Annotated in this window: 44 protein-coding genes and 3 pseudogenes (1 of these 47 running past the window's edge); 23 read left to right on the plus strand and 24 right to left on the minus strand. The window is 37.2% G+C overall.

The window, feature by feature from the left end; translation table 11 throughout:
* Positions 1-51: 51 nt before the first annotated feature.
* The 3 genes and pseudogenes from ACFIM6_RS00720 to ACFIM6_RS00730 all read right to left on the minus strand — a co-directional run.
* A pseudogene (locus ACFIM6_RS00720) lies at positions 52-193 on the minus strand (integrase); the annotation flags it as partial.
* 351 nt (positions 194-544) lie between these two features.
* Positions 545-1,162, minus strand: coding sequence for a YfbR-like 5'-deoxynucleotidase (locus ACFIM6_RS00725; protein WP_375610152.1), 618 nt, complete (start codon positions 1,160-1,162; stop codon positions 545-547).
* Complete coding sequence (locus ACFIM6_RS00730; protein WP_375611219.1) at positions 1,155-2,027, minus strand: YgfZ/GcvT domain-containing protein; 873 nt, start codon at positions 2,025-2,027, stop codon at positions 1,155-1,157. Before ACFIM6_RS00730 ends, ACFIM6_RS00725 begins: the two co-directional genes overlap by 8 nt.
* 64 nt (positions 2,028-2,091) lie before the next feature.
* Here ACFIM6_RS00730 and ACFIM6_RS00735 point away from each other — a divergent pair, with 64 nt between their 5' ends.
* Positions 2,092-3,420: a dihydroorotase gene (locus ACFIM6_RS00735; protein ID WP_375611220.1), complete on the plus strand. Its 1,329-nt coding sequence runs from the start codon at positions 2,092-2,094 to the stop codon at positions 3,418-3,420.
* 419 nt (positions 3,421-3,839) lie between these two features.
* On the opposite strand, the gene ACFIM6_RS00740 is transcribed toward ACFIM6_RS00735, so the two are convergent.
* On the minus strand, positions 3,840-4,208 hold the full coding sequence (locus ACFIM6_RS00740) for a TIGR02301 family protein (protein ID WP_375611221.1): 369 nt from the start codon (positions 4,206-4,208) through the stop codon (positions 3,840-3,842).
* A gap of 501 nt (positions 4,209-4,709) precedes the next feature.
* Between ACFIM6_RS00740 and cysS the strand changes: the two genes are divergently transcribed.
* The 5 genes from cysS to pssA all read left to right on the plus strand — a co-directional run bounded on the left by cysS (position 4,710) and on the right by pssA (position 10,603).
* Positions 4,710-6,218 carry a cysteine--tRNA ligase gene (gene cysS / locus ACFIM6_RS00745; RefSeq protein ID WP_375611222.1) on the plus strand — a complete coding sequence of 503 codons (1,509 nt, stop codon included), beginning with the start codon at positions 4,710-4,712 and terminating at the stop codon, positions 6,216-6,218.
* A 50-nt stretch (positions 6,219-6,268) separates the two neighbouring features.
* Complete coding sequence (locus tag ACFIM6_RS00750; RefSeq protein ID WP_375611298.1) at positions 6,269-6,940, plus strand: DUF421 domain-containing protein; 672 nt, start codon at positions 6,269-6,271, stop codon at positions 6,938-6,940.
* Between the two features lie 115 nt (positions 6,941-7,055).
* The gene (locus tag ACFIM6_RS00755; RefSeq protein WP_375611223.1) at positions 7,056-8,939 is read left to right on the plus strand and encodes an ABCB family ABC transporter ATP-binding protein/permease; all 1,884 of its coding nucleotides are present in this window, start codon (positions 7,056-7,058) and stop codon (positions 8,937-8,939) included.
* 117 nt (positions 8,940-9,056) lie between these two features.
* On the plus strand, positions 9,057-9,755 hold the full coding sequence (locus ACFIM6_RS00760) for a phosphatidylserine decarboxylase (RefSeq protein ID WP_375611224.1): 699 nt from the start codon (positions 9,057-9,059) through the stop codon (positions 9,753-9,755).
* Between the two features lie 8 nt (positions 9,756-9,763).
* Positions 9,764-10,603 carry a CDP-diacylglycerol--serine O-phosphatidyltransferase gene (gene pssA / locus ACFIM6_RS00765; protein ID WP_375611225.1) on the plus strand — a complete coding sequence of 280 codons (840 nt, stop codon included), beginning with the start codon at positions 9,764-9,766 and terminating at the stop codon, positions 10,601-10,603.
* A 70-nt stretch (positions 10,604-10,673) separates the two neighbouring features.
* On the opposite strand, the gene ACFIM6_RS00770 is transcribed toward pssA, so the two are convergent.
* The 10 genes and pseudogenes from ACFIM6_RS00770 to rpsF all read right to left on the minus strand — a co-directional run bounded on the left by ACFIM6_RS00770 (position 10,674) and on the right by rpsF (position 21,143).
* Entirely contained in the window at positions 10,674-11,423 is a 750-nt protein-coding gene (locus tag ACFIM6_RS00770; protein ID WP_375611299.1) for an SDR family NAD(P)-dependent oxidoreductase, read from the minus strand.
* 2 nt (positions 11,424-11,425) lie between these two features.
* A complete protein-coding gene (gene purF, locus ACFIM6_RS00775) occupies positions 11,426-12,919 on the minus strand; it encodes an amidophosphoribosyltransferase (protein ID WP_375611226.1) in 1,494 nt (497 codons plus the stop codon).
* 115 nt (positions 12,920-13,034) lie between these two features.
* On the minus strand, positions 13,035-13,577 hold the full coding sequence (locus ACFIM6_RS00780; RefSeq protein WP_375611227.1) for a CvpA family protein: 543 nt from the start codon (positions 13,575-13,577) through the stop codon (positions 13,035-13,037).
* 142 nt (positions 13,578-13,719) lie between these two features.
* Complete coding sequence (gene radA / locus ACFIM6_RS00785; RefSeq protein ID WP_375611228.1) at positions 13,720-15,096, minus strand: DNA repair protein RadA; 1,377 nt, start codon at positions 15,094-15,096, stop codon at positions 13,720-13,722.
* Positions 15,097-15,102: 6 nt separating this feature from the next.
* A pseudogene (locus ACFIM6_RS00790) lies at positions 15,103-16,038 on the minus strand (DnaB-like helicase C-terminal domain-containing protein); the annotation flags it as partial.
* 613 nt (positions 16,039-16,651) lie between these two features.
* Positions 16,652-18,142: a replicative DNA helicase gene (locus ACFIM6_RS00795; protein WP_273791081.1), complete on the minus strand. Its 1,491-nt coding sequence runs from the start codon at positions 18,140-18,142 to the stop codon at positions 16,652-16,654.
* 593 nt (positions 18,143-18,735) lie between these two features.
* Positions 18,736-19,332 (minus strand): 50S ribosomal protein L9, encoded by a 597-nt coding sequence (rplI, locus tag ACFIM6_RS00800; RefSeq protein WP_375611229.1) that lies wholly within the window; start codon positions 19,330-19,332, stop codon positions 18,736-18,738.
* Between the two features lie 25 nt (positions 19,333-19,357).
* Positions 19,358-20,338, minus strand: a complete 981-nt coding sequence (locus tag ACFIM6_RS00805) for a hypothetical protein (protein WP_375611230.1) — start codon at positions 20,336-20,338, stop codon at positions 19,358-19,360.
* 149 nt (positions 20,339-20,487) lie between these two features.
* Positions 20,488-20,736, minus strand: a complete 249-nt coding sequence (gene rpsR / locus ACFIM6_RS00810) for a 30S ribosomal protein S18 (protein WP_012754957.1) — start codon at positions 20,734-20,736, stop codon at positions 20,488-20,490.
* Positions 20,736-21,143, minus strand: a complete 408-nt coding sequence (gene rpsF, locus ACFIM6_RS00815) for a 30S ribosomal protein S6 (RefSeq protein WP_375611231.1) — start codon at positions 21,141-21,143, stop codon at positions 20,736-20,738. The genes rpsR and rpsF overlap by 1 nt, the downstream gene beginning before the upstream one ends.
* A 335-nt stretch (positions 21,144-21,478) precedes the next feature.
* On the opposite strand from rpsF, the gene ACFIM6_RS00820 reads away from it, so the two are divergent.
* The 7 genes from ACFIM6_RS00820 (at position 21,479) to gmk (ending at position 27,887) form a co-directional block, all read left to right on the plus strand.
* Positions 21,479-22,066 carry an undecaprenyl-diphosphatase gene (locus tag ACFIM6_RS00820; RefSeq protein ID WP_375611232.1) on the plus strand — a complete coding sequence of 196 codons (588 nt, stop codon included), beginning with the start codon at positions 21,479-21,481 and terminating at the stop codon, positions 22,064-22,066.
* A 77-nt stretch (positions 22,067-22,143) separates the two neighbouring features.
* The gene (gene fabD, locus ACFIM6_RS00825) at positions 22,144-23,088 is read left to right on the plus strand and encodes an ACP S-malonyltransferase (RefSeq protein ID WP_375611233.1); all 945 of its coding nucleotides are present in this window, start codon (positions 22,144-22,146) and stop codon (positions 23,086-23,088) included.
* Between the two features lie 18 nt (positions 23,089-23,106).
* Positions 23,107-23,844 (plus strand): 3-oxoacyl-[acyl-carrier-protein] reductase, encoded by a 738-nt coding sequence (fabG, locus tag ACFIM6_RS00830; protein ID WP_375611234.1) that lies wholly within the window; start codon positions 23,107-23,109, stop codon positions 23,842-23,844.
* Between the two features lie 260 nt (positions 23,845-24,104).
* Positions 24,105-24,341: an acyl carrier protein gene (locus ACFIM6_RS00835; protein WP_004860281.1), complete on the plus strand. Its 237-nt coding sequence runs from the start codon at positions 24,105-24,107 to the stop codon at positions 24,339-24,341.
* A gap of 101 nt (positions 24,342-24,442) precedes the next feature.
* Positions 24,443-25,705, plus strand: a complete 1,263-nt coding sequence (gene fabF, locus ACFIM6_RS00840) for a beta-ketoacyl-ACP synthase II (protein ID WP_375611235.1) — start codon at positions 24,443-24,445, stop codon at positions 25,703-25,705.
* Between the two features lie 96 nt (positions 25,706-25,801).
* A complete protein-coding gene (gene mltG / locus ACFIM6_RS00845) occupies positions 25,802-26,911 on the plus strand; it encodes an endolytic transglycosylase MltG (RefSeq protein ID WP_375611236.1) in 1,110 nt (369 codons plus the stop codon).
* Positions 26,912-27,209: 298 nt separating this feature from the next.
* A complete protein-coding gene (gene gmk, locus ACFIM6_RS00850) occupies positions 27,210-27,887 on the plus strand; it encodes a guanylate kinase (RefSeq protein WP_375611237.1) in 678 nt (225 codons plus the stop codon).
* 29 nt (positions 27,888-27,916) lie between these two features.
* On the opposite strand, the gene rsmA is transcribed toward gmk, so the two are convergent.
* The 6 genes from rsmA to lptF all read right to left on the minus strand — a co-directional run bounded on the left by rsmA (position 27,917) and on the right by lptF (position 35,456).
* The gene (rsmA, locus tag ACFIM6_RS00855; protein ID WP_375611238.1) at positions 27,917-28,747 is read right to left on the minus strand and encodes a 16S rRNA (adenine(1518)-N(6)/adenine(1519)-N(6))-dimethyltransferase RsmA; all 831 of its coding nucleotides are present in this window, start codon (positions 28,745-28,747) and stop codon (positions 27,917-27,919) included.
* A complete protein-coding gene (gene pdxA, locus ACFIM6_RS00860) occupies positions 28,738-29,751 on the minus strand; it encodes a 4-hydroxythreonine-4-phosphate dehydrogenase PdxA (RefSeq protein ID WP_375611239.1) in 1,014 nt (337 codons plus the stop codon). Before pdxA ends, rsmA begins: the two co-directional genes overlap by 10 nt.
* Positions 29,751-30,707, minus strand: coding sequence for a SurA N-terminal domain-containing protein (locus tag ACFIM6_RS00865; RefSeq protein ID WP_375611240.1), 957 nt, complete (start codon positions 30,705-30,707; stop codon positions 29,751-29,753). The genes pdxA and ACFIM6_RS00865 overlap by 1 nt, the downstream gene beginning before the upstream one ends.
* 109 nt (positions 30,708-30,816) lie before the next feature.
* Positions 30,817-33,177, minus strand: coding sequence for an LPS-assembly protein LptD (locus ACFIM6_RS00870; protein WP_375611241.1), 2,361 nt, complete (start codon positions 33,175-33,177; stop codon positions 30,817-30,819).
* Entirely contained in the window at positions 33,178-34,269 is a 1,092-nt protein-coding gene (gene lptG / locus ACFIM6_RS00875; RefSeq protein ID WP_375611242.1) for an LPS export ABC transporter permease LptG, read from the minus strand.
* Entirely contained in the window at positions 34,266-35,456 is a 1,191-nt protein-coding gene (gene lptF, locus ACFIM6_RS00880) for an LPS export ABC transporter permease LptF (RefSeq protein ID WP_375611243.1), read from the minus strand. The genes lptG and lptF overlap by 4 nt, the downstream gene beginning before the upstream one ends.
* Before the next feature lie 396 nt (positions 35,457-35,852).
* Between lptF and ACFIM6_RS00885 the strand changes: the two genes are divergently transcribed.
* From ACFIM6_RS00885 to ACFIM6_RS00895, 3 genes are read left to right on the plus strand one after another with little or no spacing between them, the layout of a single operon-like run.
* Positions 35,853-36,299 (plus strand): DNA polymerase III subunit chi, encoded by a 447-nt coding sequence (locus ACFIM6_RS00885; protein ID WP_375611244.1) that lies wholly within the window; start codon positions 35,853-35,855, stop codon positions 36,297-36,299.
* Positions 36,299-36,478 (plus strand): hypothetical protein, encoded by a 180-nt coding sequence (locus ACFIM6_RS00890; protein WP_375611245.1) that lies wholly within the window; start codon positions 36,299-36,301, stop codon positions 36,476-36,478. Before ACFIM6_RS00885 ends, ACFIM6_RS00890 begins: the two co-directional genes overlap by 1 nt.
* Positions 36,465-36,731 carry a hypothetical protein gene (locus tag ACFIM6_RS00895; protein WP_375611246.1) on the plus strand — a complete coding sequence of 89 codons (267 nt, stop codon included), beginning with the start codon at positions 36,465-36,467 and terminating at the stop codon, positions 36,729-36,731. Before ACFIM6_RS00890 ends, ACFIM6_RS00895 begins: the two co-directional genes overlap by 14 nt.
* On the opposite strand, the gene ACFIM6_RS00900 is transcribed toward ACFIM6_RS00895, so the two are convergent.
* Positions 36,728-38,017, minus strand: coding sequence for an MFS transporter (locus tag ACFIM6_RS00900; protein WP_375611247.1), 1,290 nt, complete (start codon positions 38,015-38,017; stop codon positions 36,728-36,730). The two genes, ACFIM6_RS00895 and ACFIM6_RS00900, sit on opposite strands and share 4 nt — an antisense overlap.
* 572 nt (positions 38,018-38,589) lie before the next feature.
* Here ACFIM6_RS00900 and bafA (ACFIM6_RS00905) point away from each other — a divergent pair.
* The 5 genes and pseudogenes from bafA (ACFIM6_RS00905) to ndk all read left to right on the plus strand — a co-directional run bounded on the left by bafA (ACFIM6_RS00905) (position 38,590) and on the right by ndk (position 51,133).
* Positions 38,590-44,094 carry a BafA family autotransporter gene (gene bafA, locus ACFIM6_RS00905; protein ID WP_375611248.1) on the plus strand — a complete coding sequence of 1,835 codons (5,505 nt, stop codon included), beginning with the start codon at positions 38,590-38,592 and terminating at the stop codon, positions 44,092-44,094.
* 360 nt (positions 44,095-44,454) lie between these two features.
* Positions 44,455-47,019 (plus strand): BafA family autotransporter, encoded by a 2,565-nt coding sequence (bafA, locus tag ACFIM6_RS00910; protein ID WP_375611249.1) that lies wholly within the window; start codon positions 44,455-44,457, stop codon positions 47,017-47,019.
* Positions 47,020-47,342: 323 nt separating this feature from the next.
* A pseudogene (locus tag ACFIM6_RS00915) lies at positions 47,343-47,568 on the plus strand (hypothetical protein); the annotation flags it as partial.
* A 286-nt stretch (positions 47,569-47,854) separates the two neighbouring features.
* A complete protein-coding gene (gene bafA, locus ACFIM6_RS00920) occupies positions 47,855-50,443 on the plus strand; it encodes a BafA family autotransporter (RefSeq protein WP_375611250.1) in 2,589 nt (862 codons plus the stop codon).
* A gap of 267 nt (positions 50,444-50,710) precedes the next feature.
* Entirely contained in the window at positions 50,711-51,133 is a 423-nt protein-coding gene (ndk, locus tag ACFIM6_RS00925; RefSeq protein WP_375611251.1) for a nucleoside-diphosphate kinase, read from the plus strand.
* 329 nt (positions 51,134-51,462) lie between these two features.
* Here ndk and pgsA read toward each other — a convergent pair whose 3' ends face one another.
* The 3 genes from pgsA to ACFIM6_RS00940 all read right to left on the minus strand — a co-directional run bounded on the left by pgsA (position 51,463) and on the right by ACFIM6_RS00940 (position 55,354).
* Positions 51,463-52,044, minus strand: coding sequence for a CDP-diacylglycerol--glycerol-3-phosphate 3-phosphatidyltransferase (gene pgsA, locus ACFIM6_RS00930; protein ID WP_273723320.1), 582 nt, complete (start codon positions 52,042-52,044; stop codon positions 51,463-51,465).
* A 72-nt stretch (positions 52,045-52,116) separates the two neighbouring features.
* A complete protein-coding gene (gene uvrC / locus ACFIM6_RS00935) occupies positions 52,117-54,096 on the minus strand; it encodes an excinuclease ABC subunit UvrC (protein ID WP_375611252.1) in 1,980 nt (659 codons plus the stop codon).
* A gap of 394 nt (positions 54,097-54,490) precedes the next feature.
* Positions 54,491-55,354, minus strand: a complete 864-nt coding sequence (locus ACFIM6_RS00940) for a 23S rRNA (adenine(2030)-N(6))-methyltransferase RlmJ (protein WP_375611253.1) — start codon at positions 55,352-55,354, stop codon at positions 54,491-54,493.
* 1,631 nt (positions 55,355-56,985) lie between these two features.
* Here ACFIM6_RS00940 and tatA point away from each other — a divergent pair.
* Both tatA and ACFIM6_RS00950 read left to right on the plus strand, forming a co-directional pair.
* Entirely contained in the window at positions 56,986-57,288 is a 303-nt protein-coding gene (gene tatA / locus ACFIM6_RS00945; protein ID WP_375611300.1) for a twin-arginine translocase TatA/TatE family subunit, read from the plus strand.
* A 55-nt stretch (positions 57,289-57,343) separates the two neighbouring features.
* A protein-coding gene (locus tag ACFIM6_RS00950; RefSeq protein WP_375611254.1) for a twin-arginine translocase subunit TatB crosses the window boundary here: on the plus strand, positions 57,344-57,671 show its 5' portion. The gene runs 113 nt beyond the window's last position; 328 of the gene's 441 nt are visible here — the first part of the coding sequence; its start codon is at positions 57,344-57,346; its stop codon lies beyond the right edge, outside the window.

The following is a 57,671-nucleotide window of genomic DNA, read 5'->3' on the forward strand; positions in this document are numbered from 1 at the left end:
ATAATGAATGTGCATTATTTAATATATTTTGTATGCAATTTGAACTGTGATTTTTTCCATTTCTTTAATGAAGTCACGCCTCTCATGCAAAACAGAACGCCATTGGGTCGCTAATTCACGTGCTTTTTTAAAGAAAGCTTTCTTAAGGTACCCAACCTATTTCGCGACGGCGTTCGTTAATAGTATAGTGGTAAGTCCCTTATGAAGTTTATAAAATTTATAGAGTACTCCCGTCTTTACGCTTCATAAGAGAGCAAGCCGGCATCATCACACACTTTGCCAATTTTCAATGCTGCGACAGCGCTTAGCACTTGAGATGGTTCATAAGAAGCATTTTAACTCTTTCTTTAAAAAATTTTACTCACACGCCAGACCCGCTTGTGGTGTGCAAGAGAATGATTTTGATTGATTCAATATAAACAGATTTGAAATGAGTGAAGCTTACGATATTAGGAGCTCTCATTCAAAATGAAAAAACAATGAATTATTATTATAAGTCAGTGTGATGATTCTGTAATGACAAGGAATCAACAATGCGAAGGGGCTATAATCTTTGGACATCCAAGTCATTAAAGCGCGTTAAAAATGCGTTTTCAATGTGTTGGGTAGAATAGGGGGATAAATTCAGATCATCGGGTAAAATATTATTGGGAGAGCCAAAATAGTGAAGGGCTTCTTCTGTATTAAATCCAGCAAGCGTAATCGCTTCATAATAGGCAGCGATACGGTCGGCTTGTTTAATTTTTTTTAAAAGTTTTTGAGAAAGATCAACGGGAAGAGAAAAGCGCATGTGGATAGCATCTTGGATGCGCTTTTCAACGCGTTCATATTGTTTTCCTATAACAGCTTTAAAAGGGGAAATCATATCGCCGATGACATATTCTGGAGCATCATGAAGAAGGGCATAAAGACATTCGTTGCTTCCCGATTGTGGAAAAAGTTTTTGAAATATTTGTTCAACCAAAAGTGAATGTTGTGCAACAGAATAGGCATGCTCTCCTCGTGTTTGACCGTTCCAACGTGCTACGCGAGCAAGTCCATGGGCAATATCTTCAATTTCAACATCAAAAGGAGAAGGGTTGAGAAGATCAAGTCGCCTTCCAGAGAGCATTCTTTGCCAAGCGCGGGCTTCTCCATTTTTTAATAATTCAGCTTTAGCCATGAGTGTTTTCTATAGTATTTTCAGGAAAGGTAAAATTCATATTTTCAGCAATGCTTATAGTGACAGGAATGTTTTTTACAGTAAAGGGGATGTTATGATCCATAGCATCTTTGACGTGGTCAATACGCATTAAAGCAAGAGCCTCATTTTCTACACATGTTCCCAAGTAGCCAAGCACTTTTGTTCCTGCTTCAATGCTAGATTGAGGGATTAATTTACACTGGCCTTTTACAATAAAAATACGGCGACGTGCTGCACGGCGGTGGTGCATTCGTGAAACAATTTCTTGTCCAATATAACATCCTTTATTGAATGCAAGTCCATTGATTTGATCGTAATTAATATCATGAGGAAAGACTTTGCCAATTTCATAATCTTGATCACTTTCCGCAATTGCATAACGGATACGCAATTGATTCCATGTGTCATGATATTCTGAAGTCAAAAAAGGTTTTTTGCCATAGATTCGTATTATTTTTTCTTGTTGTGGGAAGCGTTTATCAACAAAACTTGAATCAAAATTTAAAGCATCTGATTCATTATTCAAAAAAACTGTAACAAGCTCTTGAAATGGTTGTGTAATTTCTACTTTTTTGCGCAGTTTATAGAGCAAAAGACGCTTATGGAGCGTATCAGCTAAAGGCATCCTGATATCAATCAGGTAACCATCTTCTTTTTTTCCGATAAGAAAATCAGCAAGAACCTTTCCTTGTGGGGATAAAAGGGCTCCAGGGAAAAGTTCCTGTGGACTGATTTTTTTTACATCTGTCGTGATCAGGGATTGTAGAAAATCTGTTGCTTCTTCGCCTGTAATTTGAATAAGCCCGCGGTTTTTTAAGCAAATGGCATTTTGTTTTTTAATCATGGTTCTTGCCTTTCTGCTCAAAGTTACATAATCGATAAGTGAGCAATATGTAAGGAGCGTGGTTATGTTTAAAACATTTGATACAATTTTTAAAGGTGCAACACTTGTGAATCATGATGGAAGAAGCAAGCGTGATATTGGTATTACAAATGCTCGTATTGCTGAAATAGGCGACCTTACATGTGCATCGGCTAGTGAGGTCATTGATTGTACGGGGCTTCATATTTTACCAGGAATTATTGATAGCCAAGTGCATTTTCGTGAGCCAGGAAATGAATATAAAGAGGATTTGGAAAGTGGCTCGTATTCTGCTGTGTTAGGGGGTGTTACGGCAGTTTTTGAAATGCCTAACACCAATCCATTGACAACATCAGAAGAAACATTAAGCGATAAGGTTAAACGCGCATTTCATCGAATGCATTGTGATTTTGCATTTTGGGTTGGAGGAACGCGTGAAAATGCTCATGAACTATCTGAATTAGAAAGACTTCCTGGTGCGGCTGGAATTAAAGTCTTTATGGGGTCCTCTACCGGTGATCTTTTGGTTGATGATGATGAAAGTGTACGCCTTATTTTGAAGAATACACGCCGTCGTGCGGCTTTTCATTCTGAAGATGAGGCGAGGCTCAAAGAGCGTAAAATATTGCGTATTGAAGGGGATGCATCGTCACATCCGATTTGGCGTGATGAAGTTGCGGCATTAAAATGTACGCAGCGTTTGGTAAAAATTGCTCATGAGACGAAGGCTCGGATTCATGTGTTACATCTTTCGACAGAAGAAGAAATTGATTTTCTAAAAAAACATAAGGATGTTGCAACAATTGAAGTGACACAACATCATTTGACGCTCACGGCTGATGATTATAAGAAGTTTGGTACATTAATTCAGATGAATCCGCCTATTCGTGAATTGCGCCACCGTGACGCTCTTTGGTACGGTGTTCAACAAGGAATTATTGATGTCTTAGGTTCAGATCATGCGCCTCATACTCTTGAAGAAAAACTTCAACCTTATCCCTCTTCACCTTCAGGTATGACAGGTGTGCAAACAACAGCAGCAATTATGTTGACACATGTGAATGCAGGAAAAATATCTCTTGAACGTTTTGTTGATCTCACTTCACATGGCCCTAGTCGTATTTTTGGTATAAGTTGTAAAGGGCGCATTGCTGTTGGGTTTGATGCTGATTTAACCATTGTTGATCTTAAGCGAGAGGAAATTATTACGAATAGCTTAATTGGTTCTCGCGCCGGTTGGACACCTTATGATGGTCAAAAAGTTAAAGGTTGGCCTGTTGGGACTATTATCCGTGGTATGCGCGTTATGTGGGAAGGTGAAATTGTCACACCTTCACAAGGAGAGCCTGTTAAATTTATGGAAACTTTGGTGTAAACAGATTAAAATTATAAGTATGCCGTAAAATACCATCCTTTAGAGTGGTGATATAGGGTATGTCAGCCTCTTTGATACATAAGTGTTTTTTTAATGCGTGGTAAATATTCTTAGGCTTGTTTGTAGAAACTATGCAGCAAATTACATGCGTTAGAAGCCAAGAGGAACCTTGTTCAACAAGAACCTAGATTGTTTACAGAGCAAATTTAGTTAAAAATCTTCGTCCTTTGAGGTGTGGGGAGGAAGCCAAAGAGCGATTTTGTATGGGGAAAAAGGCGCTCATACGAATAAAAGCGTATCGAGACATTATTCTTTAAACGTCTCTCTATTTTCAGAGCTGGTTTATTGCTCCCCGCATTTGTGAAAGGAGTATCATTGATATCGCTAAGATTGAGAGAGCTACTTTTTGTATAGATTAATTATTTATAATGCATGAGGAGGTTTTCAGATAAAATTCTTCCTTCCTCAATGTATCTTTGGTTGGCTTCAATGGCTGCTTGTGTACAATGATGATAATTTTCTGAGAAAGCACGATACGCTTCATTAAACGCTTCATAAAAATAAGCACGTCTTTGTGGAATGGGGCGTTCTGCTTCAATCAGTGCATTCATATAGTCATACCATTGGTTTGTTGGAGGCTCGCAAAGATTTTGGAGAGAATGCAATGATCCCAAAATTTCTGCTAGTCGGAGTAATTTTTTTTCATAAGGTGGAGATTGTTGTGCAAAGGCTGGCATTGAAATGACAAGAAATATTAAAATAATGATGTTTATCAATCTATACCGCATTATTTTTATTGCTTTCTTTGAATAAAACTCTGTAAAGATAAAATAATTTTGTCATGAGAACGGTGTAAAAAAATAAAGTTAATTGCTACATTATTCTCAATTATTGATTATAAAATATAGGGCGTAAGAGGCAGTAAGGAACCCATTGTGGAATATTGAAAATACTGACGAAGCTTTGTGTGGTTAAAAATTTAAGATTTTCTTTCTGCAAACTATCTATTTTTCACATAGATTTATATTGTATTGCCTATAGATTTTTTTCTAAGCTCATTTTCTTTAAGGAGAGAAAGCATCTCTAATGATAGAACGCTTTTGTCCAATCAAATAAAATAGATTGTTTTTATGATAAACGATGAATACAGCCGTAAATACAATGGGAAAATGGTAAGAAGAATTTACTATAAAAGATACAAGTTTTTAGCTTAAACCGCGTAATACAATGATTTGAGATAAGATACATCTAAAAGGATCGGTGCATAATATCGTCCATGGAGTCAATAAATGAAAGAGTTGCGATTTTATAATACGCTAACACGTAAAAAAGAAAAATTTACACCAATAGATGCGACAAGAGTACGTCTTTATGTTTGTGGACCGACAATTTATGATTATGCGCATATAGGAAATGCACGTCCTGTTATTGTTTTTGATATTTTATTTCGCTTATTGCGTCATGTTTATGGCAATGAGCATGTTCTATATGCACGTAATATTACAGATGTCGATGATAAAATTAATGCACGAGCAGCTAGCGAATATCCAAACGTATCATTGAATGAGGCTATTCGTCACTTAACAGAACGTACATATTCTCAGTTTCAGCAAGATACCATAGCACTTGGTTGTCTGTTGCCAACCAGTCAGCCACGCGCCACTGAGCATTTAGAGGAGATGCGCTCTTTAATTGAAAGGTTGCTTGAAAAGGGGCACGCTTATGAAGCGGAAAATCATATATTATTTTCTGTAAGTAGCATAAAAAATCCTCCCCATTATGGGGCATTTGCAAATCGTTCTTTAGATGAAATGAGGGCGGGGGCGCGTATCGATGTTGCTGCTTATAAAAGGGAAGAGATGGATTTTGTTTTGTGGAAGCCTTCTGTGGAAGGAGAACCAGGTTGGAAATCACCGGGCGGAATTCCTGTTTTAGGTCGTCCAGGTTGGCATATTGAATGTTCTGCAATGTCAATGGCAAAGTTATTAGCGCCCTATGGCGGTGGTTTAACCTGTGATGATCCGACCGCCAATGTTTTTGATATCCATGGTGGTGGAATTGATTTAATTTTTCCTCATCATGAAAATGAGATTGCACAAAGTTGTTCAGCTTTTGGGACGGAGCGAATGGCTAATTTTTGGATGCATAATGGTTTTTTACAAGTTGAAGGCAAAAAGATGTCGAAAAGCTTTGGCAATTTCATAACTATTCGTTCTGTTTTAGAGAATAATTTGGGGGAGTTTAATGGTATTTTAACCGATGAAATGAAGCAAAATTGGGCTGGTTTGTCTGCGCGTTTTTCGATGTTGCAAACGCATTATCGTGAACCATTAAATTGGACAGCACAGCGTTTAATACAATCGAGCAGCGAACTGTATCGTTGGTATGAATGGCTTCGCAGCAAAAAGAGTGAGATGAAAAACAATGAAGCAATTGATGATACTTTGATAGATGCACTTAGTGATGATCTTAATACTCCAAAAGCACTGACTCTTTTGCGAAAATTTTATAAAGAAGGAAATGCTTTGGCTCTTCTGAATGGGATGAATTTATTAGGACTGTTAAGACAAGAATGGATTAAAGAAATAGATTGCCCATTATTTACGAGAAAAACTTTCCTTGATACAAAATTTATTGATCAGCGCATTGCCGAAAGACTAAGACTTATCCATAATAAAGAGTGGGAAGCTGCGGATACAATTCGTGATGAGCTTGCAGCCAAGGGGGTTCTTTTAAAAGACAGTAAGGATCCGCAGAGTGGTGAGCGCATAACTGTGTGGGAAATAAAGCGACACTAAAGCGACACTAATGTCTCTATTCCAGCAGCTCCATAAAAAAGGAGAATATGATGGAATTTTTATATCATTATGGGTATGTTGCACTAAAACTAGTTGTAGGACTTATCGCTTTCCTCTTGATTTTAAGAACCACAGGTCGTGGTAGTCTTAGTCAAATGACGCCAGTTGATTTGGTAAGTAATTTTGTCATGGGAAGTATTATTGGAGGCGTTATTTATAGTCCGGATGTTAGCAGTATTCAATTGTTGATTGTCTTATTTATTTGGCAGACTTTAGTCACATCTCTTAATTTTCTGATGCGCTATTCAGTTTTTTTTCGTCGTCTTATTGCAGGACGACATATTGCATTGGTTTTAGATGGAGTATTTCAAGTGGATAAGATTAAAAAATTAGGTATCAGTGTGAATGATCTGATTACAATGTTGCGCATTAAAGGCTGTAGTTTACATGAAGCTGCTTTCGTTCGTTTAGAAACCAATGGCGATTGTTCCGTTATTAAAAAGGAAGAAGGAAAGAAGTCTATCATTTTAATACAAAATGGTGAAATTCTTGATAAGGGGCTGAAAGAGATTGGTAAAACAAAAAAATGGCTTCAGGCAGAATTGAAAAAAAAACATGTAAAAGTTGAAAATTTATTTGCAGCAGAGTGGTATGAAAATACAGATCAAAATAATAAATTGTATAGTGGATTATTTCTTGTTCCTTTTTCAAAAACAGTCTAACTTCAAAAAACGGGTAGGTATAGCTTATTGGAAGCCATAATGAAGAGATGAATCTATAAATAACCACAGAGGGTATTTTGCCTGTTTGTGCGGATGATAGAGAAGTAAGGACTTTATGAAACGCAATGAAATGACAAAAACTGTATCATCAGATACAGGGAAGACTCTGCACACACTTTACAATTTATGGCCCTATATGTGGCCGGTAGGGCGGCGTGATCTAAAAATGCGTGTGCTATGGGCAATATTTTATCTTGTTTTGGCTAAGCTCGTTCTCATATCTGTACCGTATTTATTTAAATATTCTACGAATGTGCTTGATTCAAGCTTTCAGCTACCTGAATGGTTCCCATCCAGTTGGATTATTCCCATCATGCTTGTTTTGGCATACAATGTCGCGCGTATTATGCAGGCTGGATTAAATCAATTACGCGATTCCCTGTTTGCCACTGTTGGTCAATACGCTGTTCGTCAATTAGCTTATAAAACCTTTGTACATATGCATGAGTTATCTTTGCGATTTCATTTGGAACGCCGAACAGGTGGGCTTTCTCGTGTGATTGAGCGTGGAACAAAAGGAATCGAAGCGATCGTAAGATTTTCAATTCTTAGTACAGTACCAACAGTTTTAGAATTTATATTAACGGCACTGGTATTTTATATAAGTTATGGGTGGCATTATCTTCTCATTGTTGTTGTAACGGTTGGATTATATATTTTGTTTACCATTAAGGCGAGTGATTGGCGTATTCGCATTCGACAAAAAATGAATACAGCGGATACTGAGGCGAATACTCGCGCTGTTGATTCTCTTTTGAATTTTGAAACGGTCAAATATTTTGGTAATGAAACTCTAGAAGCCGATCGATTTGATGCTTCTATGGTAGGTTATGAAAAAGCCGCAACAAAGATTTGGACATCTTTAAGCTGGCTTAATTTTGGTCAGACTCTTATCTTTGGTATTGGAATGACGATCATGATGCTGATGTCAGCTTATGAAGTTTTTTATAAGACACAAACTTTAGGAGATTTTGTTTTTATTAATGCGCTTTTAATGCAACTTTCCATTCCACTAAATTTTATTGGTTCAATGTATCGTGATATTCGACAAGGTTTAACGGATATTGAAGCAATGTTTGATCTTTTAGATGTTCAGAAAGAGATCGTTGATAAATCGGATGCTAAACCGTTAGAGATAAGCGATGGGACCATTTGTTTTCATCAGGTAAAGTTTTCCTATGATTCGAGACGTCAGATTCTCAGAGATATTGATTTTGAAGTTCCTGGAGGAAAAACAGTCGCTATTGTCGGTCCATCGGGTGCCGGTAAATCTACTATTTCTCGGTTGCTTTTTCGGTTTTATGATGTTGATGCAGGATCTATCACAATTGATGGGCAGGATATTCGTGATGTAACACAAAAAAGTTTGCGTGAAGCGATTGGCATGGTCCCACAAGATACGGTGTTATTTAATGATACAATTGCCTATAATATTTGCTATGGGCGTCCAAGTGCTACAGATGAAGAGATGCGCAAAGCTGCTGAAATGGCACAAATATCAAAATTTATTGAAATTTTACCGGAAGGTTTTCAGTCTGTGGTAGGAGAGCGAGGTCTCAAATTATCAGGTGGTGAAAAACAACGCGTGGCTATTGCACGGACACTTTTAAAAGCTCCTCCACTTCTTATTCTAGATGAAGCAACGGCGGCTCTTGATACGGCGACGGAACAGGAAATTCAACAAGCATTGGATATTGTAAGCCGTGGACGTACAACATTGATTATTGCGCACCGTCTTTCTACTGTTATCAATGCGGATGAAATTTTAGTTCTTAAAAGTGGTCGTATTATTGAAAATGGGACGCATACAGAGCTTTTACGCAAGAAAGGTCTTTATGCTTCAATGTGGAATAAGCAGCTTGAAGCATCGCAAGCGGAAGAAAAATTACGTAAAATGCGTGAAGAAGATGAGACGAGTGTTGTTAATCGTAAAAAATAAATAGAGCAAAATGTAATCTATATCTTTATATGGAGTGATTGATTAAATACATAAAAAGACACAAGAGGAACAAAAAGCTTTGTTGCTTGTTTAAGTTTACGATGAATAGGAAATTATATGAGTATTCTGCAATCTTTCCATAATAGCTTTGTACCGGTTCATAAAGAAGGTTATCCTTTTATTGTAGCGTTTTTTGTTATTTCGCTCATTCTTGGTTGGATATGGAGTCCGTTGTTTTGGTTTGGTCTCGTTCTCACGGTGTGGTGTGTATACTTTTTCCGTGATCCAGATCGTGTGATCCCTTTGAATTCAAATTGGGTTATGTCGCCTGCAGATGGGCGTATTTCATTTGTGGAATCATGTGTTCCACCTGAAGAATTAGGATTAGGGAAAGATGAAATGATTCGTATTTCCATTTTTATGGATGTTTTTTCATGCCATATTAATCGTATTCCTATCAGTGGTACAGTAGAGTCTATCGTTTATCATCCAGGTCGATTTACCAATGCTGACTTTGATAAGGCTAGTCAGTTTAATGAGCGTAATGGGGTGGTAATTGATAGCAAACATGGTAAAATTGGTGTCGTACAAATAGCGGGAATGGTTGCACGCCGGATTGTTTGCTGGTCAAAAGAAAACGATGCCGTTATGACTGGTGAGCGATTTGGATTGATTCGTTTTGGTTCTCGCCTTGATGTTTATATACCAACTGAAATGAAATTGCGTGTTGCAGTTGGACAGACAGCAATTGCTGGAGAAACAGTTTTGGGTTCTTTTGATGATAAGAGTGCCACAACGGGCTTCAGATACGATTAGGACTCACAATGAAAAATTTTTCGCCATTTTCTTCATTCAATCCTGAGGGGCAGCATGATGATGTTGCAAATCGGCGGCGTTCACCTACATCAATGCGGTATGTTATTCCTAATATCATTACTATTTTAGCAATTTGTGCAGGGATGAGCAGCATTCGTTTGGCTTTTGAACATCGTTATGAAGCTGCTATTTTAATGGTGCTTTTGGCTGCAGTTTTAGATGGTGCTGATGGTCGCATTGCCCGTTTAATAGATGGTAGTTCATCTTTTGGGGCACAGATGGATTCTCTTGCTGATGTTATAAATTTTGGTGTTACCCCTGCACTCATTGTTTATTCTTTTATCTTGAATCAAGCGAATCATATTGGGTGGGTTGCTGCCCTTGTTTATTGTGTTGCTTGTTGTTTGCGATTAGCACGTTTTAATGTGATGTTAGATAACCCCAATATACCTAAGTGGCAGAGAAGTTATTTTGTTGGTGTTCCAGCACCAGCAGGAGCATTATTACTTTTATTGCCTACCTATTTAGGCACTCTTGGTTTGGTCCCCAATTGGGGGTGGGCATTATTTTTTAGTCTTTATACTGTAATTATTGCTTTTCTTTTGATTAGTCGTTTACCGGTATGGAATGCAAAAACAATTGATCAAAATTTAAGGCGCGATATCGTTATACCGTGCATGTTGGTCATTGTTATTTATGTCGGTTTTCTTGCGACTTACACATGGGAAACTTTATTGATTACAGCTGTTAGCTATATGATTTTTCTCCCGTGTAGTTTTATCGCTTATAATAAACGTGCTACTTTAGAAGAGAAAAAGGCTGATGCTAAAGCTATCCAAGAATTATAAAGTGCTTCATTCTTCTGTCGAAAATCACAGGAAAAAGAGAGAGTCAAACGATTTACTTCTCATATGATGATCAATCAGGTACATGATAATCTACAAACCGATTTTTATGGACATTAAAGAGTTTTCCAGTTTCCTTTAAATCAGGTGATAACAAATGGACTATCTTTTTTGCAACCTCTTGTGGTGAAGGGAGAGTTTGTGGATCTTCACCGGGCATAGCTTCAGCGCGCATGGCAGTGCGTGTGGCACCAGGGTTGACACAATTAATCTTAATAGGGGTTTGTTTGAGTTCTTCTGCCCAACAGCGGGCAATCACCTCTAAAGCCGCTTTAGAGGCTGCATAAGCTCCCCAGAAAGGGCGCGCAGCATGCGCAACGCTTGAGGATAACAGGATGGCTCGTCCAGCATCAGATTCACGTAATAAAGGCTCAACGGCTTTCATTAAGCGCCATTGGCTGAAAAGATTTATTTGAAAAACATCTTCAAATACCGTGTTTTCTATATGCGCTATTGGTGAGAGTGTTCCAAGAATTCCTGCGTTTGCAACGATAATATCAAGTTTTTTCCAGCGTTTGGCAATTGAGATAGCAAGGGTATCGATGTTTTCCATATGATGCAAGTCAAGGGGAACAAGGGTTGTATGAGCCCCTTTTTCTCGGATTTGATTATCTAATTCAGTAAGTCCACTGACTGTTCGTGCAAGAGCAATAATATGAGCGCCGCGTGCAGCAAGCTCGAGTGCCAAATGATAGCCAATCCCTCTTGATGCGCCAGTAACAAGTGCAACACGCCCATGGAGACTAAAGTCACGTTTTGTCATCATTAATCTCTTGTTTTAAGAACAGATGATTGATGAATTTTGGAGAGATTTTCTTGATCAACCAGATGCGTAGGATAATATCCAGTAAAATAATGGTCAGTAAATTGTGGATTGGCGTTATTCCGTTTTTCCCCTGCTACAGCAAGATATAATCCATCCGTTGAAAGAAATTCTAATGAATCCGCTCCAATAAAATCACACATAGATTTTAAATCTGGATATTGATTTGCTAAAAGGTTTTCAGCTTTAGGTGTATCAATACCATAAAAGTCAGGATAAAAAATCATAGGGCTAGAAATGCGCATATGAACTTCTTTTGCTCCTGCATCGCGAAGCATTCGTACAATTTTAAGGGATGTTGTTCCACGCACAATAGAGTCATCAACCAGAATAACACGTTTTCCTTCAATCACAGGACGGTTTGCCGAATGTTTTAACTTGACGCCAAAAGCGCGAATTTGTTGTGTTGGTTCGATAAAAGTGCGGCCAACATAGTGATTACGAATAATGCCAAGCTCGAAGGGAATTCCAATTTCTTGTGCATAGCCAATTGCAGCAGGCGTTCCTCCATCAGGAACAGGAACCACAACATCACCCTCACAAGGGGCTTCCTGTGCTAAACGGATTCCCATATTTTTGCGTGTTGTATAAACACTACGCCCTCCAACGATTGAGTCTGGGCGGGCAAAATAAACATATTCAAACAAGCAAAGTTTTTCTGGTTGTGTATTTTCTGGTTTTATAATTTTTTTTGTAATTTCCCCATTTTTTTGTATTTCACATATGATGATTTCTCCATTTTTAACATCACGGACATATTTTGCTCCAATAATATCAAGAGCACAAGTTTCAGAACAAAAGATAGGCTTACCATCAAGTTCCCCCATCACGAGAGGTCTAATTCCTGTTGGATCGCGTGCCGCAATAAGTTTTGTACGTGTGAGCGCTAACATAGCATACCCACCTTCTACTTGCCGAATCGCATCAACAAAACGATCAGAGGACGACTCATAACGTGAGCGGGCAATAAGATGGAGAAAAACTTCTGAATCCGACGTTGATTGACAGATAGCACCAGAAGCGATGAGTTCACGGCGTAATGTGAGACCATTGGTAAGATTACCATTATGCGCAATAGCAATACCTCCAACTTTCAATTCAGCAAAAAGGGGTTGAACATTGCGTAATGCCACTTCTCCAGTTGTTGAATAACGGGTATGTCCAATAGCACGATTTCCTGGTAAGCGCGCAAGTGTTGCAGGGTTTGTATAGTGATCTCCAACAAGACCTAAATGCTTTTCTTGATGAAATATTTTATTATGGTAAGAAACAATCCCAGCTGCTTCTTGCCCACGATGCTGAAGTGCGTGGAGTCCAAGAGCTGTTAATGTTGCGGCATCTTCATGCCCAAGAATACCAAAAACTCCACATTCTTCATGAAGGGTATCATCATCTAATGAAAATTCTTGACAGAAAACATCGCTTTTTATCATCATATTCTTTCAGTTGTGATATGTAGGAATCATTAATATCACATTTTACATCATTTAGTTCTCTTTCCTCATGAAAAACTATTCTCTATTTTTTGAAAATTATCTTTTCATGAGAGTGTTACTCATACGTATGTTTATTGCTGTCTTTAAACAAATTTTCCGTCTTTTCGAGAACAGATCCAATATCTTTGGGGAGTATTTCCCAAACTTTTTGTCCCAATGAATCTAAAATAGGCCTTGTTTTTGCATTTTTTAACCAATTCGCTTGAAGCTCGGGTTTAATCAGTGCATTAAGCAGCAACATACCGATGACCATGATAAATAAACCACGAAGTGCTCCAAAAATAAAACCAATAGCACGGTCAAGGATACCAATTCGACTATCAATAATAAAATCAGAGATCTTCATTGTAATAATTGAAGTAATAATGAGAACAATAATAAAAATTGTGACCAATGTTGTGATCAATGCAATCATTTTATTAGAGAGATATTGTTCAAAGAAAGGTAAGACAGGTTTGAATAAAAACAGTGTCGTAACAGCTGCAACTGCCCAAGAAATCAACGATAACACTTCACGTGAAAATCCTCGAAGCATAGCAAGAAAAGCGGACAACAGGATGATTACTACGACAATTCCATCAAGGATTGTTATGATCATTTGTTTGTTCCTTATACATAAAGTTGTGTTCTTTTAAGTCTGTGTGCAAATATATTTTTTGTTATGCCATTTTTTGTTCTTATAGCAAGGATCTTTTGTATTTTATAGAGTTTTTTCTATATTATCATATCTGTGGTGCAGATCATTTTTTACTTACGGTAAGAGTAGCAACGAGTTCGGGAAGGTCGGAGAAAGTTTTTTGTTGAAAGTTGAGCGACTTCATCATTTCGGTTGTTGTTGTGGGGTGAAAGGCTCCTTGAAAGCCGAGTTTTTTTGCTTCATTGATGCGCTGTGCTGAATGTGCAACAGCGCGGGTAGCTCCTGAAAGACTGACTTCACCAAAATATACATAATCCGTTGGCAATGCGATATTGGCAAGAGAAGATACCAAAGCAGCGGCTACAGCTAAATCAGCAGCGGGTTCTGATATGCGATATCCACCTGCTACGTTCAGATAGACATCATGCTGTCCAAAACGAATGCCACAATGGGCTTCTAAAACGGCAAGAATCATAGAAAGGCGATTTCCATCCCATCCGACAACTGCACGTCTTGGTGTCCCAAGGGAAGAAGGAGCAACAAGCGCTTGAATTTCTACGAGTATCGGGCGTGTCCCTTCCATTCCTGCAAAAACAGCAGCGCCTGGTGCTTTTTCATTACGTTCCCCTAAAAATAATTCAGATGGATTTATCACTTCGCGTAATCCTTTATCAGACATTTCAAAGACACCAATCTCATCTGTTGGTCCGAAGCGATTTTTTACAGTTCTAAGAATGCGATAATGATGTCCTCCTTCACCCTCAAAATAGAGAACGCCATCAACCATATGTTCAACGACTCGAGGACCAGCAATTTGTCCATCTTTTGTAACATGCCCAACAAGAACAACGGCGGTTCCTGTTTTCTTGGCAAAGCGGATCATTGCCTGAGCACCGATACGTACTTGTGTGACAGTGCCAGGTGCTGAATCTGCTGTATCTGACCATAGGGTTTGAATCGAATCGATAATCACCATATCAAGGTTTTTATGTTCGCTTAAGGTTGCCAGAATATCTTCAACATTGGTTTCAGCAGCAAGTTTCACTTCTGTATTGTTAGCTTCAAGCCTTTGTGCGCGCAGACAAATTTGCGCAATAGCCTCTTCACCTGAAACATAGATGACATTATATCCTTTACGAGATAAAGCAGCAGCTGTTTGTGTTAGCAATGTTGATTTACCAATACCCGGATCACCTCCAACAAGGAGTGCTGATCCACGGACAAAGCCCCCACCGGTAACACGATCAAGTTCAGCAATACCAGAATGAATACGTGGAGCATCTTCGATATTTCCAGAAAGAGATGTGAGTGTGACAATGCGTCCTTTACGAGCATTCTGCTTAGGACCACTTCCTATGCCGCTATTTATAGTTTCTTCGATAAGGGAATTCCATTCCCCACAAGCGCTACATTTCCCTGCCCAACGAGAATGGATGGTTCCGCAATTTTGACAGATAAATTGAATACGATTACGCGCCATGTCGATTTAACCAATTTGCTCTGGAAGGTAATTGCTATCGGCCAGATCACTAAAGCGTGTGAAATCAGATTGAAAGGCAAGGGGCACGATTCCTGTCGGCCCATGGCGCTGTTTTGCAATAATAACGTTAGCTTTTCCAAAAACTTTATCCATTATTTCTTGCCATTTCATATGTTCAAGGCTACCGAACTTTGGTTCTTCATTTTTGAGGTAATATTCTTCACGATAGACAAATAAAACGATATCGGCATCTTGCTCAATAGAACCAAATCCACCTAAATCTGAAAGTTTTGGGCGTTTATCTGTTCTGTTTTCAACTTGATGTGAAAGTTGTGAAAGAGCAATAATAGGGATATTTAATTCTTTCGCTAAGGCTTTTAATTCTGCAGTGATTTCTTGAATACGATATTCAGATGTGTATTTTAAATCACTTGTCATGAGTTGGATATAATCAATAATTAAGACATCCAAACCATGTTTTTGCTTGAGACGTCGAGCACGGGCAGCCAGTTGTGAAACTGATATTCCTCCAGTTTGATCAATATAAAGGGGTGCCTTTTGGAGATGATTTACCGTACGAATAATTTTTGAAAATTGTTCATCTGAAATATGACCACGTCGAATATCAGAAGAAGAGACTTCCGTTTGTTCAGAAATAATACGTGTTGCAAGCTGCTCTGAGGACATTTCAAGTGAGAAGAATCCCACAATGCCGCCTTCATTTTCTTGGATATTACCATTATAATTATAAACATTGGCAATATTAAAGGCAATATTGGTAGCAAGTGAAGTTTTACCCATACCAGGGCGTCCCGCAAGGATAATTAAGTCGGATGGTTGTAATCCTCCCATTTTTTCATCAAGTGTTTGAATATGAGTCGCTATCCCTGATATTTGCGAAGAGCGTTTTTTTGCAGCACTTGCTATATCAACAACTCTTTTGATAGCGTCATCAAGACTGTCAAATCTACTATCGCAGTCTTCTTTTTTTTCTAGCATAATTATACACTTTCCTTTTGTTAGATATCAGTTTTTATGCAATTTTATATCAAGAATATTTTGCATGTTGTAGAATTTTCTCTGTGCTGTATTATTCAAAACACTGCTTGTTTTTTATATTGCGGTAATTAGGGTAATTTTTCAGATAGATTAGAAAATATTTTTGTTAAAAGGTTAGAGGTTGTCCTATAAAGAGGAAAGTTTCTGATATTCTACATAATAGTCAGCCTTGCACAACAGCAGCAATTATTTTTGAATTTAAAAACAAGAAAATGAGTGTCTTGTGAGAAGGAGTTTTTTAAAAGAAGGAACAATATAGAAAGATTTAGATTAGCTATGGATTTTAATATATGTACCCCACTTACAACATTAAGAGATGTGTTATCATTTCATGCAAGAAGAATGTTATTAAATAGCAAATAACGGTGGCTAGAATCATTGAAAAATGATTCTTTGTAAGAAATTATCATTCTTGATAAGAACTACATTTTTTAATGAGAAGGATGGTTTCACAATTTTGACAGATAAATTGAATACGATTACGCGCCATGTCGATTTAACCAATTTGCTCTGGAAGGTAATTGCTATCGGCCAGATCACTAAAGCGTGTGAAATCAGATTGAAAGGCAAGAGGCACGATTCCTGTCGGCCCATGGCGCTGTTTTGCAATAATAACGTCAGCTTTTCCAAAAGCTTTATCCATTATTTCTTGCCATTTCGTATGTTCCAAGCTACCTAGTTTTGGTTCTTCATTTTTGAGATAATATTCTTCGCGATAGACAAACAGAACGATATCGGCATCTTGCTCAATTGAACCAGATTCACGTAAATCTGAGAGCTGTGGACGTTTATCTGTTCTATTTTCTACTTGACGTGAAAGTTGAGAGAGAGCGATAATAGGAATATTAAGTTCTTTCGCTAATGCTTTTAATCCTGTGGTAATTTCTGTAATCTCTTGAACACGATTTTCTGATGAACGCTTTGAACTGCTTGTCATGAGTTGGATATAGTCAATAAACAAGATATCTAAACCATGTTGCCGCTTGAGACGCCGCGCACGAGCAGCTAATTGCGTAATTGATATTCCCCCAGTTTGATCAATATAAAGTGGTGCCTTTTGTAGTTGGTTCACCGCACGAATAATTTTTGAAAATTGTTCATCTGAAATATTGCCACGCCGAATATCAGAAGAAGAGACTTCTGTTTGTTCAGAAATAATACGGGTTGCAAGCTGTTCGGATGACATCTCAAGTGAGAAGAATCCCACAATGCCGCCTTCATTTTCTTGGATATTGGCATTACGATTATAAGCATTAGCAATATTAAAGGCAATATTGGTAGCCAGTGAGGTTTTACCCATACCAGGGCGGCCCGCAAGGATAATTAAGTCAGATGCTTGTAATCCTCCCATTTTTTCATCAAGTGTTTTAATATGGGTGGCTATCCCTGATAATTGTGAAGAGCGCTTTTTCGCAGCACTTGCCATATCGATAGCTTTTTTAATAGCCTCATTAAAATTTTCAAATCCACCTCCATATTTCCCTTTTTCTGCTAGCTCAAATAACTGATTTTCAACAGTTTCAATTTGTTGGGTAGGCGTGAGTTCTACAGGAGCATCAAAGGCTGTATTGACAACTTGAGTTCCAAGGTTAATCAAAGACCGTCGGATAAAAAGATCGTAAATGACGCGTCCATAATCTTCAGCGTTAATAATAGTGACTGCCTCTGTGGCTAAGCGAACAACATATTGGTATACAGTAATATCTCCAATTTTTTCTTCCATTTGGATATAGGGCTTGATTGTAACTGGATCTACACGTTTTCCTGTTTTAATAAGGTGAGATAAAACATGATAAATTTTTTGATGCAATGGTTCAAAAAAATGTTCTGGTTTTAGAAAATCTGAAACGCGGTCAAGAGAATCATTGTTGATAAAGATGGCACCAAGCAATGCCTGTTCAGCTTCAATATTATGCGGAAGTTGCCGAAAAGAAGGAGAATCCTCTTTCTTTGAAGAGCTGACATTAACAACGTTAGTTTCTTCCATAATATTTTTCCACTAAAATTCTAAGTCTAGCTACTTTAGGCGATAAATTGAAAATCGTATAATTAAAAGAATAGAGCTACAAACCTTCATTTTAAGTTAAAATTATATAATTTTTTAAAACTCTCTTTTCGTTCCTCATTTATCATTTGTGTATTATTTATATAACGTCTATCTATTTTATTTTATAATATGTGATTTTAAAGTGGAAGTTTTGCTACTCTAAATTTAAGTATTTTTAAGTTACTTAACCTTAAAATTCCAATATCTGTGTAAGTAGAATTATTTTTTATAACTGAAATTATTTCAGATCATGTGAGGATATAATCAAATTAACGCTCATACAAACTTTAGTCTTAAGGGTAGAACTTTAAATTATTTTTACTTTATATGCTGGAAAACAAAAGACATTTCCTCTTAGTGATACTACCATTCTCGGCATGTAATGCCTTTAAATAGTATATTTCTAATTCTTTCATAAAAATTAGGTTCTTTATGTACGATAGCCATAAAATACTCACTTTTAAAGTGCGAGTATTTTATGATCGATATTTAAAATGGAATAAAAAATATAAAACAGAAAGAAAAAATAGAAATTAAGCTTCTTGATGAGAACTGTTTATATCGTTGTCATTAATTTCTTCTGCCAATAATTCTTCCTGACTTTCTTCTAATAATTCTTCTTGAATATTATATATTTCTTTAGCCGAAGTGAGGGTTTCACCTTCTGCTTGGCGTTGTGCTTCACTGGTAGAACGCGCAACATTAATAATCACAGAAATTTGAACCTCTGGATGTAAGCTAAGAGTGATAGTGTGAAGACCGATCATTTTTATTGGATGATTAAGTTCGATTTGATTTCTTCCAATAGAAAAGCCTTCATCTGTTATGATTTCAGCAATATCACGTGTTGACACAGAACCATAAAGTTGTCCTGTTTCACCAGCAGAACGAACAACAATGAATGATTGTCCATCAAGTTTTTCAGCAATTTTTTGCGCTTCGCTTTTGCGTTCAAGATTACGTGCTTCAAGTTGTGCACGTTGTATCTCAAAATGTTTTTTATTAGCTTCATTTGCGCGTAAAGCTTTACCTTGAGGCAAGAGAAAATTACGCGCATAACCATCTTTAACTGAGACAATATCACCCATCTGACCAAGACGAGGAATGCGCTCAAGTAAAATAATATCCATAGTTTTTCCTTTCGAACAAATAAATTTAGTGGAGTTTTTTGCGTGATTGAAAATTGTATTGAATAGCAGCCCAAATTCCCATCAAAAGCATCATGAAAACAATAGGTGGAGTAAAAACGACTGTTAAAATAGCAATATAAACAAGAGAAAGTATAATAATCCGACCGTTTACCCCTTTTGTAATATTGTGAAGATATGCTAGACCGCTAATTAATATGATGACAATGTATGCAGTACTAAAGACACGGGTACTCAAGTTAAGAGAAGCGCTCAGCTCAACCATCGATGCTATGCAAACAATAATGAAAATAACAATTCCAGAAATGGGAAGGCGGAGAGTTTGGCTCCAATCATCACGGGGTCTTTTCAGCCATTTCATATGTTGTGCTGCTATCATGGAAAAGTAAAGGTTACCAATGAGAAAAACCAAACTATAAATAGTCAAAGAAAAAGCAGTAAAAGTTGCTGTATGCGTCATTAAAAGCTCATTAAAAGCGCGTATATCGGCTTCTTTTATTGACTGTGTTTGTTGCAGAGTTTGTGCTATGTTTTCGGTGATTTTTTTTGCAACGATGGGTGTGGAAGGACGTGTTTGAACATAGAGCCCAATGAAAGTTGCTATAAGAGCGATAAAATTAGTTAAATGAAAAATAACCGATGATAATGGATACCATATCAGTTCGTTTTCTTTTTGCGCTGGTCGTGCAAGCCCAAGAAGCCAAGAAGCATAGACAGCAGGAAGGAAAAATAAGAACATAAAGCCAAGAGCAATATAGGTATTAGTGGTTATGATAAGAACAACAGTGGCACTTATGAGGGCGATGAGACTGGCTAATGTTCCTTGACCGAACGCAACAATAAAAATTGGCAATGAAAGAAAGCAGCCAAGAAGAAGAGAAAAAAAGGGCGCAATATTTGCAACACTGATGATTGCCAGTCCTATCACAACAGCAAATAATCCTGCCAAAATACCGGTTAATATCTCATAAGTACGATTTTTTTTCATTTATTGCTGTCCTGCTTTCTGCAGTTAGAGGTGTGTCAATACCCCAACTTTGACATTTAATAGCTTAACATAGGATACAACAAGCTATTTTTTAACCATATAAGAAATGCAACTGGAGAAACTCTCCAGTTGCATAGCGTATTGATTGCTTACTTTATAACGTACGGAAGTAAGCCTAAAAAGCGAGCACGTTTGATAGCATTAGCTAATTCACGCTGTTTTTTCTGACTAACAGCAGTAATCCGTGAAGGAACAATTTTCCCACGTTCGGAAATATAACGTTGTAACAACTTGATGTCTTTATAATCAATTTTGGGAGCATTGGTCCCTGAAAAAGGACACGTTTTACGACGACGATGAAAGGGGCGACGTGCAGAGTTTTGATTAGTATCAGTCATTATTCTACCCCTTCTATAGTATTTTCACGTTGACGACGTGGAAAACGAGGACGCTCTTCATCATGTCCAATGTGACTATTGCGATCAAGGTGTGAGAGCATAGCAGATTTTTCTTTTTCGTGTTTTTCTACGCGAATGGTCATATAACGCAAAATATCCTCATTGATGCGCATCTGACGCTCCACTTCAGCAATTGCTGAAGCTGGTGCATCAATATTGACTAAGACATAATAAGCTTTACGGTTTTTACGAATACGGTAAGCAAGAGGACGAAGTCCCCAATTTTCTATACGCCCAACTTTTCCACCATGCACTTCAATGACACCTTTGTAGAGACTCAAAAGTTCATCAACTTGCTGCGGTGCAATGTCTTGTCGGGCAAGGAACATATGTTCATAAAGAGCCATTGTTTTGCCTTTCTTCAATTAAATTTCACCGGTTTTAGCGCAAAGCCTCTGCGACTTGTCTTTTTTGGAAATCCAAAGAAGAAAGGACGCGTTTACAATTCGAGACATCTCAGAGCGGAGATACGGGAGGCCGGAAACATTGTATTTCCTACTGATATTTTACAGCCCTCCGTTCAACCTCCAGCTAAAGTGCCGGCAACGAATATTTCATATCTACAGGTTATCTTTTAAAATAGCAAGTTTATGCACATAAAAAAATTGATTTGTTAAATCTTGATATATTTCCTTCTTCTACAAAAAGATAATACTGTAATATAAAGGCAAAGGAGGGAAAAATGGACTTTTTAAACCAAATTGATGTTACACTCTTTGAAATGTTTGTCGGCAATCATCAAGCTTGGTCGATTGTAGTTTTGTTTAGTATTTTTTGTGCAAAGTTTTTAATTTATATTATTCCTCTCCATCTTTGTGCGTTGTGGTTTTGTGGTGGGGAGAGGGAACGGTGTGTTGTGCTAAGCATTTGCATGAGTATTTGTGCATCTCTTTTCATAGGTTATCTCATTTCTCTTTTTTATTTTCATCCTCGCCCATTCGTGGTAGGGCTGACGACACCGTTTATTCAACATCGTGCAACAGCTTCTTTTCCTAGTAATCATGCCTTGACCATTGCATCTTATGCAGCTAACTTTTATTTTTACCGATACAAAGTTACTTTTAAATTTGCCGTAGTGTTTTTATGCTTAATCTGTTGGGCGCGCATCTTTGTGGGCGTACATTATCCCTTTGATATTTTAGCAGGTGCACTTTTAGGAAGTCTCATAAGTTTGGGTGTTATTCAGTTTATAGCACCCTATTTCCCTAAGTTTTTATATCAAATTCCGCCCTTAAAATATAATTTTAAGTGTGGTATTCGTTTTAAATAAAGGGCTTTATCTTGATTTGTGCGGATGAATAAGGTCAAAAGAAAATAATTTAATTGTACAGTTTTAGGAGTTGATAAATGGGTGCAGCTTTTATTTTTCCAGGGCAGGGGAGTCAACTTGTTGGTATGGGAAAGGCGCTTACAGAGCAATTTATTGCCGCACGGATGGTTTTCGAGGAAGTTGATGATGCTTTGGGTGAGAAATTATCAAAGATTATTTTTGAAGGACCAGCAGATGTTTTAACGTTAACAGCAAATGCACAACCGGCATTAATGGCTGTATCTATGGCTGTCATTCGTGTGATGAAACAATTAGGGCTTCGTATAGAAGACAAGGTAAGATTTGTTGCTGGTCATTCTTTAGGCGAATATTCGGCTCTTTGTGCTGCTGATACATTTACTCTCACAGATACGGCAAGGCTTTTGCGTACTCGTGGCAATGCTATGCAGGCTGCTGTCGCGGTTGGAGAAGGTTCTATGGCTGCATTAATTGGTTTAGAAGAGCACATTGTGGAAGAAATTTGCGAAACTGTTTCTGGAGAAGGACTATGTCAGATTGCTAATGATAATGGTGGTGGGCAAATTGTTATTTCAGGTAAAGCAAAAGCAGTTGAGACAGCGGTAGAGATTGCATCAACAAAAGGTGCAAAACGTGCACTTCTTCTTCCAGTTTCTGCACCTTTTCATTCGTCTTTAATGCAGCCTGCTGCTGATGCCATGAAGAAAGCGCTTTTGACTGTTAATAAAATGGAACCTATTGTTCCTTTAATTGCCAATGTTTCTGTTACACCAGAAAAGGATCCAGAACGTATTGCTACTCTTCTTGTCCAACAAGTGACGGGGAGGGTGAGGTGGCGTGAAACAATAGAATGGATCGGGGCTAATGGGGTTGATACGCTTTTTGAAGTTGGTTCTGGAAAAGTATTAACAGGTTTAACGCGTCGTATTAACAAGGATATAAAAGGGGTAACTATTGGAACAGTTGATGAAATAGAATCAGCGCTAGGTATGCTTGGCGTTTAATCTATAAGGAGTTTAAAAATGTTTAAATTAACAGGGCGTAAAGCTCTTATAACGGGGGCATCAGGAGGAATTGGTGAGGCAATTGCACGCTGCTTTCATGCACAAGGAGCCATTGTTGGACTTCATGGAACACGTGAAGAAAAGCTTAGAGAAGTGGCAGCAGAATTAGGGCAGAATGTTTTTGTATTTCCCGCTAATCTTTCTGAACGCCAATCGATTAGACAATTGGTTGAAGTTTCAGAAAGAGAAATGGATGGCGTCGATATTTTGGTTAACAATGCTGGAATCACTAAGGATGGTCTTTTTGTGCGTATGCAAGATAAAGATTGGGATGATGTTTTAGAAGTTAACCTAACAGCTGCTTCTCTTTTGACGCGTGAATTAATACATTCTATGATGCGCCGCCGTTATGGAAGGATTATTAACATTACATCTGTTGTTGGTGTTGTGGGAAATCCTGGACAAACGAATTATTGTGCTGCAAAAGCAGGCTTGATAGGTTTTTCTAAAGCATTGGCACAAGAAATTGCTTCGCGAAACATCACTGTCAATTGTATTGCTCCAGGATTTATTAAATCCGCAATGACAGACAAGCTTAATGAAAAGCAAAAAGAAGCCATTATGGCTGCGATTCCGATGAAACGTATGGGAAGTGGGCAAGAAATAGCCGCTACTGCTGTTTATTTAGCAAGCGATGAAGCAGCCTATACGACAGGTCAAACACTCCATATCAATGGTGGAATGGCAATGATTTGAGTATTTATTTTATTCCACATTGATTTATGAGTTGTATTATTTTAGATAGTAACGATTGAAATGGATAGATGCATCTATTTCTTTAATATGGTCGTTGATCAATTGATGTCGGAATGTCAGATTGGTTCATTTTGTAGGGGATATCCACAGGATGTTTTAAATCATTACTAAAATCTTTTAAAGTAATGCATCTATTGCTTGATTAGATGAACCGATATAGTTAACCAAATTATAGGAAATATAAATTCGAGGATTTCAACATGAGTGACACAGTAGAGCGCGTTAAGAAAATTATCGTGGAACATCTTGGGGTTAATGCTGATAAAGTTGTAGAAAATGCAAGCTTTATCGATGATCTAGGGGCTGATAGCCTTGATACGGTTGAACTCGTTATGGCTTTTGAAGAAGAGTTTGGGGTAGAAATTCCAGATGAAGCTGCTGAAACGATTTTTACAGTTGGCGATGCAGTCAAGTTCATTGATAAAGCTTCTGCGTGATTACTAAAGGGCAAAGGCATAAATTGCTTTTGCCTATATTCTTCGGAGCTCTTTTGAAAAGAGAGCTTTGAGAGGTGAAGTTTAGTTCAAGGTTAGAAGTTATGAGACGTGTTGTTGTTACTGGTTTAGGGTTGGTATCTCCACTAGCTGGTAATACTGAATATAGTTGGAAACGACTTCTTGAAGGAAGAAGTGGTGTCCGACGTATCACTGAGTTTGATGTGTCAGATTTGCCATGCCAGATTGCTGCGCGTATCCCCTTAGGGGATGGAACAGAGGGGACTTATAATGCTGATTTGTATATGGAACCTAAAGAGCAACGTAAAGTTGATGCATTTATTGTTTATGCAATGGCTGCTGCTAACCAAGCGCTTGCAGATGCCGAATGGTTTCCTAAGAGTGATGAAGATCAGATTTGTACAGGCGTGTTAATTGGTTCGGGAATTGGGGGAGTTGAGGGTATTGTTGAAGCTGGTTATACGCTTCGTGATAAGGGCCCACGTCGTGTTTCTCCTTTTTTTATTCCAGGTCGTTTGATTAATCTTGCTTCTGGTTATGTGTCTATTCAATATGGTTTACGGGGGCCTAATCATTCTGTTGTAACGGCTTGTTCAACAGGGGCGCATGCAATTGGTGATGCGGCACGTTTGATTATGTTTGGTGATGCAGATGTCATGGTGGCAGGGGGGACTGAATCTCCGATAAATCGGATATCTCTTGCAGGTTTTGCAGCTTGTAGAGCTCTTTCTACTTGTCGCAATGATGATCCTGAACGGGCGTCACGTCCTTATGATATTGATCGTGATGGTTTTGTGATGGGGGAAGGAGCAGCTGTTGTTGTTTTAGAAGAGCTGGAACATGCCAAAAAACGAGGAGCGCGTATTTATGCTGAGGTTATTGGCTATGGTTTATCTGGTGACGCTTACCACATTACAGCGCCTTCAGAAAGTGGTGAAGGGGCTCAGCGTAGTATGATAGCTGCTCTTAAGCGTGCACAAGTGAATGTAAGTGAACTTGATTATATTAATGCTCATGGTACATCTACGATGGCTGATTCCATAGAGCTAGCGGCTGTTGAGCGTGTTTTAGGGAGTTATGCACCACAAGTTTCTATGTCATCAACGAAATCATCTATCGGGCATTTACTTGGTGCAGCCGGTGCTGCTGAGGCTATTTTTTCTATTTTAGCTATACGGGATAATATAGCCCCAGCGACACTTAATCTTGACAATCCATCGATTGAAACGAAAATCGATCTTGTACCACACAAACCGCGTGAACGAAAGATTGATACGATTCTTTCTAATTCTTTTGGATTTGGTGGGACAAATGCATCGTTGGTGATGCGACGTTTTAGGGGATAATAAGTATTTTTATTTAATTTTTGCTTTTGAGTTTTCTACTTTATTATAAGGTGAATAAGAAATTATAATATTATCCTTAATCGCTATTGAGGGGTTATGTCCGATGTGAAAAATGGAAAATCATTAAAGGACGTAAGTGATTCCTCTTCGAATCATTTAGCAGATAGTTATGACATGTTAATACATAAAAAACGAAAGAAATCATCTATCGTCCGTAATCCGTTGGTCATTCTCGGTCATTTTTTTCTTATGCTGATTGTGATTATTCTTTTTGCCATAAGTATTCCTCTTTATATTGGAAAAAGTATTTTTGAAGAAAAGGGAAAAATTGAGGAAGAACAAATTGTTCTTATCCATCCTGGTACCGGAATTCGTGAAATTGCTTCATTGCTAGAAAAACGTGGTTTCATTCGATCATCAGATATTTTTGTTTATGGGGTTGGTTATCACCAAAAAACAACGCATCTGAAGGCTGGTGAATATTTAATTCCAGCTCATGCTTCGATGCAGGATATTATGGATATTCTTGTGAAAGGAAAATCTATAGAGTATACATTTACAGTACCTGAAGGTTTAACGGTTCAGCAAGTTTTCGATCGATTAGCTGCGAATGAAATTTTGATTGGAGACCTTCCAAAAATTTTGCCTCCAGAAGGTTATTTAATGACGGATACTGTTCGTTTTATTCGGGGAACAACGCGTAAAGAGATTGTAAACAGGTTGCGTGAAGGACAGACAAAATTAATTCATGCTATATGGGCTACGCGTTCACCTGATTTACCCATTAAATCAATTGATGAATTTGTTATATTAGCCTCAATTGTTGAGAAAGAAACGGGAATTGCAGCAGAAAGACCAATGGTTGCTGCGGTATTTTATAACCGCCTTACAAAGCATATGCGTCTTCAATCGGATCCAACAGTAATTTATGGTCTCTTCGGAGGAAAAGGAAAACCATCCGGTCGTGCAATTTATCGTTCAGATCTTGAGAAGGAAACACCATATAATACTTATAAAATTAATGGTTTGCCCCCAACGGCTATTGCAAATCCAGGTCGAGATTCTTTAAAAGCGGTGGCACATCCACCAAGCAGTGATGCACTTTATTTTGTTGCTGATGGTTCAGGAGGGCATGTTTTTTCTCGAACTTTAGAGGAACATAATATGAATGTTCGCAAGTGGCGAGAATTAAAGGCAAAACATTGAATTTATAGTGATAACACATCTTTTTGCATCGTAAATGAGAATCCCAAATATAGTAAAATTTTTCTATTTAAATTTTTTATGAGAATGATAAAAAATCATTTTCTTGTCTGTCACAAGTGGGTTGGCGTATGGATAAAAATATTTAAGAAAAAAGTGAATATACTGCTAATACCTTATCTCAAAAAAGAGCAAAATAACATTGAGAATTGCTAAGAAAACACATTGATTAGGGGAGAGGTTGAGATAATGTATAATTCAAATTTTGGAGAAACATTTATGAACAAAGTAGAGTGATGTAATGACAGTCTTTGAAAGTAAATTGAGTGCTATAAAAATAAATCAACGCCGCGGTTTTTTATTTATTCTTTCTTCGCCTTCAGGTGCTGGTAAATCAACAATTTCTCGATTACTTCTAAAAGAGGGACAATTAGAGCTTTCCGTAAGTATGACCACAAGGAAAAGGCGTCCTAGTGAAGTAGATGGGCTGCATTATTACTTTATTTCAAAGGAAGAGTTTGAATATAAGCGTGATAGGGATGAATTTATTGAGTGGGCAGAAGTTCACGGAAATTATTATGGCACTTTACGTGAAACTGTTGAAAGCGCATTGAATGCTGGCCAAGATATGTTATTTGATATTGATTATCAAGGTACCGAGCAGCTGCAAAAAAAGATGCTAGGAGACACTGTATCTGTTTTTATTCTTCCACCATCAATGAAAGAGCTTGTTTCGCGTTTACATCGTCGAGCAGAAGATAGTCAAGATACTGTCAATTTGCGATTGGAAAATGCACGAACGGAGTTAAAGCATTGGCTTTCTTATGATTATGTTGTGATTAACGAAGATTTAGATCAGTCTTTATCTTTTATTAAATCAATTTATTTAGCTGAAACCGTAAAACGTGAGCGTTGTTCGTATCTTGGTTCTTTTGTTGATGGGCTTATTGCTGAAAAAATCGATAAATATTGTGATTAAAAAAGGTTTTATAACACAAAGTGCATTTTTTAGAGCACTAGATGCGCTAAAGTTACAAATTCAGAAATCGAGAGCGTTTCAGCACGGCGCGTTCCATCAATTCCAGCTTTTTCTAATAGCTCTTCACCTCCAAGTATTTTGAGATTTTGACGAAGCATTTTTCGTCTTTGCCCAAAGGCGGTTTTTGTGACGAGGCTTAGTTTTTGTGCAGAGCAGGAAAGAGGTTGTATTCGCGGAATAATATGAACAACGGAAGACGTTACTTTAGGTATTGGTATGAAGGCTTGAGGGGGGACATCAAAAGCAATTTTAGCAGTGGTACGCCAGCCAGTTAAGACACTAAGACGTCCATAATGAGTAGATTGAGGTTTAGCTGTAATCCGTTTGGCAACTTCACGTTGAAACATCAATGTCATTGATTCATAAAAAGGAGGCCATGGTTCAGTCAAAAGCCAATTTAATAAGAGTTGTGTCCCAATATTATAGGGAAGATTTGCAATAATGCGCGGTTTTACAGGGCTTGTTTCAAAGAGTTTTGAGAAATCTTGCTTCAGTGCATCATTACAAATAACTTTTAATTTTTTAGGATAGTGTTTTTCTATTTCTAAGAGAGCCGGTATGCAGCGCTCATCGCGTTCTATTGCTGTTACAATGGCACCCTTTGCTAGCAAGGCACGTGTGAGACCTCCAGGACCAGGACCAATTTCAAGAACAGGTTTTCCTTCTATATTGCCTGCTTGATGAGCAATTTTAGATGTTAAATTAAGATCAAAAAGAAAATTCTGCCCCAAAGATTTATGCGCTTGTAATCCATATATATCAATGACCTCACGCAGAGGAGGGAGATTATCTATTGGCATGGGTTTAAACTATTTTTTGCAAGTTGATTTGCAAGTTTAAGAGCAGCAATAAAGCTTTCGGGAGAGGCTATCCCTTTATCAGCAATGTCAAAAGCAGTCCCGTGATCTGGAGACGTGCGAATAAAAGGTAGACCTAACGTGACATTAACAGTGCTATCAAAGTCTAATGTCTTAACAGGGATAAGGGCTTGATCATGATACATACAAATGGCAACGTCATATGCTTTTCTTGCGCATTCATGGAACATTGTGTCGGCAGGCAGCGGGCCTGCAATATTGAGTCCTTTCTTTTTAAGATATTCAATAGCAGGAGTGATAATTTCAATATCTTCTTTTCCCATTGCACCTCCTTCTCCAGCATGAGGATTAAGACCAGCAACAGCTAGTCGGGGTGACGTTATTTTAAACCTTGTTTTTAAGTCATATTCAGTAATAAGTACCGTTTGAATAATTAAATCACGGGTAAGCTGTGAAGGAACATTTTTAAATGGAATATGAACAGTTATTGGTACTGTTTTTAATCGGGGTCCTGCTAACATCATAACTGGATGATAACATTTATGAAAAGCTTTATGGGCTAAATCGGCTAAAAGTTCTGTATGACCTGGAAATTGAAAACCGGCATCATAAAGACTCTTTTTTGCAATAGGACAAGTGATAAGTGCACATGCATGGCCATTTTGAATCAATTGAACACAGCGTTTAATTGCTTCAATAATTCCAGCGGCATTATTCGATGAAGGTATACCTAATTGATCACTTTGTTTGTTTTTTAACGGTATGATAGGAAGAGCGTTTTGAAAATTTTTTGCAGGATTATTGATTAAAACAGATTGCACCTCAACATCAATCTGTAAAAAACGAGCGCGCGAACGAATAACATCTGGATCAGCAAGAAGTACAAAAGGTGGAATTTGGCGCGTAACACGCAAATTCCACGCTTTTAATACTATTTCAGGACCAATTCCGGCAGGATCACCACCGCTAACAATAAGAGCAGCCATTATGAATTTTGAATGCGTGCCACTCGGCGCAGTTCTCCTAAATATTTGTCGCTTAATTCTTCAAGTTTTTGCGGGCTTCTTTTTTTACTATCTTGAAGAGAAAATATCAGTCGAGCGACATAATCATCAGAAACTCTTTTTATTTTGCAGACAGCAATTGCTTCGATTCCATCAGATGTTTCTTGTAATTTTGTCATCTTTCCAGCAGGCGTTGCAAGAATAGCTTGTTCCCATGCATTAGGAAGTTGTGGCTCCAGAAACTTTCCTAAGTGGCGGATAGTAACGTCTAAAATACCTCTTGCTTGATTGTGAGCATTGGCACATCCACGGAAATGTGCGCGAAAATTACTTGCTTCTCTTTGACGTCTTTCAAAGATCTCTGAACGACGATGTGCAGGAATGACAAAAACAATTCGCTGTAATGTATATTCGTTGGTTGAAGGTTTTACACCACCATTTTTTAATATTCTGCGTACAGCTTCTTGTTCGCTAATCATACCTGTTTCAGCTTGATAGCGTGCGCTAACAAGACGCCCCCATCCTATTTGTCCACGGATGTAATCTTTAAAGTGTTGCACTGTGATCTCAGTTTGGATCAGAATCTGGTTGAGCTGATCAATCGTCATATTATTTTGTGTCGCAAAATTCTCAAAAGCTCTATCAACTTCATCATTGCTTACTTCAATATTACGACGTTTTATTTCAATATTTTTTAGCTTTTCGTCAATAAGCTCTTTTTTAGCCTGTGCCACCAAATTGCCTTGCTTTTGTTGTAGCCTGAGAAAAGCAAGGCGTCTTTGTATATCATAATTTGTGATGGGGTTGCCATTAACTGTAACAACAATAGAAGTCTGCGCAAAGACTGTCGGAATCAAAAATCCATTTATTAGCAGGCTACTTACGCTCAAAGATGCAATATAAAATAAAGCAAGAAAACGCTTTTTCAATTTATTCATGTAAATAGGCTTTCGCATTGTTTATTAATTCTCATCAACAACTTAAAATACACGCTTTCTTTCATAAAAACAATGATAAGTTAAATGACTGATACATTCCCTTTATAAATTAATCTATCTTTTTTCCGATATCTGCAATCGTACGCAATGAAAGAGAGAAATTAAAGTTTTGCAAGGGTGCTTTCCTGCCTGGATTCGTTACCTGTTGATAACCGAATGTTAACCCGAAACATTCATCCATATAACTCAAGCTAATTCCTCGCTTTATAAATGTACCAGATACTAAATCATAACCGGCGTTGCTATTAATGGACCAATAATCTGCCAATTTAAGTCCTGTTTGAAAAGAAATTTCTTGGCGCTCTTGAGAATATTCATAATCTGGTTGCTTTGCGATATAGGCATATTGTAGAGCCGCCCAAAAATTTTGCCATTTTTGTGATGCTTCGATTTCACTACGGCGGATTTTTCCTGTTTTTTTATCAAAGCGTCCACGCGTTTCTAAGGAAAAACCACTTTTATGGGTTGTACCAAACATTGCAACATAGTCTGAACGTTTTGCCTCTAAGCTAGAATGAGTACCGACATTGATAAAGTCCTTTTCTGCAAAAGAATTCTTTCCTGCTAGATGAAAGGATTGTCCAATGAGACCATAAAGAGACCAATTATCATTAAGGCTTCCAGAATATCTTATACCTATATTGGCTCTTGTACCACCTTCTACACGATCATAACCAGAAAATTTGTCTCGTTGAAAGAGAGTGGTTGCATCAAAGACAAAGCTTTGAGCATCTTCATTAGGAATTTGTCCAATATATTGTTCATTATTGCGTATAAAAATTTGTGCAGTTGGTTCTATAATATGTGTAGAATGATCAGCTGTAATGAGGAAGGGATAGCGTAGTTCCAACCCTGCTGTTGCCATGCCACGAATTGCTGAACCATGAATTGCGGATAAGGTATTGTTTTCTATAAAATCTGTGTGATTTTCGCTTGCATTGGTTGTAATGATATCAGCTCGTAGAGAGAGAAGAGGGGTCAAGATGAGTCCATTGTGCGTGTTGAAGCGCTTTCTCCACTGAAGCTCGTTTGTTAAACGCAAACTATTTCCAGCCATACCAGAAAGTCTTACTGTGTTGAGAGGGTTTCCGTTCTGGTCGGGTGAACTGAAGTCAGCATGGCGACGATAAACTGATTGCATATTACTATGGAAGGTAAGCTCTCCATTATAAATGGGTTCATCTGGTGTGAAAAAATAATCGATGCGTGGTAAGACCCACGCTTGTCGAGAGTGACGTTCATAATGAGGATCATTCAGTATTGAATCTTGAACTTTAAAATGATAAAAACGCATATCAAAATAATTTTTTCCTGCAAGACCATTCAGATAGATCTGAGAAAGTTGTGTAGGATTGTTATAGTTTTCAAGTTTATAGGCACGACTAAAATGCCGATCTGATTGTGCAAGAATATCCCATCCATAAGTCCAGTGTGAGTTAATACGAAAATCCCCCTTTGTCGCCAGCATATAACGGTTTTTATGTTGGGCATCAATCGTATCATTATCAAATCTATGCGGTTTCATTTGATATATATGAGCAAAGCGAATGTTATAACGGCCCGTTTTTAAACGCTGACGCCATTCCCCTTCGGTTAAAAGCCCTTGTTGGGTATAAACCGTAGAAGAAAGGGTAAAATCATAATGGGGGGCGAGATTCCAGAAATAAGAATTCTTTATCCCCATACCGAGATAATCAGTATAAAAAAAATGAGGAGTAAGCAGACCGCTAGCACGCCTGACAGTTGGATCATAGATCTCAAAATTTGGAAATTTTATAATCGGTACACCAAAAACTTCAAAACTGCTATTTTCAAACCGAATTTTTTTGACGCTATTATTCCATATGATCTTTCTTGCTTTAATTTTCCATAGGACGTCTCTATCTGGTTTATAAGAGCAAGGTTCACAGGCTGTATAGGTTGCATTTTCAAAGACTGTTATGTGATTGTGTTTGCGTGTAGCATTTTGGGCTGAAAAGTGAACATTGTTGGCTGTATCAATACGTAGGGCGTTTACAAAACCCTCGCCAAGATCTTTGGTCATATCAATTTGGTTGGAATAAATTTTATTACCATCCTTTTGAGTAATTTCAACGTTCCCTTGTGCTATAAGCCGTCCTGTTTTTTGATTGTAAATAATTTTTTGAGCGACAACTTTATTGCCATCATATTCGATTTGGACATTACCGTGTGCAGAAACAGTGTTTTCATCACGATTGTAGATGAGTTCATCCGCAGAGAGCAAAAGAGGAGGTTCCAGATTTTGAATGCGACTTTGAGAAGGAGATTGAAGGCTTTGAGCGTGCGCACAATAAGACAAAGCACTTCCTAAAATACCCCCCACAACACTTTTAAAAGCGAGAGCACTTAATTTTGTTAAAATAGTTTTTTTAAGTGTTAATGCTTTCACTTAGCCATCCTCTTTATGAAGTAAAAAAGAGATTCCTAAGAATAACGCAATAACAACGGGTGTCCAAGCTGCAATAATTGGTGGAATATATCCAGCATTACCGAAAGCTTGAACAAGTACGGAAATAACATAAAGCATAAACCCAGCTATTACGCCACCAAGAATCAACATTCTAGATTGCCCAAAACGTGTAAAATTTAAAGATACAGTTGCTGCAATGAGGGTCATTGCCACAAGCAATGCCGGTAATGCAATCAAAGATTGGAAATACATATCAAAATTATTAGCAGAATAGCCAAATGAACGTGCAATCATAATTTTTTTTGGCAATTGGTAAAATGGAATAGTTGCGGGATTCACTAAACGTTCCGTTAAAAATTCAGGTTTTAGATTGGTTTTTATTTGCAACACGGTAAATTTTTCAGGAGGATACCCTATTTTATAGATTGTTCCATTTGTTAATAGCCAAAATCCATTAGTCAAGGTTGCTTTTGGGGCGTTAATCCAATTTTTAACGGTTGCATTGTCATTGTATTGTACAAAGGTGGCATCGAGAAGAGAAAGTCCTTGATCGGTGATAGATTTAGCACCAATGGTTGTTCTGCCTAAATTTGTACGTTGTGTTAACCAGTGGATACTTGTATTGTGAAGAGGTGTTAGTACATTGTGATTGCGCCATTCAGTCATCTTTTTTTCTGCTTGAGAAAATCCCCATGCAGCAAGTGGATTAATGAGAAGAATTGAAAATAATCCTAAAAGAAAAGCTCCAAAACAAGCTGGCATAAGAAATTGCCATGCAGAAACACCGATTGAACGAGTCACCACAAGTTCAAGTTTTTTGTTGAGCGAGATAAGCGTTGCCATTGCAGAAAAGAGTGCAATGAAAGGGATAAGTTGTTGCATGATAAAAGGGATGCGTAAAACAGAGAGGAAAAATGCATCTTTTGCTGTATAATGCGGAAGGGAAGATAGCCTACCGGAATTCTCTGTGAAATCGATTAAAAGAGCAAGAACAAAAATGCTTCCCCAGAAATAACAAGTTATTTTAAGATACCGTATAAAAAAATATCGTCCAAGTGTCCACCCAATCATGATATTTTATCCGAGGAATCTTGAGATTTTCGATGTTCAAATTTGTTCATTATTTTTTGAAAAGCGATTTGAAGTATCTCATTAACTTTTGTGGGAAGCCCAATTTTATGATTCGTTAAAAGCATAAAAAAGACAAATGCACTTGTTCCTATAGGTATAATATAAAGGAGAGGAACGTATGCAAGATCGCTTTTTGCTTTTTCTGCGAAAAAATATCCTATCCAATACACCAGAAAAGAAAGGGCAATTGCCGAGATATTTGCGGAATGACGAGCTTGTCGATGGGAGCGTACATCCCCTGCTGCTGCTAATGCAATAAGTGAAAAAACAATAGGGTAGAGCCATTGTGTTAATCTGCGGTGAAATTCAGCTTTATATTGGAGTGGTTTTCGTTGATAGTAGGGATCTTTTGGGTCAGGGTTTTGTAAATAAGAAAGAGACCGATCTTTTGGATAAAGAGTAGGTGTTTTATCACTAGGGATAAACTCTCCTAGGCTAAAAGTATATGAGCTAAATTGCACGATTGAAACACTGTTATTTTGATGATTGACTCTTTCTATTTCACCGTTATTGAGAACCAGAAAACTGCCGTTTTTATTGCTCACAATGGATGCGTCTGTTGCATAATAAAAAAGATCAGTCTTAGGATCACGCTGGTCGGCAATGAAAAGGCGTTCAAGTGTTCCATTTGGATTTCGTTCGCCAATTTCTATGTAAAGGTTATTGGCGAGTTTTTGGAAGCTCCCTTCACTAATGAATAGATTAATAAGATCAAAATGAGCGCTTGCTAGCATTTGTCGCATATGAAGACGCGCTTGAGGAACAACAAAATTAGCTATAGAAAAGGAGATACAGGATGCAACAATAGCAAGAAGAAGGATAGGTTTCCAAACAGTACTTTTAGGAAAACCAGAGGCATTGATGACAGCAAGTTCTGAGTCTTGATGCATTGCTGAGAGGATGGTTGTAATTGCGATGACTAATGCAAACGGAATGACAACAAAAATAACAGAAGGAACCAATGAGAGTGAAAATTGTAAGACTGTGAGGAGTGTTTGTTTACTTGTTGTGAGAAAGTTTATCCGTGCAAGAATTTGTATAGTCCAACTAACGCCCACTGCTGCAATCATGACAGAACTAAACAAAACAATGACACGTTTCAGGATGTAGAACTCAATAATACGCATAAATTGGGGAAAATCCTCAGTTTTTAATTCGATAGCAAATATTCTTACTGCTTTCGGTTAAAATGTAATAAAGTTTGAAAAAATACCCTTTCATGAATTGGATATTTTTACCAAATAAATAATATAAAATTGCCTATGAGGTCCTCTTTAAATTTTCCGTACATTATATTTTATTTTCAACTATAGTCTACAAAGAATCTAGAAAATAACTTAAAAAACTTTTTTATTAACGTTGAAGATAAAAATTTTTGTCTTTTAAAGACACGTGCAAAAAGATAATGCATCTCAATCAAAAAAGAGGGTTTATATCTTGAACCGTTTCCTTTGTATTAGGGATATAGAATTTTTTTTAAAAAGATGTTAGCTTTTTATAAAGAATGATGAAGGCTTAAGAGATTGGATATTTTATTCTATCATTTGACGCAGTCAACGCTGAAGGATATTTTGCCGACGCTTGTGGAGCGTGCATTGGCTCGTTTTGGTAAAGTAACAATACAATGTGTGAGTAAAGAACAACGCGATTCTATAGATATACATTTATGGGTTTATACTGATGAATCATTTATTGGACATGGAACGGAGTGTGATCAATATCCAAACTTTCAGCCTGTATTTCTTACGACAGGACAAGAAAATCCGAATGATTCAAAGATTCGTTTTCTCATAGAGGGAGCTGTTTGTTCGGATATTGATGCTTATCAACGGCTTGTCGTGATATTTGATGGTAGAAGTGAAGAGCAGTTGAATCTCGTTCGTGCACAGTGGAAAAAATATAAAATGGAAAATCATAATTTAACGTATTGGCAACAGACTGAAGATTGTCGCTGGGAAAAACAGGTTTAATGCGTCTTGTATCTATTGTTCTGATTTTTATAGGATTACTGGGAATAGTAAATCCTGCACTTTTTATTACGGAAGGCTCAGGGGGAGGGCGTTGGGTTTTTATTGTGATTTTTCTTTTAGGCATGTTAAATATATGGACTATAATTAAAAAAACGAAACGCCATAATGATAATTATTGATCGAATTTTGCTTGTTTTATGGGCTGTGATGTTGGCCTTCTTTTGCGTTTCATGGTTGGGGACAACGCATATCTTATCAGAAATGTTTGCTGTTTCTTATATAAGCAATATTGCAGATTTTTTATTTTTCTTTTTGAGTGCCTTGTTTGCAGGAATATTGTGGTGGAAAATACCTCAACCCCTATCTTTAAAAACGAAACTGGCAGCATTTTTGCCGCCAGTCCTTATTTTATTCTTCGTTATTATATTTTAGTTGGATATTTCATCATCTGTAAATCCGACGAAGCAAATCAGTGAAATAAAAGAAGCAAGAAGCAAATAATAACCGATATAAGATGTATCGAAATGTTGCACCAGATATTCTGCAATATAAGGCGCGAGAGATGCTCCTACAATAGCAGATAAATTGAAAGTAATAGAAGAACCGGTATATCGAATTGCTGTTGGGTATGGTGAAGCCAAAACAGCACCAAGAGGACTGTATATCATTCCCATGAGAGATAAGCCAATGACAGACATTGCAAGGACTCCTATAACTCCAGAATTTAAGAAATAAGGAATTGCGAAAGAATAAATACCGGTGATGATTGTAATCCAAATCATCAAAGTTCTACGTCTAATACGGTCAGCGAGTCTTCCCGTGATGACAGTAAAAATCCCACAAAAAATAGCACCGACAATTTCGATTTGAAGAGCTTGATGAAATGGCAATTGCAAATGGTTTGTTGAATAGCTTAACAAATATGTAGTAACCAAGTAAAACAAAACAAAAGTTGCCATACCAGAAAATATTCCAAGAAATAGGATTCGTGGACATTTTAAAAAGACATCTATGATAGGAACTTTGACATGTTTTTTACTTTCAAGAGTTTTTTTGAATTGAACAGTTTCATTGATTGAAAGACGGACCCATAATCCTATAATCATAAAAACAACTGAAGCAATAAAAGGAATACGCCATCCCCAAGCTAAAAGTTCTTCACGATCAAGGAAATGCAGCAGACCCAAATAAACAGCAATAGATAAAAACAAACCTATTGAAACGCCTAATTGGGGAAACATTGCATACCAGCCGCGCTTTTCTGGAGGGGCATTTTCTGTAGCGAGCAAAACAGCTCCTCCCCATTCTCCTCCTAATCCAATTCCCTGTCCAATACGGCACAAGGTTAAGAGGAAAGGGGCAAACCACCCAGCTATTTCATAAGTAGGAAGAAAACCAATAATGACTGTTGAAAGACCCATTGTGAGAAGAGAAGCGATAAGTGTTGCTTTTCTTCCAATCTTATCTCCAAAATGTCCAAAAACAACTGATCCAAAAGGGCGGGCAAAAAAGGCTGCTCCAAATATTAGGAAAGATTGTAAAATAGCAATTTGATCATTTTGTGTTGGAAAAAACACATGAGGAAATATAAGAGCTGCGGCAGTGCCAAAGACATAAAAATCAAAGAATTCAATTGTTGGGCCAATAAGGCTTGCAAATAAAATCCGACGAGGGGAGTTTCTGTTGCTTGTAGCTTTCATTTCTGAGTTTATAGACATGAATAGAATGTCCCTTTTAGTATATGACAAATCAAATGACGAGTTAACTGACTATAACTATAGAAATTTCAAATCGGTGTCGAGTCAATATTATGACACTTCGTTATATATTAGAACAATGATTATGGACTGATGAGTATGAATAAGTGATCTATATATTATCCATATTGAATAAAATAAAGACACTGTTTTAAATGCTGTAGAAGATGGCAATAGGTGGCCATAAACGCAGCTCTCATTCACATTGCTGTTTCCTTTAAAGTTTAATGCCATTTTTATCTATTAAGGAATCAATCTTATTCGTAGATCAGTGTTTAGTGTCTCAAAATATTAAAAATATTTTTCATGGATGCAATTATAACACTTTTAAAGTGTATCTAAAACAAATTAAATCTTTTAGTTGTGCATGCATTTTAAAACACATGGTGTATATTTGATCTGTCAGAGCTTAATCCATCGAATGCTTTGCTATCTTAAAAGACATGAGGTTGAGCAATTACGTTGTGTTGTTTTGATCTATGCACTTTTTTCTAAATGGGAGAATTTAAATTTAAAATTATGGAGTGTAAATAATGCAACGCAAATTGAAATTAAGTTTTTGTGCGGTAATGGCCAGTGGTTTTTTTGTCAAGATTGCGAGTGCATATGGAGTAGCTACACCAAGAGAAAAGTTATTAACACCAGTAAGTATCAGTGAACACCTAGAAGAGACAAGAAAGTTGTTATCGGAAGTGAGGGGACTAAAAGAAAAAAAGGGGGGATCAAAAAAGATAGAGAATAAACAGACAGTAGAAGGAAGTGATCTTTCAGAAGAGGAAAGGAAGAGATTAGAAAAGCTATTCTTTGAAGTACTCCCAAATTCAATAATAAGCGATGGTGCTACGATCTATATTACTAACCGTGACTCTGAAGGTTCTGAAATAAATAGCTTTAACTATAAAGATGCAGCTTATTCCATTAATAATACGGTTAGAGAAGGGGGAAAACTCTACATTGATGCAGCAAGTGTTAGCAGGGATACGACAATTGAGCATGGTGGGATTGAGTTTGTCCAAAACTTGAGCAGTTCGGAATATGCCGCTGTTAAAAAAGGGGGAAAACAAATTGTTGAGAGTGGTGCAAATGCAGAAGGGGCTCAAATCCATGGCGGTGAGCAGATTATTTTTGGTAAGGGGTTTCTTGGGGATGGTTTGTCGCGTGAAGATAAGGCAAGTAGTGCTTATGGCACTGAAATTCATGCTGCAGATGGAATGCTAGGAATACAAAGTGTCTATAGTGGGGGGATGGCTGTTGACACAAAGATTATGAAAGGTGGTGTCCAGAATCTTGATGGTAAAGAGAATTTTCATAACGGTTTCTCAGAAGATGCTGATACAGCCGATATAAAAGATGAAGATTTTACAATTAATGAGGGGGCTTTTGCACTGAGTACCGAACTTTTTAAAAATGGTATGCAGAATATCTTTGCAGGAGGGAATGCGAGCGAAGTTACTTTATACGATAGAGCTACTCAGAAGATATATGATTCTGGATACGTGGATAATCTAACAATTAATCATCAAGCACAATCATGGGTTTTTGCCGGTGCGATATTAGATAAGGATACAAATGTTAATGATTTTGGCAACCTCTATCTCTATGCTGGAAATGGTGAAGCTGTTACGGAAGTAGAAAATCTTAATTTAAATGGAGAAGATAGCAAACTATACATTATTGCGTCTGAAGATAACGGCAAAAAAACTGAGATTAATGTTAAGAATTTAAAAGGAAATGGGAGAGTTATTTTTACGTCTTTAGGGACTAATAAGCATTATTCACAGCTTAATATCGATGATCTTTCAGGTTCTTTACATTTCGATTTTAATGTCAATTTTGCCAAGCAGCTTAGTGATTATCTTGTGATTAAAAAAAGGGGCTCTGGTTCTCACACAATAAGTGTGGCTGATTCTGGGCGTGAAATTACAAATTCTTCTTACAAAAAGCTTAAATTAATTACTGATCGCAGCGGAAATGCCCATTTTACTCTGACAAACACTTTTGGTGAAAAAATCGGAACTGTTGATGCCGGAACCTATCGGTACAGTTTGAAACATAGAAACAATAAGGGTACTGGTAAAATTTGGTACTTAGATGCAAACCACACCATTGATGAGACAACTTCTCAAGTTTTTGATAGTGTATTGAAACCATATACTGGTTCATCAAGTGATTTACTTACAGAACTCACAATTGATCAAGGAACAACTATTTCTATTGCAGATCCTAGCTTTGACACGAGTAGCAAGGAAGTTGATAGCAATGGAGAAACTTCAATTAGTAATACAGTTAAAGATGGTGGAAAGCTTTCCGTTTATAGCGGTGGTTTTAGCTTGTATACGACAATTCAAAGAGGTGGCACTGAGCTTATTAAAACACAGGGTCTTTCACAGGATACTATTGTTCATAAAGGTGGGCAACAAAAGGTTAAAGAGGGGGGAAAAGCTGAAGGGGCTAAAATTTACGGAGGTGAGCAATTTGTTTCAGGAAAGTCTGATATTAAAGGTGCGACGGTGAGGAGCAGCGCCTATGACACTATCGTTTCTGGTGAGAATGGAGTGCGAGGATATCAGAATGTGTATGGTGATGGAGAGGTTTTTAACACACAGATCATGGAAGGAGGGATACAAAATCTTTATGGAGAAGAGGATCTAGACGAGTATAGCAGTTTTGCCTTTGATACGAAGGTCTTTTCTGGTGGACAGCAACATGTTTTAGCGGGAGGAATCGCGATTGGCGTTCTTTTAGAAGGGACTGCTTTTCAGGCAATAGATTTAGGAGGTTATGTAAAAGATTTAACCGTTAAGGATCAAGCACAATCATGGTTACATGGTGGCGCAACATTGGAAGGAAAGACAACGGTTAATGATTCTGGACGGATTTATCTTTATGCTGGTGCAGAGCAATCTCGTACTGAAGTAGAAAAAATTGTCTTAAATGGCAGAGATACAAAATTGTACGCGATTGCCTCTAATATAGATGGTGAAAGTTCTTTGATTGAGAATCTGAGTGGGAATGGTCGTGTTATTTTTACTTCTACCGTGTTTAATCCACATTACTCTAAACTTGAGATCAATGATCTTTCAGGGAGTTTACATTTTAGGTTGCATACTAATTTTGCAGAACAGCGCGGTGATTATCTTCTGATAAAACAAGGATCAGGTAATCACACCATAAGTGTTATCGATTCTGGTGTTGAAATTACCAATTCTCCTCTACAAGATCAGAATTTAGTTTTGGAGCTTGATTTAATTCATGTTCAAAGCGGAAATGCGCATTTTACTCTGACAGATTTTTCTGGTGAAGAGACGAGTACGATTGATGGTGGAGCTTACATGTATGGCTTAAAGACAAAAGATGATAATGGGGGAAAGACTTGGTCTTTGGCTACATCACAAATAACTTCTGCTCCTGTAATTCCTTCACCTCATGTGGAGTCGCCTATAGATAAGCTTCCTGAAAAAGAAGAAAATATGACATCGTCAAAAGATTTTAGTATCTCTGATGTAATTCATTACAGCATTGGGGAAGGAGGAGGAATTCTACAAAGCTCTTGGCTCGGTGATGATAACGTAGTTTATGTCTCTGATGATGGAGAGCAAGGTGTTCTTAAGAAGTCTATTAATAATACAATTCAGGGATCAGGAAGACTTTATGTTGAAGCTGGTGGTTTCAGTAAAAATACAACCATTGAAAATGGTGGTGTTGAGATTGTAGGGGAACAAGGGATTTCAGAATTTACGATTATTTACGAGGATGGAAAACAAAGAGTGGAGGGAGGAGGAACCGCATTGAGAGCTGAAATTTATGGTGGGGAGCAGCTTGTTTTCGGAGATGGTTATGTAAATGGTGGAATTGTGGGGAGCAGCGCTTATAACACGATACTGTATGGTCAAGGTGATACGCCAGGACAGCAGAATGTATATGATGATGGGATGGCTGTGGGAACAAAAGTGATGAGTGGAGGAATACAAACTCTTGCTAAATGGTTTCCTAATGATGATAACTTTGCAGAAAAAGCCGGCGGTTTAGCTGTAAATGCTGAAATCTTTTCAGAGGGTGTGCAGCGTGTTTTAGCAGGAGGTGAAGCAAATACAGTCATTTTACGCACTGGTGGTGTTCAAGAAGTCTATGCAGGTGGAATTGTAAAGAATCTAACGATTGAAGGTAATGCTAATTCATGGATTTCTCCTGGTGCAATATTAGGAGGAGAAATAAAAGTTCAGGATTTTGGTGGGCTCCATCTTGATGCTGGAGATAATGGTCAACAAACTATAGTAGAAAACATTGAATTAAACGGAGAAGACGCTCAATTATACTCCGTTGCTCGTGGGTTTGACGATAAAAGTACACGCATTCAGCAGTTAAGCGGTGTAGGAAAAGTCATTTTTACTTCTTCTGAAGATGATTTATATTACTCTCAGCTTTATATTGATAATCTAGCAGGGAGTCTACATTTTGACCTTAATGTTAGCCTTGCAGAAGGAAAAGGTGATTACCTCTTTATTGAGAATGGGAGTGGTTTTCATACAATAAGTGTCGTAGATTCTGGTATTGAAATTGTTGATCCTTCTTCAACAGAACTTGATTTAATTTTTGATCAAAGTGGAGGAGCACATTTTACCCTGAGAAGCTTTTCTGGTGCAAATGTTAAAACTATTGATGGCGGAACCTATACGTATGGTTTAAAACAGAGAATTGATGAGGGTGGGGGCGAAAAAGTTTGGTATTTATCTGCAGTATTTATTGATAATGTTTCATTTCTCAACAGTTTACCACGTAGTAGAAGCAGATCTGTGCGGCATTTAAATCAAAATCAATCGGTTTCTTCTCTTTCAACGATTGCAGCACCACAAGCGCATGTTATAAAATTGCCACGTCGAAGAGAGAACTGCCAAAACTTAAGGCAAAAATCTCAGGCTTCTGTATCTCCAACTGTTTTCTCTCTTGGAAGTCACGTTATTGAAGTTTTAGGTTCAGGAAGTTCTCATCCTCTTTCTGATGAAAAACAACAAACTGCTGTTTCAACCTCTTCTCAATCTTTAGCCGATCAAATGATTTTACGTCCAGTTCATAAAGAACAACCTTTGCCACAATTTAGTGAGAAACTTTCAGTTTCTCACTTTTTGACCACTCCCTCTACAGATGCGGTATTGTCTATGTCTGTGGCTCCAGTGATGGTTTTTCACAATGAAATGCAAACCGTACGTGCGGGAAGAGGAGTTCTAGATAAAAGTAAAAAGAATGCAGCTTTATGGACTTATGCGATTAAATCTAAAGAGAGCATTGCGACAGAGCATATAGATTTTAAACTGGATCAGACCGGTATCGTTTTGGGGATCAATGGTTTAGGCGAGTGGGAAAATGGAGAGTTTTATATAGGTGGTTTTGGCAGTTATGATCGTGCCCGTGTTGCGCATGCACGGGGGGGTAACAGTGGAATCAATACTTATGGTATTGGTGCTTATGTCACTTATTTTGATCATAGTGGATGGTATCTCGATGGTATTTTAAAATACAATCATTATCAAAATACTCTAAAAGCCGTTTCAACGAATGGTTTAGAGATTGAAGGAACATATACTCAAAGGGCATTGGGAACTTCCTTTGAAGCTGGTTATCGACTTAAGACGTCAAAGAACAGTTGGTTGCAGCCTTATGGACAATTTACATGGTTGCGTGTTGAGGGTAAAGAAATCAAGTTATCGAATGGCATGACAGGTGACATGCGTCCATTTACTTCATTACGCAGTGAGGTTGGCTTATCTTTAGGATATGAATTTGGTTCTCACATGGATTCCTCATCGCTTGCGTATATTACAGCAGCATGGTTGCGTGAGAATAAAGATGACAATCAAACATTAATTAATCAACGTCATCCATTTACCACGGACTTATCGGGCAATGCAGGTAAGTTAGGATTAGGTTTAAGCAGTTTTGTGAGTGAGAAGTTAAAGTTATATGGTGAGGCCCATTATGTTAAAGGACATAAAACAAAACAGTCCTTTCAGGGTATTTTAGGTGTACGCTATAGTTTCTAACGATATGGTTATTTTTTAGTTATCTTTAAATGTATGATTAGTTTTTTTAAGTTTTTAATGCAGCATCAGAGAACAATTTTTCAGAGCACGCAGCTTCGTTGTTCATGATAAACTGTATACCCTTATATACTTGATTATGCATTACTTTTTTTTGATAAGAAAATTCTGAGGAAATGCTAAAGAAGCACTATAAAAACGCCCTTATATTCTTGATCAAAAAAGTATTAAAAAAACTGTAAAGAACGGTTTTTTATGAAATAAGGAGGATTTTTAAGAAGGATTGTTGCAATCTAAGGTTGAAAATATGTTTTGTAGAGCTAATTACGTTCAGTGTCTATGCAGGCGTGAAGGGGGGAGGATATGGCTCTACAATATAAATGGAAACGACATTGTTGGATACTCATGTTGAGCAGCTGTTTTGTGCAAGCTGCTGCTGCAAATGAGGGAAGAGCAGCACTTTTTTGTCAATCTTCAAGTTATGAAAATGATAAGGTATTTCACGATCAATACAATGAGGATATGAAAACAGGCAGATGCATACTTGGAGCCTCTCATGATGTCATGATAAGAACGCGCAATGAATTAGACTTTTTGAAAAAGCCTAGCGATTTTATCATGGATAAGGGTGCTAGAGTGTTTGCGAGTCAACAGGAGCTTGACAGCAGTCATCGTGACAATGCTGGATATAATGCACAAGAACAAAATACTGCGTTTCTTAAAAAGCCTGAACTTATTTCCATTAAAGATGGGGCAATATTAGAAAATTATATCCTTGATAATGAAGGTAAAGCATACATTTCAAATGATGGTGAGATTGATAGTCCAGGGCGATCCATTAATAACACTGTAAGGAATGGTGCAGAGCTTTATGTGTATGCAGGAGGACTCAGTGAGAATAGTAAAATTGAACATGGTGGAATTGAAAATGTTCAGGCTTTAAAGGGAAAACAAGGTTTTTCGAAAAATGCTGTTGTTAAAGAAGGCGGGCACCAAAGTGTTGGAAATGGAGGGAAAGTAGAGGGGACTAAAATTTATGGCGGTGAGCAGCTTGTTTTCGGCGAGGGGGATATTGGAGGAGAGATTAAAGGCAGTAGTGCTTCTCATACTATCATTTATGGTCAAGATGAAACACTAGGCCAACAAAAAGTATATGATGGCGGAAAAGTTTGGAATACAAAAGTTATGCAAGGGGGTGTCCAAGAGGTTGGACAAAAGTCTCAAAGTGCAAAAAATGGTGGTTTTGCATTTGACACAGAAGTTTTTGGTGGTGGTAAACAACGTATCTTAAAAGGCGGTCAGGCTATTGGAGTCACTTTAAATGAGAGTGCTATTCAGGAAATATATACTGATGGATCTGTAAAAAATCTAACAATGAATGATCAAACAAAATCATGGGTGTATGCTGGAGCAACATTAGAAGGCAAGACACAGGTAAACCATTCTGGGCAGATCCATCTTTATGCTGGAAATGATCAACAACGCACCACAGTAGAAGATATTATTTTAAATGGAAAAGATACAAAACTATACTCTATTACTGATGAGTTTGATGGAAAAAGTTCTTTGATACAAAAATTAAGTGGTGAAGGGAGTGTTATTTTTTCGTTTACAGGTTCTGATCCATATTATTCTCAGCTTCATGTGAATAATCTTTCAGGAAATTTACATTTCGCGTTCAATACTACGATTGCCCATAACCGTGGTGATTATCTCTTGGTTGAGAAAGGCGCTGGGAAACATACAATAAGTGTTGCTGATTCTGGAGTTGAAATCACGGATCCTTTTTCAAATAAGCGTGATTTAATTACGGATCAAAGTGGTGGAGCGCATTTTACGCTGACAGATCTTAAGGGTGAAAAAATTAACGCCATTGATGGTGGAACTTATATGTATGATTTGAAAGAAAGAAAGGATGAAAATGGAAAAGTTTGGTTTTTATCGGCAGACCGCCTCAATGGACCAGAACCTTCTATACCAGATCCGACAAATCCTTTTTTTCCTGGAGAAACATCAACAACCCCCTCTACAGATGCAGTGTTAACGTTGTCCGTAGTTCCTGGGCTTATTTTTAATAATGAGTTGCAAATTATACGGAATGGTAGAAAAATTTGGGACAGAAATAAGAAGGATATCGAACTATGGACTTATGGGATTAAGAGCAGAGAACGTGTTGCGACAGGCCATACACACTTTAAGCTTGGGCAGACAGGTTTAGTCTTTGGTGCTGATCAGTTGAGTGAATTAAGGCATGGAGAGTTGTATGTTGGTGGTTTCGGGAGTTATGATCAAGTACGTATTTCTCATGCACGAGGTGGTGATAGTGATCTGAGCTCTTATAGCATTGGAACTTACGCAACTTATTTTGATCATCGTGGATGGTATATGGATGGTGTTTTGAAATATAATTATTACCAGGATGATTTGAAAGCCATCTCAACGAATGGTTTAGCCATTCAAAGTCATTACAATCAGTGGGCGATAGGTGGATCATTTGAGATTGGCTGTTATTTTGAACCGGCACAGAATACTTGGATGCAGCCTTATATCAAGCTAACAGGTTTGCAGGTTGAAGGTAAAAGAATAAAACTTTCCAATGGAATGATAGGTGATCTAAGCCCGTTAACTTCATTCCGCAGTGAAGTTGGATTGACTGCAGGACATGAATTTTTTGTGAGTTCAGAAACTTCATTAACAGCTTACATTATGGCAGCTTGGTTGCGTGAGAATATAAATAATAATTATACGACAATTAATAACCAGTATAAATTTATTACAGATTTATCAGGCAGTGCGGGTAAATTGGGAATTGGTTTAAACGGTTCGGTCAATGATAAACTAACACTTTATGCGGAAGCACATTATCTAAAAGGACATAAGATTAAGAATGCTCTTCAAGGTATTTTAGGATTACGCTATAGTTTCTAAATATGTGTGCATGGCTGATTAACTTTACAAATGTAATTGTTTTGCAAACTTAAACAGATAACGTTCGGCTATGTCTTCTCGAGAGTTTAAGGACTTTCTCAAATAGTAGAAATGTCTTTATACTCTCTCTTTTAAAGGCAACATACTGAATTTATAATAATAATTCATTTTTATGCATGTTGAATGAGAGTCGCGAAAATCATAGGATTCTCTCATTCCAAATCTGTTTATGTTGAATCAATCAAAACCATTTTCTTGCACGTCACAAGCAGGCAAGCCTGCGTGGATAAAAATTGTACAAGAAAGAACTAAAAATACCTCTTATTAAACTGCCTCAAGTACCAAAGGGTGTCGCGTTGCAACATTTTAGGGCTGGAAAAGTGTGTGATGGTACCGGTTTGCTTACGCCATAAGCGTATGGGGGTTCAATGGCTTTACCGGTATACCATTCATGGATGACGTCGCGAAATGGGCTTGGGTGCGTTGAGAGATATCTCTTTAAAACAAGTGTGTGAATGTACAACCCAATGGCGTTTTGTTTTACGTGAAGAGGGGCCCCATTAAAGGGCACGAGCATTTTTTTCATCTATAATTCCAGATATGCAAATTATTCCTTGAATTTAAGTGAACATTTTGAATTTTATTCAATTTTTCTGCCTTAAGTTAGAGTTTTTTAGTGGCTCATAGATAAACAACTTAAAGTTGCTTAAATTAAAAAAATACACTAAAAAATTGTATTTAGACATAAATAAAACACATTATGATACAATCTAAAACGAGCTACCTATGTAGCCGCGGGGTATTTTTCTAAATAATTGAGAGTGGAGTGTGGATAATGCGGTATAGATACAAATTAAGTTTTTCAGTATTGATGATCAGTAGTTGTCTTGTGCAATCTGCAAGTGCAGTTGAGAGTAGGAATAGAGTGCTAACAAGAGCAACACATGTGGTAAATAGAGAAGAGGAAGAAAAAAAAATAGCACTGATGTCTAATTTTTTTCGCAATAATACTATTCTCAAAGATGGTGATGTAGAGCTTGTTGATAATGGAAAATCCTCCGTAGGATCTAATATTAAAAAAGGTGGGATGCAGATAGTTGTACGCGGAGGAACTGCAATTAATGCTGAAGTTAGAGGTGGTAAGCAGTTTATTCATGAAGAGCCCAATATTGATCTTACACGCGTGTTGAGACGGAGTAGTGCATATAATTCCACAGTTACTGGTGTAGATGGAGCAATAGGGCAGCAGAATGTGTATGATGGGGGAGGTGCTTGGTATGCGAAAGTGGGAAATGATGGAGAACAAAATATTTATGCGGGGCAAAGAAAGGAAGGGGGGAGAGCAATGTTTACAGAAGTTTCTGGGAATGGGAGACAGCATGTCTTAGCACTAGGGGAGTCTGTGAAAACTACTTTGAAGGATCAAGCTATTCAAGTTGTATATCCTATGGGATTTGTAGATACTTTAACAATTACCGATTTTGCTAAATCGTGGTTCCATGTTGGTGTACAAGAAGTCGTTGGAGAAGTAAGGATCAATGGTGGCGGAGAACTTTATTTATTCGCTGGCGATAGGACAAATCATATAACTAAGAAAAAAATTCCTATAGAAGAGAGCGTGGATGAGATAATATTTGAGGTTGGTGAACGGAAGATAGGAGAAAAACCACAGATTAAAATTAAAGATTTAGGGGGGCAGGGTGGGACTGTTATTTTTTCTTCTATTCCGTATGATCCACGTCATATTTCACTTTATGTTGAGAGACTTTCAGGGGATTTACATTTTCGATTCAATATTAGCGCTACGTGGGATGCGAGTGATTATTTGTTGATTGGTGAGGGCTCAGGGAATCACAAAATAAATATTGCAGATTCTGGACGTGAAATTACAGGTCCTCTCTCACAAAGGAATAGTTTGGTTACTGAGCTTCCGTTAATTACCGATAGAAGCCACAATGGCGGAGCTAATTTTACTCTGGCAGATCTTTTGGGCAAGGACATTACAGCTGTTGATGGTGGAACCTATCAGTATCGCTTAGTGAAGAGAGGAAGATGTGCTGATTCTAGTGGTAGTGCTACAATTTGGTATTTAAGTAGAGCTTCTGGAGATACGGAAGGTTCTAATTCTGAAGTAGAGTGTGTGAATAAGAAAGCGAAGATTCCTCTTGCATTGTCTGCTGATACGGGTATACAGTCTGATCAAGGGGCTTCTTCTGAAGGAAAAAATACCGGTCCTCGTCCACTTACTAAAAAACAGCCATCTAAACCACGACCTCCACGTCATTTAAGAGGGGCACAGAATGTCTCTAGTGTTTCTGTATCTCCCTCTCAAGAAAATCAGACTCTTGTAGCGTTTCCTCTATCAGGTCTTCATCCTTTTTCTGATGAAAAACAACAAACTGCTGTTTCAACCTCTTCTCAATCTTTAGCCGATCAAATGACTTTGCGTCCAGTTCATAAAGAACAACCTTTTCCACAATTGAGTGAGAAACTTTCAGTTTCTCACTTTTTGACCACTCCCTCTACAGATGCGGTATTGTCTATGTCTGTGGCTCCAGCGATGATTTTTCACAATGAAATGCAAACCGTACGTGCGGGAAGAGGAATTCTAGATAAAAGTAAAAAGAATACGGCTTTATGGACCTATGCGATTAAATCTAAAGAGAGTGTTGTTACAGAGCATATAGATTTTAAACTGGATCAGACCGGTATCGTTTTGGGGATCAATGGTTTAAGCGAGTGGGAAAATGGAGAATTTTATATAGGTGGTTTTGGCAGTTATGATCGTGCCCGTGTTGCGCATGCACGGGGGGGTAACAGTGGAATCAATACTTATGGTATTGGTGCTTATGTCACTTATTTTGATCATAGTGGATGGTATCTCGATGGTATTTTAAAATACAATCATTATCAAAATACTCTAAAAGCCGTTTCAACGAATGGTTTAGAGATTGAAGGAACATATACTCAAAGGGCATTGGGAACTTCCTTTGAAGCTGGTTATCGACTTAAGACGTCAAAGAACAGTTGGTTGCAGCCTTATGGACAATTTACATGGTTGCGTGTTGAGGGTAAAGAAATCAAGTTATCGAATGGCATGACAGGTGACATGCGTCCATTTACTTCATTACGCAGTGAGGTTGGCTTATCTTTAGGATATGAATTTGGTTCTCACATGGATTCCTCATCGCTTGCGTATATTACAGCAGCATGGTTGCGTGAGAATAAAGATGACAATCAAACATTAATTAATCAACGTCATCCATTTACCACGGACTTATCGGGCAATGCAGGTAAGTTAGGATTAGGTTTAAGCAGTTTTGTGAGTGAGAAGTTAAAGTTATATGGTGAGGCCCATTATGTTAAAGGACATAAAACAAAACAGTCCTTTCAGGGTATTTTAGGTGTACGCTATAGTTTCTAACGATATGGTTATTTTTTGATTGATTTCAATGATAATTTTGATAGGAAGCATTTAAAATTATGGAAGAAGATTCAATATTTATTAAGAGTCGGTAGCGCATTTTTATGATGGGATGAGCAATTGCAGGATTTTTATTAAAGTTTTCTTTATAATTTATTCTATATTTTTGAGAATTTGTATAGATTTTTGCAGAGTCACTTGGCAAAGGGCTCCTTGCTCGCTATAGAAATGGCCAGAGAATGTTATCAATGAAATAAAGGTGGTTAAATGGCTTTAGAGCGTACTTTTTCGATGATTAAACCAGACGCAACCCGTCGTAATTTGATTGGCGCAATTACTAAAATGCTTGAGGATGCGGAGCTACGTGTTATTGCGTCTAAACGTGTCTGGATGAGCAAACGTGAGGCTGAAAAATTTTATGCTGTTCATAAAGAACGTCCTTTTTTTAGTGAATTGGTTGAATTCATGTCTTCTGGTCCAACCGTTGTACAAGTTTTGGAAGGTGAAAATGCAATAGCTAAAAACCGTGAAGTAATGGGGGCTACGAATCCTAGTAATGCAGAAGAAGGGACAATTCGTAAGGTTCATGCTTTATCGATTGGCGAAAATTCTGTCCATGGATCCGATAGTGCTGAAACGGCAAAAACAGAAATCGCCTTTTGGTTTCCTGAGGTAGAAATTGTTGGTTAATAAAGCGTTTATAATAATAAAGCGTATATAAGAAGCAAAAATCCGAAACACTATGTTTCGGTTTTTTGCTTATAAGATTATAGATTTTTTTGAAAGCATATAGAGCATTAATCGTTTTTTTAGCTTTTAATATTACAGCTGCTTTTACGAAAATATAAAGCCTATTTACTCTTTTTTGAATAGCTTTTATCTACACGTCCCCCTTATTTGTAATGTGCAAAACAGTGTTTGATTGATTTATCATTAATAAAAATAAATCAATCTTATGCTATTCTTATCTCTTATTTAAGTACAAAAAGATAAATTATCATTATAAATCTCCATACTCTTCATAGGATAACGTGTTTTAAACCTGCACGAAAATAATCCCACCCTGTCCACAATGTAAGGAGGGCAGAAATCCACAACATAGTAATGCCAAACTCTACTGTGTAAGGGAAAATTTTATTACCGGCTGGTCCAGCTAAAAGAAATACAATAGCGATCATCTGTACAAAAGTTTTCCATTTTGCAAGACGAGAGACAGGAACACTAACTTTTAACTCAGCCAAATATTCACGTAATCCTGATACAAGAATTTCTCTGCAAAGAATGATAATAGCTGCCCATAGTGTCCACCCAGCGATGGTACTGTCTGCGGCAAGCAAGAGCAAACAAGCAGAGACGAGAAGTTTATCGGCAATTGGATCTAACATGCGACCAATATTGGATGTTTGTTCCCAAATACGAGCAAGGTAACCGTCAAGAAAGTCAGTAATGGATGCAACGATAAAAATAGAAACAGCAATCCAGCGAGTGATATCACTTGATTGTAGTCGCCCTTCTAAAAAAAAGCATGCAACAACCATTGGGACTGCAACAATTCGTGCATAAGTTAAAATATTTGGAAAAGAAAAAGTATGATTTTTCATGGAGCCATTTTTAATTCTTGTGAAAGAGAATATATTTCCTAAACGTAACAAGGCGAAGGTAATGAAACAAGCCTATTTTTCATGAAAATGGTTATAAATTTTTTGTGCAATTGTCATAGAGATTCCCGTAACTTTTTTTAAATCTTCAAATGAGGCACTAGCAACAGCTTTGGCACTTCCAAAATGATGAAGCAATGCACGCTTTCTTGTCGGACCGATATTTTCGATTTCATCAAGTGGGTTTTTGAATGTTGCTTTTTTTCGTTTTATCCTATGAGTTCCAATCGCAAAACGGTGTGCTTCATCACGCAGACGTTGCAAAAAATAGAGGATAGGATCACGTGGAGGAAGTGTAAAGGGGGGAATACCTTTTATAAAAAATCGTTCACGTCCCGCATGACGGTCAACACCTTTGGCGATTCCAACAACTGTGAAGAGATCATTTAATTGTAATTCAGCAAGTATTGCATGTACGCTGTTGATTTGTCCTTCACCACCATCGATTAAGATAAGGTCAGGCCAAATGGGAAAAAGATCATCATCTTTTATGTCATGACTTCTATTTGGCAGATCATACTCTTTGATAAGGCGTGAAAATCTTCGTTTAATCACTTCTTTCATCATGCCAAAATCATCGCCAGGCGTGATATCTGTTGAGCGAATGTTGAATTTTCGATATTGATTTTTAATAAATCCCATTTGACCAGCAACAATCATAGCTCCTACAGCATTTGTTCCCATGATATGAGAATTGTCATAGACTTCTATCCGGCGTGGAGGAAAAGGTAGTTGGAATGTTTTAGCAAGACCTTGAAGCAATTTTGTATGGGTGGCTGTTTCAGAAAGCTTATGTTCAAGTGCTTCATGAGCATTGAGATAGGCACGATTAACAAGAGTTTTTCGTTCACCTTGTTTAGGTAAAGAGAGGGACACTTTGTGATTTGCTTTAAGACTAAATGCCTCTGTAAGAAGTGTCTTTTCTTCAATTTCTTCAGATAAAAGGATGCTTTTAGGAAGTGGTTTATCATCGTAAAATTGGGCAAGAAAACTCGCTAAAATTTCAGTGCGGGAAAAAGAGGGATCTGCTTTAGGAAAATAGGCACGGTTTCCCCAATTTTGCCCCATGCGAAAAAAGAACACTTGAATACAGGTCATTCCTTCTTTTTGCGCAATTGCAAATACATCCGCTTCTTTTATCGTTTGAGGATTAATACTTTGATGGCTTTGTATGTGAGAAAGGGCTGATAAGCGGTCACGATAGGAAGCTGCTTGTTCAAAATCGAGATTTTCAGCGGCTTTATGCATAGCTTGAACCATATCGCTTTTAATAGATTGATCTTTTCCCGAAAGGAACGCTTTTGCTCCTTTCACCAGTTCTTTATAATCACTGTCACTAATTTCATGAGTACAAGGTGCAGAACATCGCTTAATTTGATAAAGCAAGCAGGGGCGTGTACGGTTTTCAAAAACTGAATCAGTACAGGTTCGTAATAAAAAGACGCGTTGTAAAACATGAACTGTTTGTGTCACTGCACCAGCAGAAGCAAAAGGACCAAAATAGTGAGCTTTTCGTATTCGAGCACCACGATGTTTGTAAAGTGCAGGCACTCGATGATCATCTGTAATCATAATATAAGGAAAACTTTTATCATCACGTAGGAGTACATTAAAATGTGGATGCAATCTTTTGATGAGATTGGCTTCTAAAAGGAGTGCTTCTGTTTCTGTATGGGTGACGATAAATTCCATATGATATGTTGCACGAATCATGCGGGTAATACGATTATTGTGTCCTTGTTCACGTGTATAGTTTGAAACACGTTTTTTGAGATTACGAGCTTTTCCAACATAGAGAATATCACCATTTTCACCAATCATCCGGTAAACCCCTGGCTTATGCGGAAGGTGTCTAACAAACTCTTGTATGAACTTGATACCTTGGAATTGATTTTTCTCATTGCTTTGATTAGCATTATGCCATGTAATATTAGAGAGAAAAGAAAGATTTTCCCGTTCATTTTGCGGACAATTTGTATTATTTTTCAGGACCATTCCGTTTATTACGAATATGTTGTTTGTTTAATATATGAAATATTCTTTTTTGTTAAATAATGATTATTTATGTCTTTATAATTTTTTTCTATAAATAATATCTTATAACATAAGAGTATGATTTTAGAGAGCCGATCTTTCATAAAAAATATGAGAGTTGTTATTCTAAGACAGCTTTATGAATTTGCCCAATTTATCCATTAAAATGGATTGAAATAAGAAATCCATGATGATTAAGAGGATAGGCTTTCTAAAAAAAATAATTCACGCTGATCGTTATTAGCTTACCATTATAATATGTTGATATTATCCAAAGAATCAAAGAACTTTATCATTTAATGCCTTTGTATTTTACAACATGATATTTGATTTAGGAAAAATATTAGAGAAAGATCTAAAATAATAGATGTTCTTTTTGAAGCCACTTATGCGTTATTTTGGCATTTTCATCTTGTCCAAGACGGTTGATAAGAAAGGGGCTGAGTTTTTTCATTTCTTCTTCCAAAAGGTAGGGAGGGTTAATAATAATCATACCACTTCCATTCATTGTCGGTGGACTTGAATTTTTTCGGATACGCATTTCAAGCTGTAGAATCTTAGGAATTCCGGTTTGATAAAGCGCGTGAAGAAAACTTTCAATTTCTTTGTCATATTTAACAGGATACCATAAAGCGTAGATTCCTCCAGAAAAGCGACGATAGGCTTTCGTTAATCCATCAATAAGGCGGGAAAACTCTCCAGCTTTTTCAAAGGGAGGGTCAACAAGGATAAAACCACGTTTTTCTTTTGGTGGTACATGAGCATTTAAGGAAAGCCAACCATCTAAATGCAGAACTTTTGTTTGATAATCTCCTGCAAAGTTTTTTGCTAAAATATGATAATCTTCATTGTGCAATTCTATTGCGGTGAGGCGATCTTGTTTCCGTAATAATTGACGAATAAGAACAGGAGATCCAGGATAAAATACAATTTCTTTTTCCCCTTTATTGAGGGCATCAATGATATCACACCATGGACAAAGGAGTGTTCTTAAATCTTCTGGGATAGGAGTTGAAAAAAGTCGTTGGACACCTTCGCGCCACTCTCCTGTTTTATGTGCTTCTAAAGAAGAAAGGTCATAAATACCGATTCCAGCATGCGTATCTATAACGCGAAAAGCTTTTTCTTTGCGTTTGAGATATTCTACAATGCGAGTGACAATAATGTGTTTAAAAACATCAGCAAAATTGCCAGCATGATAAATATGCCGATAATTCATGGAGTAAACTCTATCATATGTATAACTGTACCGGATTATTAGCATAGAATAATAGAATTGATATCCATAAAAATACTCTTGTAGAAATCAAACAATACCCTCACTCCCAAATTATACACTACAGAAAAAATATTAATGTCATCAGAGCATTTATTCACAGAGCTATTTTTATATAATGAGATTAATCGTTAAAATTTTAATTTTTTTATATGAAAGATAGACAAGAAGAGATCAAACATTTCAATAGAGATATTTATGTTGTAAGAGATTTTTTTATGACCGCGGACTCTTTCAGGAAAACTATAAAAAAACTCAATTAACGAGAATATTATTGAAGTTTGTTGAAAAATTGAAGGGTATCTTTCAAATTCATTTTGTTTAAAGATTAAAGAATTTCAAATGGTTGATAAAAACATTGTTACATTTATAAGTTTTTTAGCAAGCGTAAAATTATGGATAGAGCAATAAAGTGCTGGTGTTATAGTGATAGATTTTTGTAAAAGTGTGAATGAATTTCATTGTTTTAAGCGGAGCCGAAGCTTTACATTATACACGCTAAATAGCTAGGTTATTGTGTATGATGCTAAAATAAAACTTTTGAAAATTGATATGTGCTCTGCAAGCTATCTCAATCAAAATGAGGAATTTTAAACTAAAGTAAATAGGTTTATCTATCTCTAACACTGTATTATCGAGCGGCTTTATGAGGTAATCTTATAAAAAAGGCTAGGATAAGAAATTCTTTTTATATGGATTATGCTTCGGTACCATGCTTTTGATTGAATGTAATTTTCAATTCATGCCCATTCTGTTTTCAATACTGAGATAGGTTAAACACATGATATTATGAGAACGCATGCCCAGAATCCGGAGACTTGTAATAGTTAGAGCATACAGTGGTTTAGAGAGCTGGTTATATGGAGGTATTTTACTGAATAAAGGCACAAGCTGGTACCTTTTTTATTTTTTAGCAGTATTGCAATACCTCTTGGCACTTGAGTTGGTTCATAAAGTACATTTTTACTCTTTCCGCTAATAGTTTTATTTACACGCCAGATATTTAATTGAATGCTATGATGGCTCATATTTCGTATTGTATATGGAATAATGGATGATAAAATTTCCACCCCAACGCAAAGAATAAATGTTGTGCGTAAGATGATCGTTTTTGAAGAGACTGATGATGTGTTAAGAAAGTTTTTTAGAGATTTTTCTTTCTGATTTTTTTAATTGAATACGTAAAATGTTTTACAGCATGTTATGATTTTTATCAGTAAAGGATAATTTGGCAGAAATGTTTGTAATGATATGTAAAGCATTGTTTAAAAGGAAAGACATTGGCTATAGTATTTACAGGAAGATGAGTAACCTAAGAGATCAGATGAAGTTATTTTAGAAAAGTTTTTAAGTGTTTTGAACTTTGTATGAAGTGGTTTATCATTTTTGAATGGTTTGTGTTATAATACGCTAAAAAAGGATGAGAGGATAAAAAGTTCTTTTTGCAATAAAAGCGTGTAATTGCTTTTAAGTTAAGAAGAAAATATATAAGTAAGATATTATATTTGATACATTCTTCAGGGGAAGCATGGATAAATGAAATCAAATTTAAAAGCATAAAGTTAGAGAGAATAATGGGTAATATTTTTTCACCAACGCATTTAATTATAATTTTATTGATTATCTTTGTGCTTTTCGGTCGCGGTAAAATTTCTGAATTAATGGGCGATGTTGCTAAAGGAATTAAAGCCTTCAAAAAAAATATGAAAGAAGAAGATGACGGCATTGAGGATAAAGTTGAAATGGCTCCTACTTCCCAAATGATTGATGTAGAATCTCAACAATCTCAGCCGTTATCGGTAAAACATGCAACAGCACGCAGAAAGGTTTCTTCTGTTTCTAAAAAAAGCAAAACATCTGTTGCTAAAAAACAGTAACAAAAATGCAATCATCATTGTGCAATATTTTTTGATGAGAAAGTCGAATTAAGAGATGTTTGGGATTGACGGACCAGAGTTTATCGTAATCTTACTTGTTCTCATCATTGTCGTTGGACCAAAAGATTTACCTAAAATATTAAAGACAGTAGCAAAGATAAGAGCGTATGTGTATTCAACAGCAAATGAACTTCGTCATCAGTTTGATGATGTAATAAAACAAATCGAGCGCGATGATTTGCAAAAAGTATGTTCGGATATTAGCGATTCAAGCAAGAAGTTGGCAGAAACTTTTGATCCCACTCAAAATATATTAGAGGATATCCACGATAATTGGGATGTTAAGGAAACACATCATAAATCAAAAAAAGATAAAGAAATTT

The sequence above is a fragment of the Bartonella sp. AA9NXGY genome (genome assembly GCF_042196845.1).
In the GTDB taxonomy this organism is placed as follows: domain Bacteria; phylum Pseudomonadota; class Alphaproteobacteria; order Rhizobiales; family Rhizobiaceae; genus Bartonella.

What these genes read in the sequence shown, in the direction of transcription:
- ACFIM6_RS00725 (WP_375610152.1), bottom strand. Translation starts at nt 1,162, where the DNA reads ATGGCTAAAGCTGAATTATTAAAAAATGGAGAAGCCCGCGCTTGGCAA.
- ACFIM6_RS00730 (WP_375611219.1), bottom strand. Translation starts at nt 2,027, where the DNA reads ATGATTAAAAAACAAAATGCCATTTGCTTAAAAAACCGCGGGCTTATT.
- ACFIM6_RS00735 (WP_375611220.1), top strand. Translation starts at nt 2,092, where the DNA reads ATGTTTAAAACATTTGATACAATTTTTAAAGGTGCAACACTTGTGAAT.
- ACFIM6_RS00740 (WP_375611221.1), bottom strand. Translation starts at nt 4,208, where the DNA reads ATGCGGTATAGATTGATAAACATCATTATTTTAATATTTCTTGTCATT.
- cysS (WP_375611222.1), top strand. Translation starts at nt 4,710, where the DNA reads ATGAAAGAGTTGCGATTTTATAATACGCTAACACGTAAAAAAGAAAAA.
- ACFIM6_RS00750 (WP_375611298.1), top strand. Translation starts at nt 6,269, where the DNA reads ATGGAATTTTTATATCATTATGGGTATGTTGCACTAAAACTAGTTGTA.
- ACFIM6_RS00755 (WP_375611223.1), top strand. Translation starts at nt 7,056, where the DNA reads ATGAAACGCAATGAAATGACAAAAACTGTATCATCAGATACAGGGAAG.
- ACFIM6_RS00760 (WP_375611224.1), top strand. Translation starts at nt 9,057, where the DNA reads ATGAGTATTCTGCAATCTTTCCATAATAGCTTTGTACCGGTTCATAAA.
- pssA (WP_375611225.1), top strand. Translation starts at nt 9,764, where the DNA reads ATGAAAAATTTTTCGCCATTTTCTTCATTCAATCCTGAGGGGCAGCAT.
- ACFIM6_RS00770 (WP_375611299.1), bottom strand. Translation starts at nt 11,423, where the DNA reads ATGACAAAACGTGACTTTAGTCTCCATGGGCGTGTTGCACTTGTTACT.
- purF (WP_375611226.1), bottom strand. Translation starts at nt 12,919, where the DNA reads ATGATGATAAAAAGCGATGTTTTCTGTCAAGAATTTTCATTAGATGAT.
- ACFIM6_RS00780 (WP_375611227.1), bottom strand. Translation starts at nt 13,577, where the DNA reads ATGATCATAACAATCCTTGATGGAATTGTCGTAGTAATCATCCTGTTG.
- radA (WP_375611228.1), bottom strand. Translation starts at nt 15,096, where the DNA reads ATGGCGCGTAATCGTATTCAATTTATCTGTCAAAATTGCGGAACCATC.
- ACFIM6_RS00795 (WP_273791081.1), bottom strand. Translation starts at nt 18,142, where the DNA reads ATGGAAGAAACTAACGTTGTTAATGTCAGCTCTTCAAAGAAAGAGGAT.
- rplI (WP_375611229.1), bottom strand. Translation starts at nt 19,332, where the DNA reads ATGGATATTATTTTACTTGAGCGCATTCCTCGTCTTGGTCAGATGGGT.
- ACFIM6_RS00805 (WP_375611230.1), bottom strand. Translation starts at nt 20,338, where the DNA reads ATGAAAAAAAATCGTACTTATGAGATATTAACCGGTATTTTGGCAGGA.
- rpsR (WP_012754957.1), bottom strand. Translation starts at nt 20,736, where the DNA reads ATGACTGATACTAATCAAAACTCTGCACGTCGCCCCTTTCATCGTCGT.
- rpsF (WP_375611231.1), bottom strand. Translation starts at nt 21,143, where the DNA reads ATGGCTCTTTATGAACATATGTTCCTTGCCCGACAAGACATTGCACCG.
- ACFIM6_RS00820 (WP_375611232.1), top strand. Translation starts at nt 21,479, where the DNA reads ATGGACTTTTTAAACCAAATTGATGTTACACTCTTTGAAATGTTTGTC.
- fabD (WP_375611233.1), top strand. Translation starts at nt 22,144, where the DNA reads ATGGGTGCAGCTTTTATTTTTCCAGGGCAGGGGAGTCAACTTGTTGGT.
- fabG (WP_375611234.1), top strand. Translation starts at nt 23,107, where the DNA reads ATGTTTAAATTAACAGGGCGTAAAGCTCTTATAACGGGGGCATCAGGA.
- ACFIM6_RS00835 (WP_004860281.1), top strand. Translation starts at nt 24,105, where the DNA reads ATGAGTGACACAGTAGAGCGCGTTAAGAAAATTATCGTGGAACATCTT.
- fabF (WP_375611235.1), top strand. Translation starts at nt 24,443, where the DNA reads ATGAGACGTGTTGTTGTTACTGGTTTAGGGTTGGTATCTCCACTAGCT.
- mltG (WP_375611236.1), top strand. Translation starts at nt 25,802, where the DNA reads ATGTCCGATGTGAAAAATGGAAAATCATTAAAGGACGTAAGTGATTCC.
- gmk (WP_375611237.1), top strand. Translation starts at nt 27,210, where the DNA reads ATGACAGTCTTTGAAAGTAAATTGAGTGCTATAAAAATAAATCAACGC.
- rsmA (WP_375611238.1), bottom strand. Translation starts at nt 28,747, where the DNA reads ATGCCAATAGATAATCTCCCTCCTCTGCGTGAGGTCATTGATATATAT.
- pdxA (WP_375611239.1), bottom strand. Translation starts at nt 29,751, where the DNA reads ATGGCTGCTCTTATTGTTAGCGGTGGTGATCCTGCCGGAATTGGTCCT.
- ACFIM6_RS00865 (WP_375611240.1), bottom strand. Translation starts at nt 30,707, where the DNA reads ATGAATAAATTGAAAAAGCGTTTTCTTGCTTTATTTTATATTGCATCT.
- lptG (WP_375611242.1), bottom strand. Translation starts at nt 34,269, where the DNA reads ATGATTGGGTGGACACTTGGACGATATTTTTTTATACGGTATCTTAAA.
- lptF (WP_375611243.1), bottom strand. Translation starts at nt 35,456, where the DNA reads ATGCGTATTATTGAGTTCTACATCCTGAAACGTGTCATTGTTTTGTTT.
- ACFIM6_RS00890 (WP_375611245.1), top strand. Translation starts at nt 36,299, where the DNA reads ATGCGTCTTGTATCTATTGTTCTGATTTTTATAGGATTACTGGGAATA.
- ACFIM6_RS00895 (WP_375611246.1), top strand. Translation starts at nt 36,465, where the DNA reads ATGATAATTATTGATCGAATTTTGCTTGTTTTATGGGCTGTGATGTTG.
- ACFIM6_RS00900 (WP_375611247.1), bottom strand. Translation starts at nt 38,017, where the DNA reads ATGTCTATAAACTCAGAAATGAAAGCTACAAGCAACAGAAACTCCCCT.
- bafA (WP_375611248.1), top strand. Translation starts at nt 38,590, where the DNA reads ATGCAACGCAAATTGAAATTAAGTTTTTGTGCGGTAATGGCCAGTGGT.
- bafA (WP_375611249.1), top strand. Translation starts at nt 44,455, where the DNA reads ATGGCTCTACAATATAAATGGAAACGACATTGTTGGATACTCATGTTG.
- bafA (WP_375611250.1), top strand. Translation starts at nt 47,855, where the DNA reads ATGCGGTATAGATACAAATTAAGTTTTTCAGTATTGATGATCAGTAGT.
- ndk (WP_375611251.1), top strand. Translation starts at nt 50,711, where the DNA reads ATGGCTTTAGAGCGTACTTTTTCGATGATTAAACCAGACGCAACCCGT.
- pgsA (WP_273723320.1), bottom strand. Translation starts at nt 52,044, where the DNA reads ATGAAAAATCATACTTTTTCTTTTCCAAATATTTTAACTTATGCACGA.
- uvrC (WP_375611252.1), bottom strand. Translation starts at nt 54,096, where the DNA reads ATGGTCCTGAAAAATAATACAAATTGTCCGCAAAATGAACGGGAAAAT.
- ACFIM6_RS00940 (WP_375611253.1), bottom strand. Translation starts at nt 55,354, where the DNA reads ATGAATTATCGGCATATTTATCATGCTGGCAATTTTGCTGATGTTTTT.
- tatA (WP_375611300.1), top strand. Translation starts at nt 56,986, where the DNA reads ATGGGTAATATTTTTTCACCAACGCATTTAATTATAATTTTATTGATT.